Annotated in this window: 53 protein-coding genes (2 of these 53 cut by a window edge); 40 read left to right on the forward strand and 13 right to left on the reverse strand. The window is 34.3% G+C overall.

The genetic code is table 11. From position 1 onward, the window contains the following. The 3 genes from ACJJVT_RS12680 to rlmB all read left to right on the forward strand — a co-directional run. Nucleotides 1–724 carry the final stretch of a VCBS repeat-containing protein gene (locus tag ACJJVT_RS12680; protein ID WP_405399133.1) on the forward strand. The gene continues 2,648 nt to the left of window position 1, outside the view, so the window shows 724 of its 3,372 coding nt (coding positions 2,649–3,372); the start codon falls outside the window, past its left edge; it ends in the stop codon at nucleotides 722–724. Nucleotides 725–786: 62 nt separating this feature from the next. Next, nucleotides 787–1,533 carry a hypothetical protein gene (locus ACJJVT_RS12685; protein WP_405399135.1) on the forward strand — a complete coding sequence of 249 codons (747 nt, stop codon included), beginning with the start codon at nucleotides 787–789 and terminating at the stop codon, nucleotides 1,531–1,533. A 66-nt stretch (nucleotides 1,534–1,599) separates the two neighbouring features. Then, nucleotides 1,600–2,334 carry a 23S rRNA (guanosine(2251)-2'-O)-methyltransferase RlmB gene (rlmB, locus tag ACJJVT_RS12690; RefSeq protein ID WP_405399136.1) on the forward strand — a complete coding sequence of 245 codons (735 nt, stop codon included), beginning with the start codon at nucleotides 1,600–1,602 and terminating at the stop codon, nucleotides 2,332–2,334. 7 nt (nucleotides 2,335–2,341) lie between these two features. Here the strand turns inward: rlmB and ACJJVT_RS12695 are convergent, their stop codons facing one another. Further along, complete coding sequence (locus tag ACJJVT_RS12695; RefSeq protein ID WP_405399138.1) at nucleotides 2,342–3,088, reverse strand: rhomboid family intramembrane serine protease; 747 nt, start codon at nucleotides 3,086–3,088, stop codon at nucleotides 2,342–2,344. Nucleotides 3,089–3,226: 138 nt separating this feature from the next. On the opposite strand from ACJJVT_RS12695, the gene ACJJVT_RS12700 reads away from it, so the two are divergent. Further along, on the forward strand, nucleotides 3,227–4,504 hold the full coding sequence (locus ACJJVT_RS12700; RefSeq protein WP_405399140.1) for a replication-associated recombination protein A: 1,278 nt from the start codon (nucleotides 3,227–3,229) through the stop codon (nucleotides 4,502–4,504). Here ACJJVT_RS12700 and ACJJVT_RS12705 read toward each other — a convergent pair. The 6 genes from ACJJVT_RS12705 to radC all read right to left on the reverse strand — a co-directional run bounded on the left by ACJJVT_RS12705 (nucleotide 4,501) and on the right by radC (nucleotide 10,194). After that, a complete protein-coding gene (locus tag ACJJVT_RS12705) occupies nucleotides 4,501–5,403 on the reverse strand; it encodes a hypothetical protein (protein WP_405399141.1) in 903 nt (300 codons plus the stop codon). The two genes, ACJJVT_RS12700 and ACJJVT_RS12705, sit on opposite strands and share 4 nt — an antisense overlap. A 77-nt stretch (nucleotides 5,404–5,480) precedes the next feature. Beyond that, nucleotides 5,481–6,923: a DUF5723 family protein gene (locus tag ACJJVT_RS12710; protein ID WP_405399143.1), complete on the reverse strand. Its 1,443-nt coding sequence runs from the start codon at nucleotides 6,921–6,923 to the stop codon at nucleotides 5,481–5,483. Continuing rightward, nucleotides 6,920–7,465, reverse strand: coding sequence for a hypothetical protein (locus ACJJVT_RS12715; RefSeq protein ID WP_405399145.1), 546 nt, complete (start codon nucleotides 7,463–7,465; stop codon nucleotides 6,920–6,922). Before ACJJVT_RS12715 ends, ACJJVT_RS12710 begins: the two co-directional genes overlap by 4 nt. A gap of 52 nt (nucleotides 7,466–7,517) precedes the next feature. Next, nucleotides 7,518–8,207, reverse strand: a complete 690-nt coding sequence (locus ACJJVT_RS12720; protein WP_405399147.1) for a YjjG family noncanonical pyrimidine nucleotidase — start codon at nucleotides 8,205–8,207, stop codon at nucleotides 7,518–7,520. Continuing rightward, nucleotides 8,200–9,447, reverse strand: coding sequence for a polysaccharide deacetylase family protein (locus ACJJVT_RS12725; protein WP_405399149.1), 1,248 nt, complete (start codon nucleotides 9,445–9,447; stop codon nucleotides 8,200–8,202). Before ACJJVT_RS12725 ends, ACJJVT_RS12720 begins: the two co-directional genes overlap by 8 nt. Nucleotides 9,448–9,495: 48 nt before the next feature. Then, nucleotides 9,496–10,194, reverse strand: coding sequence for a DNA repair protein RadC (gene radC / locus ACJJVT_RS12730; RefSeq protein WP_405399151.1), 699 nt, complete (start codon nucleotides 10,192–10,194; stop codon nucleotides 9,496–9,498). Nucleotides 10,195–10,388: 194 nt separating this feature from the next. Between radC and ACJJVT_RS12735 the strand changes: the two genes are divergently transcribed. Further along, nucleotides 10,389–11,264, forward strand: coding sequence for a carboxypeptidase-like regulatory domain-containing protein (locus ACJJVT_RS12735; protein ID WP_405399153.1), 876 nt, complete (start codon nucleotides 10,389–10,391; stop codon nucleotides 11,262–11,264). A 131-nt stretch (nucleotides 11,265–11,395) separates the two neighbouring features. Next, nucleotides 11,396–11,839 (forward strand): DUF1569 domain-containing protein, encoded by a 444-nt coding sequence (locus ACJJVT_RS12740; RefSeq protein ID WP_303597757.1) that lies wholly within the window; start codon nucleotides 11,396–11,398, stop codon nucleotides 11,837–11,839. A gap of 295 nt (nucleotides 11,840–12,134) precedes the next feature. Here the strand turns inward: ACJJVT_RS12740 and murC are convergent, their stop codons facing one another. After that, the gene (gene murC / locus ACJJVT_RS12745) at nucleotides 12,135–13,490 is read right to left on the reverse strand and encodes a UDP-N-acetylmuramate--L-alanine ligase (RefSeq protein ID WP_405399156.1); all 1,356 of its coding nucleotides are present in this window, start codon (nucleotides 13,488–13,490) and stop codon (nucleotides 12,135–12,137) included. A gap of 251 nt (nucleotides 13,491–13,741) precedes the next feature. Here murC and ACJJVT_RS12750 point away from each other — a divergent pair, with 251 nt between their 5' ends. The 30 genes from ACJJVT_RS12750 to ACJJVT_RS12895 all read left to right on the forward strand — a co-directional run bounded on the left by ACJJVT_RS12750 (nucleotide 13,742) and on the right by ACJJVT_RS12895 (nucleotide 42,871). Then, the gene (locus ACJJVT_RS12750; RefSeq protein ID WP_405399158.1) at nucleotides 13,742–16,594 is read left to right on the forward strand and encodes a gliding motility-associated C-terminal domain-containing protein; all 2,853 of its coding nucleotides are present in this window, start codon (nucleotides 13,742–13,744) and stop codon (nucleotides 16,592–16,594) included. A 3-nt stretch (nucleotides 16,595–16,597) separates the two neighbouring features. Beyond that, entirely contained in the window at nucleotides 16,598–17,551 is a 954-nt protein-coding gene (locus tag ACJJVT_RS12755; protein ID WP_405399159.1) for a type IX secretion system membrane protein PorP/SprF, read from the forward strand. 1 nt (nucleotide 17,552) lies between these two features. Continuing rightward, nucleotides 17,553–19,724: an OmpA family protein gene (locus tag ACJJVT_RS12760; RefSeq protein ID WP_405399161.1), complete on the forward strand. Its 2,172-nt coding sequence runs from the start codon at nucleotides 17,553–17,555 to the stop codon at nucleotides 19,722–19,724. Nucleotides 19,725–19,805: 81 nt separating this feature from the next. Further along, the gene (locus ACJJVT_RS12765) at nucleotides 19,806–20,123 is read left to right on the forward strand and encodes a cupin domain-containing protein (RefSeq protein ID WP_299321144.1); all 318 of its coding nucleotides are present in this window, start codon (nucleotides 19,806–19,808) and stop codon (nucleotides 20,121–20,123) included. Nucleotides 20,124–20,177: 54 nt separating this feature from the next. Beyond that, on the forward strand, nucleotides 20,178–20,963 hold the full coding sequence (locus ACJJVT_RS12770; RefSeq protein ID WP_405399163.1) for an SDR family oxidoreductase: 786 nt from the start codon (nucleotides 20,178–20,180) through the stop codon (nucleotides 20,961–20,963). A gap of 188 nt (nucleotides 20,964–21,151) precedes the next feature. Continuing rightward, nucleotides 21,152–21,958: a CPBP family intramembrane glutamic endopeptidase gene (locus tag ACJJVT_RS12775; protein WP_405399166.1), complete on the forward strand. Its 807-nt coding sequence runs from the start codon at nucleotides 21,152–21,154 to the stop codon at nucleotides 21,956–21,958. A 20-nt stretch (nucleotides 21,959–21,978) separates the two neighbouring features. After that, complete coding sequence (locus tag ACJJVT_RS12780) at nucleotides 21,979–22,119, forward strand: hypothetical protein (RefSeq protein WP_405399168.1); 141 nt, start codon at nucleotides 21,979–21,981, stop codon at nucleotides 22,117–22,119. Nucleotides 22,120–22,146: 27 nt separating this feature from the next. Beyond that, complete coding sequence (locus ACJJVT_RS12785; protein ID WP_405399170.1) at nucleotides 22,147–22,617, forward strand: hypothetical protein; 471 nt, start codon at nucleotides 22,147–22,149, stop codon at nucleotides 22,615–22,617. Between the two features lie 216 nt (nucleotides 22,618–22,833). Then, a complete protein-coding gene (locus ACJJVT_RS12790) occupies nucleotides 22,834–23,397 on the forward strand; it encodes a hypothetical protein (RefSeq protein WP_405399172.1) in 564 nt (187 codons plus the stop codon). A 214-nt stretch (nucleotides 23,398–23,611) separates the two neighbouring features. Then, the gene (locus ACJJVT_RS12795; protein WP_405399174.1) at nucleotides 23,612–24,268 is read left to right on the forward strand and encodes a hypothetical protein; all 657 of its coding nucleotides are present in this window, start codon (nucleotides 23,612–23,614) and stop codon (nucleotides 24,266–24,268) included. Between the two features lie 215 nt (nucleotides 24,269–24,483). Beyond that, complete coding sequence (locus ACJJVT_RS12800; protein WP_405399176.1) at nucleotides 24,484–25,248, forward strand: hypothetical protein; 765 nt, start codon at nucleotides 24,484–24,486, stop codon at nucleotides 25,246–25,248. A gap of 290 nt (nucleotides 25,249–25,538) precedes the next feature. Further along, nucleotides 25,539–26,756 (forward strand): NADH:flavin oxidoreductase/NADH oxidase family protein, encoded by a 1,218-nt coding sequence (locus tag ACJJVT_RS12805; RefSeq protein ID WP_405399178.1) that lies wholly within the window; start codon nucleotides 25,539–25,541, stop codon nucleotides 26,754–26,756. Nucleotides 26,757–27,030: 274 nt separating this feature from the next. Next, nucleotides 27,031–27,903 (forward strand): hypothetical protein, encoded by an 873-nt coding sequence (locus ACJJVT_RS12810; protein WP_405399180.1) that lies wholly within the window; start codon nucleotides 27,031–27,033, stop codon nucleotides 27,901–27,903. A gap of 86 nt (nucleotides 27,904–27,989) precedes the next feature. Further along, nucleotides 27,990–28,643, forward strand: a complete 654-nt coding sequence (locus ACJJVT_RS12815) for a toxin-antitoxin system YwqK family antitoxin (RefSeq protein ID WP_405399182.1) — start codon at nucleotides 27,990–27,992, stop codon at nucleotides 28,641–28,643. A gap of 192 nt (nucleotides 28,644–28,835) precedes the next feature. Continuing rightward, a complete protein-coding gene (locus ACJJVT_RS12820; RefSeq protein WP_405399184.1) occupies nucleotides 28,836–29,939 on the forward strand; it encodes a toxin-antitoxin system YwqK family antitoxin in 1,104 nt (367 codons plus the stop codon). A 138-nt stretch (nucleotides 29,940–30,077) separates the two neighbouring features. Continuing rightward, nucleotides 30,078–31,082, forward strand: a complete 1,005-nt coding sequence (locus ACJJVT_RS12825; protein WP_405399186.1) for a hypothetical protein — start codon at nucleotides 30,078–30,080, stop codon at nucleotides 31,080–31,082. Between the two features lie 120 nt (nucleotides 31,083–31,202). Beyond that, entirely contained in the window at nucleotides 31,203–32,084 is an 882-nt protein-coding gene (locus ACJJVT_RS12830) for a hypothetical protein (RefSeq protein WP_405399188.1), read from the forward strand. A gap of 215 nt (nucleotides 32,085–32,299) precedes the next feature. Then, nucleotides 32,300–33,289, forward strand: a complete 990-nt coding sequence (locus tag ACJJVT_RS12835) for a toxin-antitoxin system YwqK family antitoxin (RefSeq protein WP_405399190.1) — start codon at nucleotides 32,300–32,302, stop codon at nucleotides 33,287–33,289. Nucleotides 33,290–33,389: 100 nt separating this feature from the next. Beyond that, nucleotides 33,390–34,460 carry a fatty acid desaturase family protein gene (locus tag ACJJVT_RS12840; protein WP_405399192.1) on the forward strand — a complete coding sequence of 357 codons (1,071 nt, stop codon included), beginning with the start codon at nucleotides 33,390–33,392 and terminating at the stop codon, nucleotides 34,458–34,460. A 134-nt stretch (nucleotides 34,461–34,594) separates the two neighbouring features. Next, nucleotides 34,595–35,176 (forward strand): DUF1287 domain-containing protein, encoded by a 582-nt coding sequence (locus tag ACJJVT_RS12845; RefSeq protein WP_405399194.1) that lies wholly within the window; start codon nucleotides 34,595–34,597, stop codon nucleotides 35,174–35,176. A 94-nt stretch (nucleotides 35,177–35,270) separates the two neighbouring features. Next, nucleotides 35,271–36,386 (forward strand): suppressor of fused domain protein, encoded by a 1,116-nt coding sequence (locus tag ACJJVT_RS12850; RefSeq protein ID WP_405399197.1) that lies wholly within the window; start codon nucleotides 35,271–35,273, stop codon nucleotides 36,384–36,386. Between the two features lie 41 nt (nucleotides 36,387–36,427). Next, nucleotides 36,428–37,015 (forward strand): hypothetical protein, encoded by a 588-nt coding sequence (locus ACJJVT_RS12855; protein ID WP_405399199.1) that lies wholly within the window; start codon nucleotides 36,428–36,430, stop codon nucleotides 37,013–37,015. A gap of 14 nt (nucleotides 37,016–37,029) precedes the next feature. After that, nucleotides 37,030–37,563, forward strand: coding sequence for a TPM domain-containing protein (locus ACJJVT_RS12860; RefSeq protein WP_405399201.1), 534 nt, complete (start codon nucleotides 37,030–37,032; stop codon nucleotides 37,561–37,563). Between the two features lie 58 nt (nucleotides 37,564–37,621). Next, complete coding sequence (locus ACJJVT_RS12865) at nucleotides 37,622–38,308, forward strand: SMI1/KNR4 family protein (protein ID WP_405399203.1); 687 nt, start codon at nucleotides 37,622–37,624, stop codon at nucleotides 38,306–38,308. Between the two features lie 70 nt (nucleotides 38,309–38,378). Continuing rightward, on the forward strand, nucleotides 38,379–38,705 hold the full coding sequence (locus ACJJVT_RS12870; RefSeq protein ID WP_405399205.1) for a hypothetical protein: 327 nt from the start codon (nucleotides 38,379–38,381) through the stop codon (nucleotides 38,703–38,705). 166 nt (nucleotides 38,706–38,871) lie between these two features. Then, nucleotides 38,872–40,149 (forward strand): hypothetical protein, encoded by a 1,278-nt coding sequence (locus ACJJVT_RS12875; RefSeq protein ID WP_405399207.1) that lies wholly within the window; start codon nucleotides 38,872–38,874, stop codon nucleotides 40,147–40,149. A gap of 110 nt (nucleotides 40,150–40,259) precedes the next feature. Next, nucleotides 40,260–40,766 carry a hypothetical protein gene (locus tag ACJJVT_RS12880; protein WP_405399209.1) on the forward strand — a complete coding sequence of 169 codons (507 nt, stop codon included), beginning with the start codon at nucleotides 40,260–40,262 and terminating at the stop codon, nucleotides 40,764–40,766. Between the two features lie 103 nt (nucleotides 40,767–40,869). After that, complete coding sequence (locus ACJJVT_RS12885) at nucleotides 40,870–41,433, forward strand: TetR/AcrR family transcriptional regulator (protein ID WP_405399211.1); 564 nt, start codon at nucleotides 40,870–40,872, stop codon at nucleotides 41,431–41,433. Between the two features lie 51 nt (nucleotides 41,434–41,484). Then, nucleotides 41,485–41,892, forward strand: coding sequence for a DUF1348 family protein (locus ACJJVT_RS12890; protein ID WP_405399213.1), 408 nt, complete (start codon nucleotides 41,485–41,487; stop codon nucleotides 41,890–41,892). 4 nt (nucleotides 41,893–41,896) lie between these two features. Next, nucleotides 41,897–42,871, forward strand: coding sequence for an alpha/beta fold hydrolase (locus ACJJVT_RS12895; protein WP_405399215.1), 975 nt, complete (start codon nucleotides 41,897–41,899; stop codon nucleotides 42,869–42,871). Nucleotides 42,872–42,963: 92 nt separating this feature from the next. Here the strand turns inward: ACJJVT_RS12895 and ACJJVT_RS12900 are convergent, their stop codons facing one another. Next, nucleotides 42,964–44,577, reverse strand: coding sequence for a choice-of-anchor I family protein (locus ACJJVT_RS12900; protein WP_405399217.1), 1,614 nt, complete (start codon nucleotides 44,575–44,577; stop codon nucleotides 42,964–42,966). Between the two features lie 188 nt (nucleotides 44,578–44,765). Here ACJJVT_RS12900 and ACJJVT_RS12905 point away from each other — a divergent pair, with 188 nt between their 5' ends. Both ACJJVT_RS12905 and ACJJVT_RS12910 read left to right on the forward strand, forming a co-directional pair. Next, nucleotides 44,766–44,999, forward strand: a complete 234-nt coding sequence (locus ACJJVT_RS12905; RefSeq protein WP_405399219.1) for a hypothetical protein — start codon at nucleotides 44,766–44,768, stop codon at nucleotides 44,997–44,999. 147 nt (nucleotides 45,000–45,146) lie between these two features. Then, complete coding sequence (locus tag ACJJVT_RS12910; protein WP_405399221.1) at nucleotides 45,147–51,197, forward strand: alpha-2-macroglobulin family protein; 6,051 nt, start codon at nucleotides 45,147–45,149, stop codon at nucleotides 51,195–51,197. Nucleotides 51,198–51,612: 415 nt separating this feature from the next. Here the strand turns inward: ACJJVT_RS12910 and ACJJVT_RS12915 are convergent, their stop codons facing one another. Next, a complete protein-coding gene (locus ACJJVT_RS12915; protein ID WP_405399223.1) occupies nucleotides 51,613–53,661 on the reverse strand; it encodes a M13 family metallopeptidase in 2,049 nt (682 codons plus the stop codon). Between the two features lie 268 nt (nucleotides 53,662–53,929). Between ACJJVT_RS12915 and ACJJVT_RS12920 the strand changes: the two genes are divergently transcribed. Next, nucleotides 53,930–54,658 carry a carboxypeptidase-like regulatory domain-containing protein gene (locus ACJJVT_RS12920; protein WP_405399225.1) on the forward strand — a complete coding sequence of 243 codons (729 nt, stop codon included), beginning with the start codon at nucleotides 53,930–53,932 and terminating at the stop codon, nucleotides 54,656–54,658. Next, entirely contained in the window at nucleotides 54,658–55,665 is a 1,008-nt protein-coding gene (locus ACJJVT_RS12925) for a transglutaminase domain-containing protein (protein ID WP_405399227.1), read from the forward strand. The genes ACJJVT_RS12920 and ACJJVT_RS12925 overlap by 1 nt, the downstream gene beginning before the upstream one ends. 2 nt (nucleotides 55,666–55,667) lie before the next feature. Here the strand turns inward: ACJJVT_RS12925 and ACJJVT_RS12930 are convergent, their stop codons facing one another. From ACJJVT_RS12930 to ACJJVT_RS12940, 3 genes are all read right to left on the reverse strand, one after another. Next, entirely contained in the window at nucleotides 55,668–56,186 is a 519-nt protein-coding gene (locus ACJJVT_RS12930) for a DUF4136 domain-containing protein (protein ID WP_405399229.1), read from the reverse strand. A 66-nt stretch (nucleotides 56,187–56,252) separates the two neighbouring features. Further along, nucleotides 56,253–57,254 carry a GTPase ObgE gene (obgE, locus tag ACJJVT_RS12935; protein ID WP_405399231.1) on the reverse strand — a complete coding sequence of 334 codons (1,002 nt, stop codon included), beginning with the start codon at nucleotides 57,252–57,254 and terminating at the stop codon, nucleotides 56,253–56,255. Between the two features lie 56 nt (nucleotides 57,255–57,310). Then, nucleotides 57,311–57,671: the end of an adenylate kinase gene (locus ACJJVT_RS12940; protein WP_405399233.1), read on the reverse strand. 749 nt of this gene lie beyond the right edge of the window; the window shows 361 of its 1,110 coding nt (coding positions 750–1,110); its start codon lies beyond the right edge, outside the window — the gene reads right to left on this strand; its stop codon occupies nucleotides 57,311–57,313.

Here is a 57,671-nt window from a genome sequence, read left to right on the forward strand (position 1 = left end):
AGCACTAAACAACAAGGGATGGTGGTTTAAAGTAAAAGAAACAGATGTAAATAATGATGGAAATAAAGATTACATCATTGGGAATGTTGGCAGAAATATAAAGTTCACGGCAAGCGAGGATAAACCATTCAAAATTTATTCTAATGATTTTGATAATGACGGTATAAACGATGTAGTCTTGAGTAAAAAATACCACGAGACCTATGTACCTGTGCGAGGAAGGGAATGCTCTTCTCAACAGATGCCATTTATCAAAGAAAAATTTACCACCTATAATGATTTCGCACAAGCCACTATGGAAGATATATATGGCGACAAGTTAAAAGAATCATATTCTAATGAAGTAACAGAATTCAACTCCATTCTACTTTTAAACAAAGGCAATAATAAGTTTGAGAAAATAACTTTACCAAATGAGGCGCAATTATTTCCGACTTTAGCGATATCAGTTTTTGATTTGAATAAAGACGGATTTGAAGATTGCGTTATATCTGGCAATATTTATGAAACCGAGGTTGAAACCCCAAGACTAGATGCAATATCTGGTTTAGCACTAATTTCAAATGGAAAGGATGGTTATACACCAGCAACTATGGAAAATACCGGATTATATTTGAAAGGAAACGTAAAAAGTATGGAATCCTTAAAATATAAAGACCACACCTTACTTATTGCAGGTTTTAACAATGACAAACTGAGAACATTCGAATTAACAAAAAATTAAACATACTGAATATAAGAGGTTTAAAAATTATAATTAATTTAAACCTCTTAAACAACCACACCATGAAAAAAATACTATTATTAGCAATAACCGTAATAGCAAGTACAGCTTTACAAGCACAATATTCGGGTCAAGTACCTACTAACCTAGGTGGAGCAAGCCAAAATGCCGCTGCAGGAGCTGCAATAGCTAATTTCTTAGGTCCGGTAAACGAGGCTTATCAAAAAAGGAGAGAAATAGATTTAGACAAATTTCAAGGCTCCCCATACACTTCTAATACTTTTGCACCGACAATCTTAAAATATAATGACGAAGTTGTCGGTAACATATATTATAGATACAATGCCTTAAACGAGGAGATTGAAATTAAAAAAACTGCTTCTGAGGAAGAAGCATATCAAGCGCTAGTAAAAGATAAAGAAATTAGCCTTCTTGTAAATGCAAAACCTTTAAGCTTCAAAACTTTTGTTACTGAAAAAAATGCTACTCTTAACGGCTATTTATCTCTTATAAAAAAAGGCGATAAATATGATTTATACGAGAGAACTCTTGTGAAATTTACCGAAGGTCAGCCTGCTCAGAATTCTTTCGTAGCAGCAATACCCAGTAGATTTACAAAATTTACAGAATTCTATTTTCAAAAAAATGGGATAAATAGAATTGACCAAATTCCTCAAAAAAACAAAAAGCTTATCAAATTAGTAGATGAGTCTAAAAGAGAAGAATTAAAAATATACTTAAAAGAGAATAATTTAAACATTAAGTCTGAACAAGATTTAATCAAAGTTTTCGACTATTTAAATAGCTAAAACTTTTATCCCTAATATTTAAAACCGCCCAACAAATGTTGGGCGGTTTTTATTTACCTTTGCCCCATGCAAAAAACCACTCAAATTTATGGCTTAAGAGCCATTATAGAAGCTGTCAATTCAAATGAGGAGATAGACAAGGTATTTCTACAAAAAGGTCTTAAAGGAGACCTTATGAAAGAATTGGAAGGTTTATTGCGTCGTAATGAAATCAATATGGTCTATGTGCCTATTGAAAAATTGAACAGGCTGACCAAAAGTAACCACCAAGGTGCTGTTGCAAACATCTCGCCTATTGCATTTCATACTATTGAAGATTTGGTTGAAAAGGCAAATGCAAAAGAAGGTCCGGCTTTATTTTTATTACTAGATCAATTATCAGATGTACGTAATTTCGGTGCTATTATCAGAACTGCAGAATGTACAGGTGTTGATGGTATTATCGTTCAAAAGAAAGGTGCCGCCCCAGTGACTGCAGATACCATAAAAACTTCTGCCGGTGCTGCCTATAGAGTGCCAATTGCAAAAGTTGACCATTTAAAAGATGCTGTTTTCTATTTACAAGCATCTGATATTAAAATAGTATCGGCTACAGAGAAAACAGATGATTCTGTTTATGATGTTCCTTTTACTGATTCTATCGCTATTGTTATGGGTGCTGAAGATCGTGGTATTACACCTTCTATTTTAAAAGCTTCAGATTATAGAGCTAAGCTACCGTTACTTGGTGAAATAGAATCATTGAATGTTTCTGTTGCTTGTGCCGTATTCTTATACGAAGCAGTTCGCCAACGTTTGTAATTCATCATTACATTTTAGATTCATTTTCGGAATTTTCTTTAAAGATGTAGTTAATTTTAAAACTACTTTCTTCATTGATATCTTCTTCTGTGGGTAATTCTCTAAAGTTTCCGTTTTCATCAAAATGTTGCAAGAATAAGTCGTCTTCCTCTTTAAAGCCTTCCTTTTCCCATTCATATTTTTTGGTTGGTGGTATGCGTGCTTTAACAACCTTAGCTAAAAACAATCCGGTTAAGAAACCTCCTAAATGTCCTTCCCAAGACATTCCTTCTTTTACTGGGAATATGTACCAAAGCATGCTTCCGTAAATAAAAACAACTATTAACGAGAGTGCTACCAATCTAAAGTAAGAACTAAATATCCCCTTGAAAAAAATAAAGCTTGCCAGGACATATATGAGTCCGCTTACACCAATATGGTAAGATGTACGCCCAATCATCCATGTTAAAAATCCTGATAACATTATTCCGTATAAAACTACTTTCCACGCCACATCTTTATAAAAATACCATAAGGCAGCTAATAGAATTGCTAAAGAAATAGTATTGTTATATAAGTGCTCTAAAGACCCATGAATAAACGGACTCAACACAACACCACGCAAGCCGAGTATTGTTCTGGGCTTCACGCCAAATTCATTAAAATTTACCCCTAAAGCCAATTCTAACCAATAAACACCCCATATCAAAATTATTGCTAATAGCGGAATAGCAACTACTTTGTTTGAAAATTTATAATGTCCCATTTCAGACATGAGCTTAATTTTGTTTTAGAATAACAATTATACTACCAACGTTTACAAATTGGTCATATTGTCATTCCAAACCTTACTTAACAATCAATTGGCACGCAACTTTTTTATTCTCATTGTAGTTTAGTATACTTTTGCACTATGAATGAACCTTTAGCAGAACGCGTACGACCTAAAACATTAGACGAATATATTAGTCAACACCATTTGGTGGGTGAAAAGGGTTCGCTTACGCATCAAATTAAAAAGGGTATTATTCCGTCATTAATACTTTGGGGACCTCCTGGTACCGGAAAAACAACACTAGCTAACATCATTGCCGAGCAGAGCAAAAGACCCTTTTATATTTTAAGCGCCATCAATAGCGGTGTAAAAGATATTAGAGAAGTAATCGATAAAGCAAAACAAGCTGGCGGATTATTCACTGCTAAAAACCCTATTTTATTTATTGATGAGATACACCGTTTCAGTAAATCTCAACAAGACTCTCTTTTGGCAGCTGTTGAAAAAGGTTGGGTGACATTAATTGGAGCTACCACAGAAAACCCCAGTTTTGAAGTGATACCTGCCCTACTCTCTCGTTGTCAGGTATATGTTTTAAATGCCTTCGGAAAAGATGATTTAGAAAATCTAATAAAAAGGGCAATGGAGAAAGACACATTGTTAAAATCTAAAAAAATCGAACTTAAAGAAACGGAAGCTTTGTTACGTTTGTCTGGAGGTGACGGCAGAAAATTATTGAATATTTTTGAACTTGTAGTCAATTCTGAAGCTGACGACGACATCGTCATCACCAACGAATTGGTGTTATCTAAAGTGCAGAAGAATACCGTACTGTACGATAAAACAGGTGAGCAACATTATGATATTATCTCGTCTTTTATAAAATCTATTAGAGGGAGCGACCCTAACGGAGCCGTATATTGGTTGGCACGAATGATCGAAGGTGGTGAAGATGTAAAATTCATTGCACGTAGAATGCTTATTTCAGCATCTGAAGATATTGGTTTGGCCAACCCAACTGCTTTGGTCATGGCAAATACCACTTTTCAAGCAGTTACTGCCATTGGTTACCCCGAAGCGCGTATAGTATTAAGTCAATGTGCTATTTACCTTGCAACCTCAGCAAAAAGTAACGCGAGTTATATGGCAATTGGTAAAGCGCAACAAGTTGTAAAACAAACAGGGAATTTGACTGTACCATTGCCTCTAAGAAATGCACCTACCAAATTAATGAAGGATTTGGGGTACGGACAAGAATATAAATATGCCCACGACTACCAGAACAACTTTGTAGATGCCGAGTTTCTACCCGATGAAATTAAGGGTACTACCTTCTATAAACCTGGGAATAACGTCAGAGAAAAAGCCCTTAGCGATTTTCTAAAAAACCGGTGGAAGGCGAAATATGAATTTTAAAATTTGATATTCAGTTCTTCTTGAACTAGTTTATCATTTTCATAATATTCAAAAATCCAGTTACCCTCTTTTTGGTATACCATACCATTTTTGGTATCGGTTTTTGCCATAAAGACATTGTCAGCTGAGCTTTTTAATAAATTCATTCTAACCTTAGGCGAGCTATCTACTAATTGATATCCATTATCGGTTGCCTGTGCATACCACATATCTTTCGCAGAAGGCTTTTTAACCTCTAAACTTTTGAAAGCAGGCTTCTGAGTTTCTGACTTTTTAATGTTCGACTCAACGGGTGTATTATCTTTATAATACTGTGTTTTCTCCGTTTCTTCAGAAATTACTGTAGGCGCGCTTTTTACGTTTACTTCTTCTGCTGCTTTTTCTGCCTCTAAAACTTTACTAGCTTTAGTCTCATCAAGCTTTTTAACGTCATTTCTAAAATTAATGGTAACAGCTTCGTCTTTTTTGTTTTTGGCTGTGTAGCTATAATTCATGCCATTAAATGAGCGCATAGACTCTCTAATAGCTTCATTATAGGCTGCTTTATATTCCTTTTCCTTGCTGATGCCCTCCATGGTACTAAAAACGATTTTATCATTACAATCTTTTAAGTTGATAGTAGTTTTTGTAGAAAACATACTACTGTCATCTTGCAAATCTGCCAATACACCTAAACATCTATTAAATTTTAAATCTTCGGGCAATTGATCGTCATATACCGCAACAAAACCTTTACCGGTAAACAGATGTTTTACCAACGTGCTTGTTTGGTGTTCGTTCATATTTTTAAAAGCATCAAACTTTTTAGGTACGATGATATATTTATAATCATCTAAATTAGTTTGTGCGAATGAAGAGAATCCAATAAAAGTGAATACTAAGGCGATAACTATTTTCAAAACGTTGTAAATTTTAAATTCACGGTAATATATGAAAAAAGCATGCCAAAAAAATAAAAAGCAGTGAAGAAGCTATGTTACTTTTTACGCCCCCAAGAAATTATATTCATTCCGAATTGAAATGAAGCGTAGTTGGTGGCCGCTATATTATTATAAGATAATAAGTTATCTGCCATTAGGTAAAGGTTAACAGGTCCGGCTTGGAGATTCATTCCTAAACCTATATTGGTAGAACTAAATTTATCTATGGTATATGTTCCTTTAAGTGCTAAAACATTACCTATTCTACGGGTATAAAAACCAGTCAGTGCCATTTGCGGTCCTCTTGGTCGGTTGATCATATAAAGTTGCCCACCGACAGAATTTCGATACTTGGTACGCAATTCACCACCTCCAGAAGATCCGGCTGTACAGTCACAACTTTGCGATCCGCCGTTACCTACAGGTTCACCAAAATCATTTCTAATTGATGCGTACAGTTTTGTAGGTCTAAACGAAACATAGCTTTTTGTATCTGTTTCAAACGGTACTGCGCCTTCTACCTCATCTACCAAATCTTGCCAAAAATCTCTATCAAGACTGGCAAAATTATCTAATATATCTATTTCAATACCTTCAACCGTTGTGTTCCCTTTTAGACTATAACTTTTTGTATCACCAGAATGATAGATAAACCCTACATCTAATAAACTACCGGTTACCGTAGTACGTTCAGTCAAGTGATAAGTAAAACCAAAATCTACACCTAAACCAAGATCACCACCAAAAAGGGCTCGGCTAATAATTTCATTACCTAAAGTTTCAGAATCATTCGCATCTCTTAAAGCACGAAGACCTGATGTCCGCAAGCGTAAATCAGCATTTAAATTCGTAGCAATTCTATTATTCTGACCCTCTACGTTACGTAAATGTCCATTGTTAGTTGAAGAGCTGTAATCTGCTATGGCCGAATACAATTTACCTCTTGCGCCAACCGTTAAATTGCGGTCTATTTTTTTATTGATACCAAAATGAAAAACATTCACCAGAGAACCACGAACTTTTAAATCGCCCAAATCGTAACTTCTACCCAATTGATCTGCATTACCATCATATATTAGGTATGCAAGGTCTTGAGGCCAGTAGCCTATATTATCAAACTCAAGATACCCACCAAAGGAGTAGAATATATTCGGATTCCCACTTCTGAATCCGCCACTTAAATATTCCATTTGTATCGTAGTACTCAACTCATCTTTAGGTGTAAGCACATCTAAAGCCCGCTCCCTAAATTTTATATTGATATCTACCCCGTCATTGGCAAAAATATCATGTATAGAAATTGCGTTAGAACCCCCATAACCAGAAATACCAGATAATAAAGGTACACCTGCGTACCATTTAAAATCAGATTCTACACCAGGGTTTACAGATAGTGATTGTGGTATTTCATTAAAGTCATAAAGAATTTGCTTATTCTGAGCTTTTAAACTCAAAGTAAGCAATACGCCAGCTATAAAAAAGCAATGACATAATCTCATCGTATGTCTAAAGTAAATTGTGCGCTAGCACGAAGCACTATTGCGGGATCTGGTAAAGTAGAAGAACTATTATTATCACCTAAGTTTATAGCTGTTAGCCTTATTTCTGAGGTCGCTTTTATAATATCGAGGCTTTTACCTGTAGCGCCATAAGCCACATCTCTTTGTAAAATAGCCGTAGGTGCGGCATCCATACTAAAAACTTCAGTATCTAAAACGTTTTCGGCTTCATCTAAAAATTCAAGTCTAATTTCAATAGGCTTACTAGTAGTATTCTCTAACTCATATGTTATGACGCCAGACAACACCCTTTCTGCAAAAAAGGGTTCTTCAAAAGCATCAAAATTAAAATCTTCGATGTAAAAGTTTAAACCCTCTACCCTATTAATCAAGGTTTCTTGTGCTTTTACATAGAAGATGCTAGCTTCATAACTTGGGGTAATGGCTAAATCATCTAGCTGATCAAAATCTTGCTCTTCAGAACAGGAGATAACCAGTAGAAAACCTACCAAAGCCAATAACAGAAAACGTACCCCTTTCATCACCTCTTCAAAGTTTATTACATATAGACAGCAATCTATAATAACAGTAACTCTATAAAAGGGATTTTATTTCTTGCAAATCGTAAATTATAGGAGCTATATTGTGAATATCCTCTTTGTGCGCATTAAAGTGTATGGTATGAAAACCTAAAGATTTCGCACCCAAAATATCTGCCTCTAAGCTATCACCGATCATTATTGACTTTTCTGGCACCACACCAGCTCTATTTAAAGCCAAATTAAAGATAACCGGATTCGGTTTTTTAGCTCCAGCCATTTCAGAGTCAATAATCTGATCAAAATAGCTGTGAATACCAGAGCTTCTAAGCTTCTTATCTTGAACTTCTTGAAAACCGTTGGTAATGATGTGCAGTTTATATTTAGGTTGTAAATAATCTAACACCTCAATAGCATTAGGAAAAAGGGTATTAAATGAGGATAAATGATTAATATATTCTTCGGATAATAAATGGATGAGATCATCTGTAGCAGGATGCCCCATAGTATCAAAAACCGATTTTAGTCGCTGATACCGCAATTCAGATTTTGTTATTTTCTCTTCTCTAAACAATTTCCAAAACTTCAAGTTTGCAGGTACGTACACCTCTAGAAAATCTTGTAGTTCTACACCTACTTTATGATCGTTGAATATTTTTTCAAAGGTCAGCGCTGAGTTTTTATCAAAATCCCACAGGGTATGATCTAAATCAAAAAATACATCTGTTACTTTATCTTCAAACATGTTGTTGTTTTATTACTTCGGTGTACACATTCATCCAATCTCTATCTTCTTTATTACCTAAGACCTCATTAGAGAACATCGTTATAAGCGTACCATTAACTTTTCTAACCTCATTAGTAATCAATTGCACCTGACGCAATACTTCTTGATCTTTCTTAATTTTTGAAAGCGATATATCATGAATAGCAAACGGATGCACTTTAATAGGCTGCTTTACTTCTAACGGAATATCATAAAACTGAAATGGTGTACAGGTGCCTGCCCTAAAACCAAGTTCAAAGGTATACCCCATAGTGTAGTCATTGGTGAATTCTGCCGCAATAAGATTACGATACGTTTGAGGCACATCGACCCTATTATATCGCATTTTACAATTGTTTACTGGTCTATTGATGACCACTTCTAAATTAGATTTTTCTTTCTTTAATAGTTCTAGATCAGAAAATGAACTATAGCTTGCTGCCAATGATACTGGTACATAATCAGCTACATATTTTATAAGCGATTTAAATTTAATACTGTTGATAGATACGTTTTTGTCATACTTTGAGTAATCTGCATACTGAAAAAAGAAATTACATTTTACATTATACTTCTTATGCAAGGCAATTAATTCAGCATAATTATCATAGGGGTCTTTCTGTCTATTTAAACCTACTGCTATACGGTCATAAACTCTTTTAAATTTGAATCTCCCAATGTCCATTAGCATGCCTACCAAACCGCGTACAAGACCTCTATTCGCATAGCAGTGTGAAGTTGCTACGTCAATTACCGATACAAAATCATAGGTTTTACCCTTATGTTCCAAATCTGGAAAACGTTCTTTTAACGCATCCAATAATTTAAGAGCCCAAATATCTACCACGGGTTTTTGAAGGAATCCGTTTTGGAAGGCGATACTATCTTTCGGTGAAAATCTACCATGAATATCTTTTACATGTGGCAAGTACTCTTCATACCTTGAAAGCAGAAAAAAACTAGCGGCAAAAATATCAAACGGTAGATTACTACGCTCCCCTGCTTGAAAAAAGCAAGGTATATCTTCCCAAACACCAATATTTAATTCAATATCATTAATACCTTGCTCAAAAAGCAACTCGTTACTACGAACAAAAAATTCGTTCTGCAGTGGTTGTTTTGTATAGGTTATTTTTGGTCCGGTATGTTTTATAAACTCCTCTACCTTAGTGGTAAAATCAAGCTCAATACCTAATATATTCACGAAGATATGCCTCATGATATAGGTAAGACGTGGTGTGATTTTATGTGTATAAATCAATAACATCTATAGAATTTTTTCATCTGCAAAGCTATAGTAACTTTTTTGGGTAATGATCAAATGATCCAACACTTTAATATCTAAAGTTTCGCTTGCAACTTTTATTTTTTGAGTGATCTGTTTGTCTGCAGCACTAGGTCTTAAAGTACCAGATGGGTGATTATGAGCCAAAATAATGGCCACCGATCCTAATTCTAAGGCTTGTTTCATAACAATACGCACATCTACCAAAGTACCTGTTATCCCACCTTTACTCAACTGCGCTTTATGTAGTACTTTGTTGGAGTTGTTGAGAAAGAGAATCCAGAATTCTTCATGTTCCAAATCGCCCAACAGCGGTTGTAGAATTTCATATACATCTTTACTGCTTCCTATTTTTTCAATTTTGGCGGCATCTTCTCCCCTTCTTCTTCTACCTACTTCTAAAGCGGCTGCTATGCTTACTGCTTTTGCTTCACCAATACCTTTAAAGGTCATCAGCTGTTTTATAGAAAGCCGACCTAATTCGTTCAGGTTGTTATCTACAGATGCCAAAATACGTTTAGACAATTCAACCGCACTTTCTGATCTACTACCCGAACCTATTAAAATGGCAATCAGTTCAGCATCAGATAATACCGAACGACCCTTCTGTACTAGCTTTTCTCTTGGCTTATCATCATCTGACCAATTTTTTATAGATAACGAGGTTGGTTTATCGTGCATTGGCTAAAGATACAGAACAAATTATTTTATGGTAAATTTTGGGGTAAAACATGTGGCGCTTGCAGTGATATTAAGGGTAAATCTTGTTACAGCTATTGACTTTATAAAAAGAATAACCTCTTAGTTGAAAAATGATAACTATTTTTAATTTTAATCACTTACAATATTTTAGAGTATAAATGTTTTATTTTAATATGAGATTATATTGGTATTTATCGTTCTTCGTTTTTTTTACTGCTAAATTGTGTGTTGCTCAGAACTATACAATTATCGATTCTCAATCCAAAGAATTAATACCTTTTGCAGCCATTGAAATATTAGATAAGAATGAAGGTTTTTTTACAAATGAAGAAGGTAACTTTTTTCTAGACACTACAGAAAGTGGTAAAATTAAAATATCTTGTTTAGGGTATAATAATCTAATTACCGAGAATAAACTTATGACGGATACAATCTTCTTAACCCCCAAACTAGAAAGTTTATCTGAGGTAGTAGTGTATTCATCAAAAAAAGAAACAAAAACTATTGGAGGTAAATCAAAAAACATGGCATGGTATCTTGGTCAGCACGATCAATTAGGTCTTTTTCTTAAACCTCAAGGTGATTCTAAACAATCTTTTATTGAGGAGATTTTAATTCCTATAGGTAAATCACCCGCAACTACAGAATCAAAGCAAAAGCAGTTTGAAAGTGTTTTTCGTCTTCATTTATTTTCTAATGAAAATAACCAACCAAATATTCCTCTTCTAAAAACTCCAATAATTGTTCATTGTAATGAAAAATCTAATAAATTATTAAGAGTTGATATATCTAACAAAAACATTCAATTTGCAAACGAAGGTCTTTTTATTTGCTTAGAAATGATTGGCGAGATTGATAATGATGGACAGGTAATTGAAAAGAAAAATTTTGTACCTAATTTTAAATATACTGATAAGCAAAACAAAGATTTTTCATCTCATTCTTATTTTAAACCAAGTAACTCTGACAAATGGATTTCTGTTGACAAATTTTTAGATAAGGAGTTTTTTTTGGCTCTGAAATTAGTGATTTCTGTTCATGAGAATTAATGACTATAAGAAGTTTTATTATTAATAGCAGAATGTCTCTAATTGTAATGTAGTGCGTTTATCGTGCAGTGGCTAAAGATACAGAACAAATTATTTTATGGTAAATTTATACATCAATTAAAAAATCAACCATGAAATCGATTTTAAACGAAGAGGCATACCAAGAAATTAAAGGTAGAATTGAGCAACTCTCAGAAACCTCTGAGAAAGGTTGGGGTAAAATGACCGTTGGGCAAATGGTGTGGCATTGTCAGTATCCATTAAAATTAGCAATTAAGAATACACCCAATACTTCTAAAGGCAATTGGTTCGTAAAAACGTTCTTTAAAAAGTCTTTATATAATGATAAACCATGGCGTAAAAATTTACCGACTGCACCTCAACTAAAAACAAAAGAAGCCAAAGACTTCGCTGCTGAACATCAAATACTAAAGACTTTAGTAAACGATTTTTATGCCGTGCGTGATCGAGAAGAATGGTATCCGCACCCTGCATTCGGACCATTTACAAAAGAGCAATGGGGACAAATGCAATACAAACATTTAGACCATCATTTGAAACAATTTGGAGTGTAATTTAGTTGTTGGTTGTTGGTTGTTGGTTGTTGGTTGTTGGTTGTTGGTTGTTGGTTGTTGGTTGTTGGTTGTTGGTTGTTGGTTGTTGGAAAAAAACAAATTCAAGCTCAAAAGTCAAGTTCAAGTTCAAAAAAATTCAAAGGACAAACTCAAATTCAAGCTCAAAAAGACTTAGTACTTTGTACTTAATACTCTTTACTCTATTTTCTCTATTCCAACTTTGTACCTAGTACTTTTTACTTAATACTTAATACTTATTACTTTGTACCTCGTACTTATTACTTCGTAATTCCCCTTAACCCATCAACTCTTGAAATCTCTTCAAATCGAATCCGCCATAATTACCTGAACTCATAAGTAACAATGTGGTATTATCGTACGCCTGACTCTCTAGGTATTCATGAAACGAAGCTGCATCGGTAAAAATCTTTAGGTCTTTTCTTTGAAAAGCTTCTGAAATTTGTTCTGGAGTAACGGCTTCTAACTTCTTAATAGCTACAGATTCTGGCAAGAAGAAAATAACTGCTTCATCAGCGGCATCTAAAGCACCTTTGTATTCCTTTAGAAACTCCGGATTAAAACTACTGTACGTATGCAACTCTAAGCAAGCAATCAATTTTCTATTTGGGTATTGCTCTTTCACTGCCTTTGTAGTAGCGGCTACTTTACTTGGAGAATGTGCAAAATCTTTATAGGCGATACTTGAATTACCCTCAGCTATTTTCTCTAACCGTTTGGATGCCCCCTTAAATGTGGCAATAGCTTCGTAAAAATCATCTTCATCAACACCCATGTTTTGGCAAATCCATTTTGCACCTGCCAAATTGCTTAGGTTATGTTTTCCGAAAACCTCAATAGGCATTGGTCCCTCATTCGTTTCCAACAACGTTTCACCGTCTTCAACGGTATATTCAGGTGTAGTATACGGTAATTTTCTAATGGCATTTTCAGAAGCTTCAACAATCTCCTTTACGGTTTCGTCTTCAATATTATAAGTTATAGAACCACCATTAACGATACTATCAACGAATATTTTAAACTGCTCTACGTAATTCTCAAAAGTGGGAAATACATTGATATGATCCCAAGCGATACCACTTAACAAAGCAATATTAGGTTTGTATAAATGAAATTTAGGTCTGCGGTCTATTGGGGACGATAAGTACTCATCACCTTCTAGCACGATAAAATCATTATCCTCGGTAAGGTGCACCATTCTATCAAAACCATCTAATTGTGCCCCTACCATATAATCAACCTCTATATCATTAAAGTTGAGGACATGAAGGATCATTGAGGTAATGGTTGTTTTACCATGGCTACCACCAATAACTACTCGGGTTTTATTTTTAGATTGCTCGTATAAAAATTCTGGGTAAGAGTAAATTGTAATCCCTAGTTCTTGGGCTTTTAGCAATTCTGGGTTATCTGCTTTGGCATGCATACCCAATACAATAGCATCTACATCACTTGTTACTTTTTCAGGAAACCAGCCAAATTCACTGGGCAACAAACCTTTTGCTGCTAATCTAGATTTAGAAGGTTCAAAAATGACATCGTCACTACCTGAAATAACATATCCTTTGTGTTCTAGAGCCAATGCTAAATTGTGCATGGCACTTCCTCCTATTGCAATAAAATGTATTCGCATTCCTAAATTTTAGGTGGCAAAGATACGTATTGTGCATTTACTATTTTCCAATTCCAACAAAACTAGAGCTTAGCAAATCCCTTAAAAAATGGCATTATCATCGATGAAATACGTTAATTTTTAACACTTTTTATCATGTTTAGTAGTATTCACCCTACATTATAGTGTTTTCACAACATATAATTTCCTACAAATACAACCGGAAATACCTTTAACATCTATTAAGGTATTCAACAACCAACCCCCTATTAATGAATAAATTAAAAATTAGGTTCTTAGCCATAGTGTGTTTTACGCTTGGTTTCTCAAACTTGGTCAAAGCACAATGCGCAGGAAATGATGCTAGCGTTGTAGTCTGTGAAAAAGATGCAGATGACACTAATCGTGACTTTGCATTATTCCCAAGGTTAGGTGGCTCACCAACTGCTGGCGGAACATGGTCTACCGCGAACCCAGAAAATTTCTACGCATTAAATCAAAGTACTGGTATTGTAGATTTGTGGCGTATTAATAATTACGGTACACACTCTTTTGTATATACCAATACAGATTGTAATGAAACTGCTACCGTTACCATAACTTTAGGTGGTTACCCTGGCGAAGATAACATTGATGGTAGTGCAAATGCCTGCGGAGATGACCCTAGCGTTAACCTACATGGTTTTCTAGGAAGTAATGTAGATGGTAAAGTTCAAGATTTCAATGGTCTTTGGGAAGAAGACCCTGCGACTTTTACAGGTCAGTTAGAAGATAATATCTTCAATGCCCAAATGGCAGGACCCGGAATATATAATTTTACGTATACCGTACCAGATGTTGATAGTTGCTTAGAAAGAACATCAACAGTAATTTTAGAAGTGCACCCACCACCAAATGCAGGTGATGCTTTTGGTCTTACATTTTGTGCAGATGATGATTTATCTGCCTACACCGCATTTGATCTCAGCGATCAATTGGTAGGTGAAGATCCTAATGGAACTTGGACGGAAAACGGTACCAATCAATTAAGTGACCTCAACGATTCAGTCATAAATATTCAAGAAATGTATAACAATTTTGGTTATGCAGATTTCACGTTCATTTATACAGTTTTCCCTAGTCACCCAGTGTGCGAAAAAAGAGAGACCGAAATAAGCATTAGTATTTTACCTGTGCTACACGGTACTATTACCGCAGATGATATATGTGCTGGCGAAGACTATGTTGTTGATCTAGTTTACGATGATACTCTTTTGCACAATGGTGATTTTTTAATTCAGTATACCATAGATGGTACCATTGGCGATTCACCCGCAACATTAGCTGACGGAAATGGAGATTTCATTGTCGATCCTTCTTTAGTACCCTTAAATCAAGAAGTAACTCTTGAAATTACTGGTATAACAAGCGTTACGCCTCCACGATCTGTTTGCGACAGGGTTGTTGTACCGCCTACTACTTTTTTAGTAACCAGCTCAGCCGTTAGTGCCGAAGATATTTGCGTACAAAATGACAACACCATACAGATTATTGAAATTCTTGATACGGATGGTAATTTGGCTAATGGAAACCTCACTACAGCATATACAATTACAGATCCAGATGGTGGCACGTTAACTTCAGATGCGTTTGAACTTGAATTTACAAATGGCGCAGCTACATTTATAGTACCAGCGAGTAATTTTTCTGAAGGTGGAGAGTACAGTATTAGACCAACGATTAGCGACATATACGCCACAAGTTGTCCTATTACAGATAATTTCATAGTAACTCCGTTACCAGATGCTATTCAGCTAGACCTTATAGTAGACAATAATTGCGATGCCACACAAATAGATGTTTTGGTAGATGCACCTATTTTACCAGATGGCACCTATACGATAACCTATGATGTTACAGAATTAGGTTCTAATACCGTGCTCACTACCAATACTATAAATTTCACGGGTGGTACTGCTGCCTATCAAATCGATGTTGATGCTTTACCTATTGGTAATTATACCGCTAGTGTACGAAGCATTCAAAATGATACTACACCCTGCCGACTAGATTTTGAGTTCGAAGAGAGCGAAAACTTCTCTCGTGGCGGAGTGCCTGATGCTCCCGTAGCCGATGCCAGCCAGACTTTTTGTTTGAGCGATTTTAGTGGGTTACCGACGTTAATGGATATTAATGTTACCGCAGCTGGCGATATCTTATTTTACGATACCGATACAGACTCCAATATTCTACCGATTTCAACAGAACTGATTGATGGTGAAGATTATTTTGTAACCAATAGCGATCCACTTACCAATTGTGAGGGAACCGAACGTGTTCAAATAACAGTCAATTTCAGTAATCCAGATGCGCCAACGAGTGATGATAATACGCCGTTGTTCTGCGCAGAAACGAATCCGACTTTGTCGAATATTACTATAAATGTAATTACAGGCAGTTCCGTTTCTTGGTTTAGTACGCTCTCTGGCGACACTGCTTTAGAAGCGGCAACCATTCTAGTAGATGGTCAATCTTATTTCGCATCTACCAATAGCGGTGGTTGTACGAGTACAGAGCGATTAGAAATTACGCCAACCGTCATAACAGTAGCACCAACAGCAATATCTTCAGATATGTTATTAGTTTGTGGTTTAGATGACCCTACGGTTGTAGCATTACGGACTTTAGAAAACGAAACAGAAAATGAAGTATTCTGGTTTATTACCGAAACTGGCGGTACAGCGCTAACAGATGCTGTTCCCTTATTAGAAGACACCGTGTATTATGCAGAAAATTATAATTCCCTTACCGGATGTTCTTCTGCAACACGTATACCGGTAACTGTAGATTTCAGCAATTGTGACCCCGAAAATTATGACTTCTTCATACCTGACGGATTCTCACCAAATGACGATGGTAGAAACGACACCTTTTTCATTCCGAATATAGAAACCATATTCCCGAATTTCACTTTAGAAATTTTGAACCGATACGGCACCTCATTATTTAAAGGTGATAAAAGCAATCCCGCTTGGGATGGTAGAAATGGTTCTGCCACAGCACCAAACGGAGTCTATTTCTATATCATCAATTATAACAAAGGCAATTCAGAACCTATTCAAGGTCGCTTATACTTAAACAGATAACCCATGCACAAGAAATTAACAAACACCACTTGGGGCATCTGCATAGTTATGCTTTTGTTCCTTTTAAAAACACAGGCGCAGCAAGACCCGCAGTATACACAGTATATGTACAATATGAATGTGGTCAACCCTGCTTACACAACCAATCAACCTGGCATGCTTAATTTTGGTACGCTCTACAGAACCCAATGGGAAAATGCCGTGGGTGCACCAAAAACGTTGACCTTTTTCGCCCACACTCCGCTATCGGAAAAAATTGAAATGGGTGCCTCTATTATATCAGATGATATTGGCGATGGTTCGTTGAAAGAGAATAATATTTATGTCGATTTCGCCTATATATTAAAGCTAGATGAACAAAGTAATTTGAGTTTAGGTTTAAAAGGAGGTGTCACCACGTTCGAGACCAATTTCAACGGATTCAGATTACCAGAGGTTCAAGATGATCCTGCTTTTAACGAGAATATGAATAACACCTTCCCAAATGTGGGTATTGGTGCATTCTATAACAGAGATAAATTTTACGCAGGTCTGTCAATTCCGAATTTATTGACCTCTAAACATTTAGAAAATAGAGATGGTCTAAACCGTATTGGGTCAGAAGCTATTCACCTTTTCGGTATGGCAGGTTATGTATTTGACATTAATCCGAACCTGAAACTAAAGCCGTCTGTATTAACCAAAATGGTATCGGGCGCACCAATTACTGCAGATGTCTCTTTCAACGCATTATTCAATAATCGTTTTGAAGGTGGTGTCTCGTACAGGTTAGATGATTCTGTCAATGCCATGTTCAATATAGCGGTTATACCTTCTGTACGAATAGGCTATGCTTACGATTACACCTTGTCTAATTTAGGCGCATTCAATAATGGATCACATGAAATTTTCGTGCTGTTCGACCTAGACCTTTGGGGACTCAAAAAAGGCTATGATAAATCTCCTAGATTCTACTAAAATGAAAAACTTACATATTTATATCATCCTATTTTTAGGCATTTTTCAATCCGTCTGGTCACAAGATTTAAAACGTGCCAATGACCTATTTGAAAAGAAATACTATGCAGATGCCATTGCCTTGTACGAAGCCGCATTACCGAGCAATAAAACCAGTTTGGTCGTAAAGAACCTGGCAGATAGCTATTACCACACTTTTGATCTAAATGCATCGGCACGTTGGTACCGTTACCTCATTTCTAATTATGGCGATACGGTAGATGAGCAGTATTATTTTAAGCTGAACCAGTCTTTAAAAGCCATTGGCGAATATGACGAAGCCGCACAGGTATTATTCGATTATTACACCAAAGAAGGCAATTCAGAAAAATTGCAGCAACTAAAACAAGAAAATATATACCTAGAAAATGTAAAAGCAATTGGTGATCGTTTCGCAATTGAAAACAGTAACCTGAATACGACAACATCAGAATTTGGGGCAATGCAGGTAGGTGATGCCATTTGGTACACCGCAGCACATAAAAAATCAACTTCGAAAACATACCGGTGGAACAATCAGCAGTATCTCGATATTTACACGCACCCCATAAATCAAGAACAACTGGGCGATAGTATTAGTCTCAGCCTATCGAGTACTATTAATACAAAACTGCACGAAGGTTCTTTTACAGTATCACCCGACGGAAACACCATGTACTTTACCCGTAACAATTACAACCATGGCAAGCGTAAAACAGATGATCAAAAGGTTTCTAATTTAAAAATATACAGTGCTAGTTTAGTTGACGGCGAATGGGGGAATATTACAGAACTTTCGTTCAATAGCGACGATTATTCTAATGAGCACCCTGCTTTAAATGCAGATGGTACAAAATTATATTTTTCTTCGGATAGACCTGGCGGATTTGGCTCTTTCGACATCTATGAAACAAGCTTACAAACCGACAATTCGTTTAGCACTCCCGTTAATTTAGGTACTATTATCAATACAGATAAGAAGGAGCAATTCCCTTTTATAGCTTCGGATAGTTCTCTTTATTTTTCATCAAACGGACACCCAGGTTTCGGACTTTTAGATGTCTTTGTTTCTGAAAATAAGAATGGAACATTTCAGCATCCAGATAATTTAGGGTTACCAGTAAACAGTGGTTATGATGATTTCTCGTATGTATTGAATACTGAAAATGCATCGGGCTATTTTGCATCGAACAGACCATCTGGTAAAGGAAGTGATGATATCTATAGTTTTAACGTAACCAAAGAATTATCAATTGAAGATTGCGAACAGTTTATTACCGGTATTATTACAGATCGTACCACTACCCTACCATTAGTTAATGCAACAGTAACATTACTTAATGCAGAAAACGAAGTGATAGCCACATGTATTACTAAAGAAAATGGTGCGTTTGACTTTGATATTGTCTGTGAAGCATCCTACGAAGTAAAAGCTGAAAAAAATGGGTATGAAGATAATGCCAAGAACATCCGCAGTACAAAAGAAAGAAATGCCGAACATGATGCATCGATGCCTTTATATTCCATCCTAGAAAAACAAAAAACAGAAGCATTAGCATTGCAAGAAAAGCAAAAAGCTGAAAAACTACGCACCGAACAAATGGCTGCTAAAAAGTTAGAGGCAGATAAAAAAGCCGATCTATTAGCAGAAAAACAACGTATTGAAGAAGCTGAACGTTTAACGCAACAGCGCATTGTCGAGAAAGCAAAAACCGAGAAGGCACTGGCAAAGAAAATAGCCGATGCAATAGCAACAGAAGAAGCTTTAGTAAAAGAGAGCGACCGTACGGTTATACAGACCGAAGAAATACATTTCGATTATAGTTTATGGTATCTAAGAAGAGAGTCTCGCGAACGTTTACAGACTGTTATCGATATCATGAAGAAAAACCCGGGTATGGTCATTGAAATTGGTACCCATACAGATATTCGCGGCAATAAAAGCTATAACAAAGACCTATCTCAAAAACGTGCCGATTCTGCCAAAGATTTCTTGGTTAAAAACGGAATTGAATCTGGTAGAGTGGTTTCAAAAGGGTACGGAGAATCAAAACCTATTGTAGTTTGTGCAACTGAAGAAGCCTGTTCAGAAGAGGATCATGAGTGGAACAGACGCTGCGAATTTGTGGTACTTGATTGGGAATTCGGCAACTAACAGAAAACAACATTTCTAGACGAACAACTATTATAAAATTGCGACAGATTCTAGTATCTTTAGTTCTTAAACTAAAGAATAATGAACTACAACCTTTCTACAATAACCTCTAAAGAGATTATGCCCGGTTTACATGGCAAATTGGTACACTCTGAAAATATGAGTATGGCATTTTGGGATGTAGAAAAAGGCGCCACGGTACCTGAACATGCGCATATGAACGAGCAGATCATGCATGTGATGGAAGGTGATTTTGAATTCACTTTAGATGGAACCACTAAGGTGTACCGCCCAGGTGACATCGTGGTAATTGCTCCGCATTTAAAACATAGTGGTGTTGCCTTGACCCCTTGTAAGTTGTTAGATGTATTTAGCCCAACACGAGAAGAATATCGTTAGCAGTTGGTTGTTAACCTCGGCTTCGCTCAGTTACCTAATCTAAAAATATAAGAAATGAATATATCTTTAAAAAATAAGAAAGCATTAGTTGGTGGTAGTAGCGGTGGTATTGGTAAAGCAATAGCGCAGCAATTGGCAGAAAGCGGTGCCAGTGTAACCTTAATGTCGCACAGCGAAGAGAAATTGCACAACATCGTAAATGACTTGCCTACAGACCAAGGGCAGCAACATCAATACCTTGCAGTAGATTTTAATAATTTTAATGACTACAAAAAGGTTATTACCAAATACTTTGAAAATAACAGTGTCGATATTCTTGTGAATAATACGCAAGGTCCCGCTGCTGGCAGTGCTATAGAAAAACAAGTTGATGACTATCAAACCGCATTTGATTTGCTATTTAAAACCGTGGTCTTTACAACGGAATTGGCTTTGCATTCAATGACAGAGAATAATTGGGGACGTATTATCAATGTAGCTTCGGTCTCTGTAAAAGAACCATTATCATACTTGGCACTATCTAACTCTATTAGAGCTGCCGTGGTCACTTGGGCCAAATCTTTAGCTACCGATGTTGGCAAACATAATATTACAGTAAATAACGTACTCACCGGTTATTTTGACACGGACCGTATTGCGCAGCTTAATGCCAAAAAAGCGGAACAATTAGGTATTGAACAAAGCCAAGTAAGAAAAGAAATGGAATCTAGAGTAGCAGTGCAGCGAATTGGTGACCCAAAAGAATATGGGTATTTAGCAGCTTTCTTGGCATCTGATAACGCCGCTTATATTACAGGAACGAATATTCCTATTGATGGCGGATTATTGAAGTCGCTTTAGTTAAAATAATTTTTACGCCAACAACAAAATTTAAACGTTTACAAACGTATAATATACGGGCAAACACCACTAAGCAACCGTATTCATTGATACTTTGGTAGATTTGATTAAATTACGGGTAAATAAGAAATAAACGTACCTAGGTACGTTTATCCAATTGTTAGCTGTAATTATAAAAAAACATTTTATTGAAAATAACAAAAGCCATTTTATTAACTTTATTGGTAACTGTAATCTATTATATTCCACAAGGAATTTTAGTATTACTTGTAAAATACACAAATTGGGATATCAACCTGTTTAACGCAATGTTTGATATTGTTTGGAGTTTATCAGCTGTAATGGCTTATTTGTTAGTTTTTTATCTATTTTGGAAACCCAAACCACATTATTCCAATGTTCTGGATATTGATGGACTCGACTATAATCTAATCCCTTATTTAATTCTGATTGCAATTGGACTCGGTTTTGTTGGACAACCATTGTGGGATTATAATCGACTAATTGAATATTTTCAAAACGCAAATTTTCAACCATACAATAGGACTTACGGAGAATTAAATTTTGAACCTCTTTATTTTATGCTCGGAACATTAATTATAGCTCCAATATTTGAAGAGCTTTTTTTTAGAAAATTTTTATTTTCAAAACTTCAAGAAAAGTATCAATTAAATCTTGCAATAATCATATCTAGCATATGCTTCTCCGCAATACATTTTGAAACTCCTGGTAATCTTCTACCATCATTTATATTTGGTATAATAAGTTGCTTAATATATTTTAAAACAAAAAAAATAAGCTATTCAATATTACTACACTTTATCAGCAATCTTTGTGTAAGTCTTATTAATACAAGATTTGGAGAACCATTTTTTAACTGGTTAGATGGACTAAAGTATGATTTAGTATACTGGGCAATATTTATTTTTGGTATTTTATTAATAATATTGGGCGTAAAAAAAATAACTACAGCTAACAATACCTATAGCAAATAGAGCATAAAGTGCTAAATTTAATGGCTTGGGCTTATTTACTAAGTCCGCCAAATCTTTTGGATTTGGCAATTAAAGAAGTAAAAATAATTACAAAACAAAAAGCTCTGGCTCGTAGACCAGACGGAAACGAAAAGTTTCCTTGCCTGCCCTACTTGCCATAGCCGCACCGTTAGCTGCAAGCTCAAAAAATGACATTCTTTAACAACAAAAAGCATTTTCTTCACAAACATCTAACTTTTCTTGAACTATATGGCGAAGAAGAAATAAAAGGTGGGTTTACCGACTTGTTAAATCAGCTTGGAATTAAAACTGGTGGGGAAAGTTGGAATATTGACCACTCAACAATTGACTGGACTCAAATTGAAAATCATTTTCAATTCTTCTTTGACTATGATAAAAATGAAAAAGAAATAAAGTCTTGGCTAAAAAAAAGTCCTTTATCCAGTTATGACACTATGTTGACATGGATTTCATTTGATGACCCGATAGTTCGAATTAAAACCAGCGATTTTATTGAAAATTGGGAAGAATTCAATATCGCAACTGGTGGGCAGGGGCTTATTTTGACAACGGAAGACGGAAAGTACTTTTTGGAATTTACTGACGATTGGAAATTTCACTTGAAAAGTAACTTTGAAATAAAGCCGGAACAGCAATAAAAAAAGCCAGCAGCTAACAATAGCTAAACGTAATGCGGACTTTAGGGCAAAACCGAAAGGTCTGTGTATATTTATAGAGTCGCTAAATCTTATGGATTTAGCTTTAGAATAGAAAAAATAAATCAAAACAATAAGCTTTAGCTTCGTGCGTAGACGGAAACGAAAAGTTTCCTTACTACCGCACTACGCTTAGCCTAGCCGTTGTAAAACATTAAAATGAAACGATATTATTCAATATTATTCTTTATATCAATAAGCTTGATTTCTTGTTTTGATAATAAACAGAAAAAAGATTCTAAAATTGGAGATACTTTAGAAAAAGTAACTTCAGAAATAAAAAATGAAAAGTATTCTGAACTATTTAATGTAGAGTTAGTTGGGTTAACTATTGACTCCGAGAACACAGAAAAATATATTATTGATTTTTCATCATATTGTATGTGTGACTCTCCTTCAATTTTGTTAAAACAAGGTAAGGCATATTTATTCCCATACTGTAGAGAGAATACAGATTCCTTACCTCCTTTTTCAAAAAGTAAGTTCTACACCTACGATATTCTCAAAAAAGAAGAAGTGAATAATGGTATATCAATTGACCTAAGCAATGATATTGGGAAAGAATTGAATCTACTTTTTATAAAAACGGACAATAAAATAGTATACAAACTTAAAATAGTTGGTGAATTTCCGCATAGTTATATTGGAGCTAGAGTGACTGATTATTTCACTTTTAAAGAAGATGAGTTTGAATTTGAAGATTGTGGAGACTTTGATGGATAAAACGTTTTACAACAATGGCTATAGTTAATACGGGATTTGGTGCTTAATTCAAAGTATAGAGTTTTTAACCTAGTCCGCCAAATCTTTTGATTTGGCTTTAAATAAAAAAGATAAAATAAAATAAAAAGTTTTGGCTAAGTGCTTAATCGAAAGTTCACTACTTTCAATCCCCGTACTAACCATTGCCTAAGCGTAGCCGTTGTAAAATATTGAAATGAAAACAGTAATTCCTGGTATAATAGTAGTCTTATTTATGTTATTTTCTTGTGATTTTAGGACTCAAAAAACAACAGAATCAAATCATAAGAAAAATGAGAATATAAATGACTCATTTTCTAACAGTAAGGAATCAATTAATAATATACAAACAAGCGACTCAGTTTTAACGAACAGGGATAAGCAAAATTATGGAATCGTTGATGATTTATTTAATCAGAAATTAATAGGAATGGTCATATATGATGAAAACGAAACCGATCCTTATAAGAAATATGTATTTGATTTTTCAAATGCTTGTTACGGATCTGATTTGGCAAGTCTGACGATTGACAAAGGAAATAATAAATTGTTTATATACAGTTATTGGAATTCATTTCCTCCAGAAAACAAATCAGATTACATATCCCTAAATATTACTGATTACAAACTGATTAAACATGGGGTTTCAATTGTTTTGGCATCTGGGGTTAAATTACTATTCACTAAACACAAAGAGGTTCCGCTCTATAACTTGTCCATAGTAGGTAAATTGGACATGAAAGCGACTAAAGACCCGAATGGGGGAGTCTTTAAAATAAACTCAATCTTTATTACAGAATCTAATATGAAAGAGTTCCCTGCTGACTATGATTGTGGTGATTTTGAAGGTTAATTTCAAAATAAACATTTTACAACACGGTATAAAAAACATATGGCGTTTGTGCTTAACCGAAAGGTCTGTGAATACTATCAAAGTCCGGTAAATATAAAATTTGGCATCTAAGAGAAAAAATAAAAGCAAAATATTTATATTTTGCTAGGCAATAAACCGAAACGAAAGTGCTTATCTCCTGCCCTACGTTTCTTATACTGAACGGTGGCAACAATATGAAAAAAGCTCAAATATACATAGTATTATTATTGATTACTACTTTAAGCTGTAAAGACAAAGTATCTGAAAAACTAAAAAATATAGCTCTAGTTGAACCGAAAACTGAACTTATTACAGAAATTAACACCTTAGATAATCTTGAAGAACAAAAAAAGAAAGAAGGTGATAATAAGTTAGATTTAACTTTCTCCCCTATTGACTCAACTCAATATTTCGATTACAAAAAAAAATATTCTAATGATGTTACAATTGATTCGTTAATAATTAATAAGGAAAATAGTTTTTTTACACTTTCTATAAAAAATACAGAAAAAAAATTTAGTTGTGGAATTGATTTTAATAATTGCACTTATTATAAAGGCTACTTAAATTCATTAAATAAATATGTTTTGACCTATTGCGGAGTACTTTATTGTGGAACATCTCTATTGGATAAAAATACAGGCATTCAAAACTACTTAGAAAGCCCATTCGATACGGAATGTGAAACTCCTTCTCTATCCAAAGACAAAAACAAATTAATATCATATTCATCTTCTGTCTTCGATAAAGAATCGTTTATCGGATTATATAAAAAAAATACAGAAACTCAAGAAATAGACTTTGAAAATTATGAGACTTTCAATACTTCTGATTGGAGAATTAATGAAATTATTTGGGTTGACGATAATTTTATTGCTTTAAAAATTTATGATAAATATGGAGGTATAACAGGAGATAAATTAATGAATGTTAGATATTTAAAAAGTAAAATTGAATAAACACTGTTGCCAACAAACAATGGCTATAATTAATACGGGTTTTGGTGCTTAACCCAAGGTTTAGAGCTTTTAACCAAGTCCGCCAAATCTTTTGATTTGGCTTTAAAAATGAAAAGATAAAACAAAATAAAAAGATTTGGCTAAGTGCTTAATCGAAAGTTCACTACTTTTAATTCCACCACTCATCACAGCCGTGCCGTCAAAAAAAACCTCGCCATACTCAATAAATTCAAATTGAATCATACTATTATAAATTAAATTTTATTTAAAACACTGTTACAACTAATCCTATGAATGTATTACAGGAAGAAATGATTTTACCAAATGGAGTAATCTTAAGTAATAGGATTGCTAAATCAGCAATGAGTGAAAATTTATCTAATAAGCATCATGAGCCAACATCTATTCTGATAAATACATATAAAACATGGGCAAAAAGTGGTGCCGGATTATTGATTACTGGAAACATTATGATTGATTCCAGGGCAATTGGAGAACCAAGAAATGTAGTTGTTGAAAATAGAAAAAACATTACAGTTCTTAAACAGTGGGCTGAAAGTGTAAAAGGTACAAATACGCATTTGTGGGCTCAAATAAACCATCCTGGCAGACAAGCTATGGAACAAATTAACAGTAGTTTAAAAGCTCCTTCTGCCGTAGCTCTAAAAACTGGTGGAAGAAAGAAAACGACAAAAAAAGTACCTGAGGTTTTAAGTGAAAGTGAGATTCTAGAAATCATTGAAGATTTTGCAAATACATCTATCATTTTAAAAGAAGCAGGCTTTTCAGGTATTCAAATTCATGGTGCTCATGGGTATTTAGTTAGTCAGTTTTTATCGCCCTATACAAACATTAGAAAAGATAAATGGGGTGGTACTTTAGAGAATAGGTCCAGGTTTGTCGTTGAAGTTTATAGAAAAATTAGAGAACGGGTAGGACCTAATTTTCCTGTTGGAATTAAATTGAACTCTACGGACTTTCAAAAAGGCGGATTTTCAGAAGAAGAATCAATGGAAGTTGTTAAAATTCTTTCAAAAGAAGGTATTGATCTAATAGAAATATCAGGAGGAACCTATGAAGCACCGGCAATGATGGGAAAACGCAAAGAAAGTACCGTTAAAAGAGAAGCTTATTTTATGGATTATATTGATAAAGTGAGGCAAATTACAAGTACTCCCTTAATGTTAACAGGAGGATTTCGTACTACCGCTGTAATGCAAGATGCCATTGCTTCTAACCAATTAGATATTATTGGTATTGCCAGGCCTTTTGCGATATTTCCTAATATTGGAAATGAAATATTCAACGAAAGCCAAGCTAATTTTGCAACAAATATTAAAAAAACAGGAGTAAAAGCAATTGATGGAATGATGAATATTGTATGGTATGAGTCTCAAATAAAACGAATAGGTCAAGGTAAAAAACCTAACCCTAAATTAAGTGGTTGGTCTGTCTTTTTTAACTACTTATGGCTAATAATAGAGCAAAAACTAATAAGCAAAACATAATTGCTAGTGGCTATCAAAGAGCTGAGGTAAAAAACAAATAAATTCTTCTTAAACCTGAGTGAATGCTATTCTAGGCTCATAGATTCTAAAATCAGGTTCTATGAGCTTTTTATATTCCACCTATTCTCTATTTATCTACATAAAAGCGAAAAATAAGTTACATCATAAGGGTTACCAGGTTTTATAATAGCAAAGACTGCCTAATATACTATGTAATATCTTTTTATACGATACGTTTCATATAATGACCCCGTACTATCATATAAAAAAGCATATGAAAAAAATAGTATTAATTACATTTCTGATTATCTCTAAAAGTATTTTTAGCCAAGATAGTATTAGTCAAATTCCCGAATCTTGTTTGTATTATTTTTATGACTTCACGCTTAGCAAAAACGATGAATCAATGCAAATAAGGTACCCTGAAGAAACTGGATTCATTTCAGGCAAAGAGCCCTATAGCAGTTATTATTTAAAAAATAAATCTATTCCGTATGATGTGTCCAATGGTAATCAACTAGATGCGGAGTTCTATAATGAAGAGTTGAAAAAATTTATTAGTCTTGAATTAGTAGATGAACATATTAAAGATTTCAGAATACCTAACAAGTATGAGATTACCAATAAATCAAATATAAAAATCAATGCATTTGGTGAATTTTATTTACCAATAGATAATAAAAAAGATTCTATACATTTTAAAGACACGCCAATTGAAGCTTACACAACTACTTACAGTTGCGTAGGAGAAATGGAATATTTTGATTCTTACCTTATATCAGAATTTTTTGAGCAACCCGCTTATTTTTTAATAAACAGAAAAGATGGTTCTAAAAGATATATGTCATCTGGTCTTCCTAATTACTCACCCAGCGGTATGATCTTTATAGATATGTTCACTAATACGGCAACCTATCAACATAATGAGTCTACAGTTTTGAGTTTTAGCAAAAAAAATGAAAACAACAAAGTAGAGCAAATGTCAAGTGTTAGTTTCAAAAGTTGGGCCGTATCATCAAACCCCGAAGATTATTTTTGGATTTCAGAAAATGAAATTGTTTTTAAAGTATTTCCTATTAGAAAATACATATTTGAACCAAATCTGAATGCATTGAAATCGCAATATTTGAAAATGAAAATACTGTAGTATACTGGGTAAAAAATTTAGGTTGATCTCTTAATAAAACACTTGAGCTAAATCATTAGCAAACATTAATAAATGAAAATCTATTCATGAAAAATATATCAATCTTTTTATTATACTTTTTGATTTTAAATACTTTGACCGCTCAAGAACAGAAGACATACCATCCAAATGGTCAGTTAAAAGAAGTTGGCGAATATGAAAACGGAACACAAGTGGGCATATGGAAAGCTTATTCTGACAATGGTGTATTGAGCGTACATGCGGAATTTGAAAATGGAAAGCCAACAAATGAATGGAAGTTCTATCATTATAGCGGAGAATTAAAAGAAGTTGGTTCATTCAATAACGGAATGAAAATTGGCGAATGGAAGAGTTATTATGATAATGGAAATTTAAAAGAAATTGGAGAATTTAAAGACGGAAAAATTCAAGGTAAATGGAACGTATTTTATAGAGACGGAATTTTAAAAGAGGTTGGAAATTATGATAATGGCAAACCAATAGGAAAATGGAAAGATTATCATAACAATGGAAAATTGAAGAGTATTGGAAAGTATATAAACGGAAAGACTTCTGGAAAATGGAAAGGTTATTTTGATAATGGAAAATTATCTTCAGTTGGTACATATGATGATGGAAAAAGAACAGGAAAGTGGGTGTTATATAATAAAAATGGAGAAATTAAAGAAATTGCAACATTTGAAAACGGAGTAATGATAGAAAGTTCTGAGAGCAAATAACCTCGGCTGCTCTCTACTAAATGGAATTTTATACAACACAACTAATTGCATTCAAAATCGTTAGCTAATATAAAATTAAACCATAACTATAAAATTATAAATTTTATATAAAGACCAAATTTCTAAAAAGAGATTATACAATTCAACCAAAAGAACGTGCAAACCATTTAAAATTATCAAAAAAAACCAATTATGAGATTACAAATTATTATTGTTTTTCTGTTACTAGCATCAAATATAAAAGCCCAAGAAACATACCTTATGTGGAGTGATGTTGAAAACCAACGTTTTGGCAAAGAAACCCTATTTAAATCTGAAGGTAAATTTTTAAACGGAAGCTATAAACTAGCCGAAAATAGCGGAGCTTATACTGACGTTACGTTTAAAAATGGAAAGATGATAGGCGTTAAAAAAGATTATGATTTTTCTGGTAATATTGAACAAGAGATGAACTTTGATCAAAAAGGAAAAGCAAATGGAAAAAGTATTTCTTATTATTCTAATGGTAAAATAAACGAAGAATTCAATTATAAGAACGGCTTAAAAGATGGCGAGTGGAAAACCTATAATAAAAAAGGTGAACCAATTAGAATCGAAATTTACAAAAACGATTCAAAAGAAGGAAAATGGGTCTCTAATTTAAGAGACGCAGCTAATGGTGTAATTTTAATAGAAACAAGTTATTACAAAGCCAACGAGCCAACTGGTGCATGGTCTCAAAAAACGGAAGATGATAGGTTAATTTGGGAGAAAACCTATACAGCCCCTAAAGACTATACGAAAAAAGAATACCATACTAATGAGAAGGTCGCAGTTTTAGAAACATACAAGAATAATAAATTAGATGGTGTTTCTAAATATTATAATCCTTCAGGCATTATACTCAGTGAAAAACAATTTATTGAAGGTTATTTAAAATCTGAAATAGCATTTTACGAAAATGGAAATAAAAAAGAAATTGTAAATTCTAAAGACGGCTATAAAGATGGTTTGTTTCAAGAATATTCAGAAACAGGTCAACTTACTATTGATGGACAATATAAAATAGGATATAAGGCAGGCGAATGGAAATATTACAATGATGATGATATGCTAGATAGAACATTCACTTTCGCAGATGGTCATAAAAACGGTATAGGCAAAACTTATAACGAAGCCGGTACTGTAGAAAGCGAAGGTATGTATGCCAATGATGAAAAAACAGGCTTATGGAAATTCTATAAGCTTAACGGTAAAGTTTCTAAAGAAATAGAATACAAAAACGATAAAGTAATTTCTGAAAAAAAATATAATTAAGCTATAGTCATAAAATGGCTATTTAGATACTTAGCATCTTTACTAATTTCTATTCGGTTATTCTTTATTAAATAAACTTATAACCGACTATAAAATGCGTTGTGGGCTATTAACAAACACTTCTTATAATTATATAAAATGATCAAAAAAATTAGTCTTATAGTTTTAATCTTATTTGGTATACATCAAAATTTAATTGGACAATATACCAGCGATACCATTATTAAAGATTTTAATAATGACAAAATTGTTGATACGCTTATCGATTTTAGAGAAATGGGAAGTGCTTGTGCCGGTAGAACCGTATCAATAATCGATGGCAAAACGAAAGAGAAATTTGCACTTAACAACGACGGTTGTTATTCTAGTTATACTAATATAATTAAAGTACCTAAAAACCTAAATCTAAAAAAGAACAGTCTTTTTTTAGCCGCCATAAAAGATAGGTCATTACCTAATAAAAGAGAACATATTGACAGCTCTTTAAAATGGTTACTGAGTGGAAATTCAAATGTACAAATACTAGAATCTCATCCTTATTTTGATATTATTGCCAACCCTAAAACCGCTTGGCAGCCAAATATTTTAGAGATCCCTGATTCTTATTATATCGACAGCTTTGAATATTCTTTACAATCAGAAGACTTTAAAAATAAAAACCCTACGCTAACTGAAAAAAATCAAGAATATATAGCCTATTACACGGGTCATCAAATCATAAAATTAGACAGCTTAACCCCTGTTGCTCAAAACGATACCTATAAAATATTTAAGACAGCACATACTGTTTTTGTCAAAAAAGGAGATACTTACAATTGGGCATTTATATCAGATGATCTTGTTACAGGCGCACCAGATAGACGTAGCTGGCCTTCTATAAATCAGGTGCAATTAATAGATAAGTATCTAATAATTCATCATGATGTTCCTCCTGTTAATGGCTATTTCATTGAAATTATAAATATCGAGACACAGAAAATTGGTCACTTAAAGTTTGATCCGTCACAAAATAATGGAACTGACGAACGTGGTATGAGAACTTTTAAGATAACAAATGATCTATTGCTATTTACTGAATATGCTGAAGAAGAAGTAATAAAAATACCTTTAAAACAATTATTTGAATCTTTAGATAAATCTTAACTCCATTTAAAATTACCAAAGCTATATATTAAACGAGAAGTAATCTTACTATCAAAATCTGTATATACTAATGGATTTTGAAATGATATAAAATCAAAATCAGCTTACACATACCACTGAATGAAAAATTACGCTACCAAATTCAAACACATTGTTCCAACTTTTCTTTTTGTTGTGGTAGCATCAACACTGATTCTTTTACTTTTTAGGTGGGTCTTTACCATCAACACATACATCTTACATATTAAAGAAGATATTTTTGATATGTGGGTACCTATTATTTTCCCTTGGATACCAATAACGATTTGGCTTACACCAAAACTTAAAGTCCTTAAATTTAATAGGAAAGGTAGCGATGCTCCTCTTCTATTTAAATTTATTGCCTGGGCTACCATGACTGTAATGATGATGATTTCAAACAGTTATTTGAAAACCGCAACTGGTAGTTTGGCAGAAATAAATACTCTTGAAGAGGCTTTTAACCCTAATGCCAGCTATTTAAAAATCAATGATTTTGAGGTTGATAGAGACTATGGAAGTTCACATACAGAATTTAGAACAAGCGGAAAATACGGTCGAAAATTGAATTTCGACACCTATTTTGTGTATCCTTTAAAAGTGGAGAATGCAGAAAATAAGTTCAAATATTGGTATGGCGTAGAAATGCATGAACAAATAAGTAAAACACTAGAACCAGAAGTAAAGGAAGAAAAGTATCAGATATTTATTAAGCAAGCTGTTGAAGATTTTAAAAACTATAAATTCTATGAAGCTGACTATTTTGAAATAGTGCCTCATTCTATTGACAAAGACGGGTTTATTGATGCAATAAAGCGTCAAGAAAATATATCAGATATTCAACCAGTTATAATTAGACCGAAAAAAGGATTGTACACTAATAAAAATGGACATAAACTTGGATGGATTTTTGGATCGTTCGCAATCGGTTTTTCTATTTTCCTATTTGTACTAAAGTTTCCTGTTTACAGTGCAAAAAAATGATATTGAAACCATATCATACAACTATACATGTACCAAATTACCTGTATATAAATCTTAGTCAGTTCTATTTAAAACGTATTAATTCTAGCGAATAGTACGGGAAAAATGAAAAGTAAATAACCTCGTGGCAAGTCCTGCCAGGCATTGAATTGAAAACATAATTAATACTTCGACCCAAGCGTCAGAGCATTTAAATCTTGATTAACTAGTAAAAAATGAAAAAAATAGTCATATTAACTTTAGTATTAATTACCTCAATTGGTGTGTTTGCCCAAAGGAAAGATATTACCTATTACGATAATGGTCAGGTTCGCAGGCAAGGCCAATATGACATAAAAAATCAGAAAACCGGCGAATGGAAATCATTTCACAAAAACGGGCAGTTGTCCTCAGTTGGAACATATGAGAACGATAAGCAAACTGGAGAATGGATAGACTATTTGTCAAACAAAACCTTATCTGGTATAGAATCTTGGGCAAAAGGACGACGAAATGGTGAATCGAAAAAATATAGACATGATGGTATACTAATAAAAATAGGCATGTATACCGATGGTAATAAAAATGGGAAATGGAAATATTACCATTCTGAAGATCAACTATCAAAATTAGAAAATTATATAAACGGACAAAAAATAGGCGAATGGAAAGAATTTCATGAAAATGGACAACTCTTATATATTGGAACTTATGAAAAACCCGATAAGGCAGAAGGAGAATGGAAATGGTATGAAGATGATGGACAGTTAGAAGCAATCGGAGTATATAGAAACGGTCTTAAAATTGATGAATGGAAATCATATTACAAAAACGGACAACTCGCGAGTTCAGAATTCTACGAGAATGGAAAGCTAAGCGGAGCATCAAAACGCTATAAAACAAATGGTGAATTGTGGATAATTGGAAAATATTTGAATGGAGGTAAAACAGGAGAATGGAGATGGTACCACAACAACGGAAAATTAAAAACGATTGGCACCTATATTGAGAATAAAAGTATTGGGGAATGGAAAAGTTTCTACGAAAATGGACAATTAAAGAAAATTGGAAGTTATAACGACAACGGTGAACGAACTGGTAAATTTAAAGCCTATCACGAAAATGGAGAACTAGAAAGTAAAGGCAAATACCATGATGGAAATGAAATTGGCATGTGGAAGTATTACAACTTAAAGGGGACGCTTATAAAAACGACAAAATTTTAAAACCATTCTGATAAAAACCCGCATATTCAATTGTTACTAGTTCAAATAATTATTGATTTACATTAACCTTAGCTAAACGTTTTAGGAAATTAATATACAGATGAAAATTAAGTTCAAACCTTCACATTCTACTTTTTTTAAGGAGCTAAACTCAAATATTTCTGTCATACTAACCGACGAAGTAATTGATAAAAGTAAATGGGTTTTAAAAGCAAAATTCTTCTTTTACTTTTTAACCTTTCTAGGGCTTTATGCATTTCTATTTACCGATGTAGTAGCTAATTCATTTTCGCTGCTAATAACAACATATTCGCTAATTGGTCTTTCAGGAATATTACTAGCCTTTAATGCATCGCACGATGCTGTACATGACACTTTATTTACGAATAAGAAGTATAATGCTATAACTCATTTTTTAATATTTAATCTACAAGGGGTGAATGCAACTTTGTGGAAAAAACGACACCTTTCTTCGCATCATTTATTCCCTAATGTAGATGGCTGTGATGCCGATATAGATAACAACTCGTTCATTCGTTTATCGAACTCACACACCCTAAAAAAGATTCATAAGTTCCAGCATTTTTATGCTCCGCTTTTGTACTGCCTATACACGCTGCATTGGATCTTTGTTAAAGATTTTATCTACATCTCTAAAAAAGAGGTGGCTAATATGAAAGACTTGGTGTATTCAAAAAAGTTTATTGCAGCCGTAATTCTTTTGAAACTACTTTATCTAGTATATATAATAGTGATTCCGTATTACTTTTTAGAGGTAGAACTAGCTAAAATCTTAATCTCATTTTTTATAATGCATGGGGTAATTTCAATATTTTTTGTGCTAACATTAATTATATCTCATTTGACTACCGAAACTAGTTTTCCAAAGCATGATGAAAACGGATTTTTACCTACCTGCTATCACGAACACCAACTTTCTGTATCGCTTGACTACCACCCTACCAGTAAATTTGCGAACTTTATTTTTGGTGGTTTTAACTCTCATGCTGCGCATCATTTGTTCCCGAAATTACCACATACCTTGTATACTATAATAACACCAGAAATACAAAAAGCAGCGGTAAAGTTCTCTATGCCCTACAATGAATTAAGCATCATAAATGCAATTTATTCTCACTTTAAGTATTTAAAGAAATTAGGTGGTAACTAAACCCGCTTGCACTACTCCGCTCCTTTTCAATCAATTGAAAATTAGTTACTTTCTTATAACCGAATAAAGAAAAAAACCGAATGACAATGCCGAGCTACTGCTGTACATTTCTTATATTCAGAGTATTTATAACTATGAAAAAATCACTATTCATACTTTTACTATTCAGTCTCAACCTTTGTTTTTCTCAAACAATAATTAAACAAACCGATTTGGCTAATTGTGCACTTGAATTAACTGAACAACAGGTAACGTATGACCCAAGTTACTTTTCTATTGATTACCCAAACGGAGATGTACCCAATGACAAAGGTGTTTGTACAGATGTTGTAATTCGTGCCTACAGAAAAGTTGGAGTTGACTTACAGAAAGAAGTTCATGTAGATATGAAATCTAACTTTAATGTGTATCCGAAAATATGGGGACTAAAAACTACTGACCGAAATATTGATCATCGTAGAGTGCCTAACTTGATGACCTTTTTCAAAAGAGAAGGTGCGGAAAAACCGATTTCTAACAACCCAAATCATTATTTACCTGGCGATATAGTTTGTTGGAATCTAGGAGGCGCAATAACTCATATTGGTATTGTAGTCGATAAAAAATCAAAGGACGGAAAGCGCAATTTAATCGTGCACAATATTGGAGGCGGCCAAGTTTTATCAGATTGTCTCTTTGACTATAAAATCATCGGTCATTATCGTTATAACAAGTAAAATCATAATTTAATGGCTGTATACGAACAGTATATAACAGTCTTTTACACACCATGTTTCATACACCAATTGTCAAATTTAATTAAAAAACAAAATGGGTTTTCTGAAAAAAAAATCATCATCTAAAGAAACTGAAATACAAGAAGCAGAAGTACTTATAGAACAACAATCACCTACTTGCCCCATAACCGCTATTGTAGAACAAGATAATAGAACGATATATTTTTATTTATGGGGTGCTGAGGGGTCTAACTTCGGTGTTAAGTCTTCTTGGGTAAGAAATCTAAAAAAAGCTCCTCAACAGCTAGAAACAGCATTAATGGAGCAAGGGGTGCCACCAATGCAGACAGAAGAATTTTGTATACACCCTAATGGTTCAGAAAAACTGAACAAAGATAATCTTAGTATCATCTGGTTAGAAGAAGGTGATGGCGCTGCGCTTTTATCGAACGGTGAAGTTATTTCGATCATAGCAAGTTGGGCAGGTCAAAACGGATTTAACGGATACTCAAAAGAAGCAAAAGGTCAAGGTGATTTTGCTTGGGAGCTTTCTGACGATAATGCCTTATATGATCGAGTTCATGCATCAAAAGAATTTTGGGACGCTTGGGATTTAGAACAAAGCCCTTTCAATATACTACAGCCGAAAATACTTGATACGTACGATGAAATCTTTGGCGAACAAGATAACTACTTCGCTATAGACGGTAATGAATGGCCACCAAAAGGTCTTTATTTGAAGAAAGGAGAATCAAAAACGGTATTTGCTACAGTAGGTCTTTCTCTAATACCAATGCCAGTAGTTGAAATGTATACCGAAAACCGTTTCGATGCTAATAGAATAGAATTTGGCTTTCTTATTAATTCACCAATTACAGACGAGGCAGTGCAACAAATTGGAGGATGGATGAGTGCCCAAACTACTATACCCTGGCACAATATTACTTTTTTGGGAGAAGGGCATACCATTGAATTTATGTCTTTAAATTCAAGTAAACTGAACTTTGTTCTTCTAACCAGTCAACTTAACATCTTACCTGAACCCAATATTGAAAAGTATAGAAACTCAATAACAAATTTTCTATGGATGGTACCAATATCCGAAAAAGAAAGACAGCATATTATTGATAATGGTAGTGAAACAATAATCGAAAAATTAAATGAAATCGGGGAAGAAGTTTTTTCTTTAGATCGCGCCGAAGTGATATAAAGTTTGAGATTCAGCCAAAAATATCGATACGTCAGAAAACTATGAGTGAACTCATACATACAATAGGTATTCATCATTTATGCATTAGGCATAATGAAATTGAATTGATTGCCAATACACTAGAATTATCAGATACAGAAGAACTAATTTTTGATAAAGAACATAATTGGAGTTCGCTGTATAAAGATGCTAGCGAATTTTTAATAATAGAGTCAAATACGGAATGGACATACGTGGTATTCAATATTTGGGACTTTGATGTAATAAAATTAATAACTCAGAAATTATCTAAAAATCTTAAAACAGAAGTCAATTATTTTTTCATTGATCCTTGGGTAAATACCACAAGATGGATTAATTCTGAAGACGGGAAAATTAATAGAAGTCATTGGCAAGAAGACGAAACTATATTTGAAGACTATGGTTCGCTCTCTCTTGAGCAAGAATTAATAAACAAACCTATTTCATCTACTATCAAAGAAATTGAAGAAATAGATATTTTTTGGGATGACACCGCAAAATTATATTGGAAACTAAGTAATACACTGTCGCCATCAATTGCTAGCTTGAATGAAGGGAAAACATATGATGCGATTAAAGGTTTATCAGCCATTAAGCCCAACCGTTAATAAACGTTACATAAATGAAAATCGCAACTACAATATTCATCCTTTTTTTGACTATAAATTTTCTTTCTTGTAAAGGAAATGCACGAGAATGGGAGACAACTGAAAAGAAAATTGAGATTTCAAAAACGACAAAAGGTACTTTACCTGAATCAATCGGAATTATAAATGATTACGGTATAGTCTTTACAGAACCTCAACGTGCCGAATTATCAAAAATACTTTATGATTACGATATTGAAACAACGAGACAAATTGTTGTAGTAACTATTGACAGCATAAAACCTTATGACAACATTCACAGATACGCAACAGATCTAGGTCAAAATTGGGGAGTAGGAACTGCCGAAAAGAATAACGGATTAACAATAGTTCTTTGTAAACCTTGCAGGCAAATAGGCATTGCAACCGGTTACGGTACCGAATTAGTTTTAACCGATGAAATATGTAAAAATGTAATTGAAGAAAAAATAATACCCGAATTTAAAAATGATGAATTTTATCTCGGTATTAAAAAAGGCGTATTAGCATTAATAGAAAAGTGGAAATAAGTTTTATAAACACTACTACTGATAAAAGCATTTTGTAGCCTATTAAAAATTATTTCAAATGACTATTTCACAAAAAATAACCCAACTTTATAATTTAGATGAAAGCATAAATTCTTTTGGCTACGAAGAAGTTGAACTTGCTGAAGTTGAAAGAGGATTAGAATTAAATCTTCCAGAAAAACTTAGAGCATATTATTTGACCTTAGCTAAAAATACGAGCATAAACAATGCTCACAACAATCTATTTAAACCTACTGAAATAGGGTTTTCTAATGACATGTATTTAATGTTTTATGAAGAAAACCAATCTGTAGTTAATTGGGGAATCAAGCATACAGACCTGCAACTCAACAATCCGCCAGTTTGGGGTAATTACGGCTCAAATGAATTACCCGATTGGCAATTAGAAGCCAATACAACCGAATTATTTTTACTTCTTATGGCAATCGTTAATGGAACGCTTGGCGGTCTAAAATATAATGCGAACAGTTTTGAAATCATTCAGCCAGAAGTAATCAAAACAATCAAAATGAGCTGGACTGAAATAGAAGAGATTAATTGGAGCAATCAAAAAATATACACGAACGACTTTAAAGAAGTTATAAGTCTAAGTATTGATGAAAAAGAAAATTGCACTGCCATTTTTATTGGAACAAATAATAAACATCGATTTGATAATCTTATCGATAGTCTAAAAATAAAATGGTCTTATATTTCTACTGAAGATGATGAAGATGTCTATTAAAAATAGGACATCTCACATGTTTAGTCTCCATTAAAAAATTACAGATCTTTATCATTAATCAATTCTGAAAATGGAATTATCGAAAAGCACATTAAACAGCGGACTGAGTTTTTCAATGGAATTTGGAAAAAATTGGCTAGTTGACATCCAAGATAGGTTACGAAATGAAAATTTCGAATTAACGACATCAGAATTAGATTTCTGCAACAAGCTATGTAAAAAAGTAAATAAATGTGCTCATGATTACGTGAGTAATAATCCTGTAAAAGGTGACAAGGAGATAAGTTTTATGGAATTTTCTCAATTTGCAAAATTCATGAAATCGAAATACGAGTGGATTAGTGATAAAAATCTTAGCCATCTTTATAGCCAAAGCTGCTATTATGCTTTAAAATAATAGGAAATTCAAATAAGCAAATGCCCATTACACTACTTTAAAACAAAGGCGACTCTGCAATTGCTAAATATAAAATTCATCTAATTACTTAACCTAACTCACTTTAATTAAATAAACTACGTTATTAATACTCCATCATAGCAGTCATTTTCACTAAATAAAAAAAATGAAAAACTATTTACAACTTATACTTCTATCTACACTATGCATAACATTTGGATGTAAAGAAAATGCTAAAGACCAAAACATGGGCAATAACCAGAACCAAGTTGCACCAAAGAATACGATAAAAGAAGTTGATAGTGTAAAGAAGTCAACAACAGCCCCTACCCAAACTAGAGAAAAACAGCAATACATTATTGCCGAGTCTGGCTTAAACTATAGAGACAAACCTAAAGGTAATGTAATAGGAAAATTTGAGTGGAGAGATAAAGTAGAATACCTTTTTAGTACACAGCAAACAGAAACTATTACAGACAATTATCAAGAAGTTGAAGGCACATGGGTTGCCCTAAAACATTTAAAAGATACCGTTTATGTTTTTGATTATTATTTATCTGACCACGAGCCGAGAAGATCAAGAACTAAATTATACTATGCTGAACCCTACTATAGAGATATACTTCAGCCCTCAAAAGAAATAGATATAAGTCTAGCATTTGTTAATGTATCTGAGAGTTTTTACATGCCCGAAAATTTCATTGATGAAAATGATTTACAAAAAGACACGATACACTTTAGCAAAAAACAACGTACAGAATTCTTTAAAAGAATGAATTATGCTAACAGCGATACATTGTTCATTTACGACTTAGCATCAACTTTAGTTAAAAGACTTCCTATTAAAAACATACCATTAATGGCTTGTATTAACCCTTATTCTAGCATAATAGAGGAGTACAAAACAGAAGATTATTATAGTTATGACTATCAAATTGGTTTTAATTTAGGTAAGGCAGATTATAGCGGTTTTGCTGTAATTGGGAAAGAAAATCCTTTTGTTGAAAAAGGACTACAACCCTTAGTTTTCAAAAAAATGAATCAACAGCAAATTGATAGTAACCTAAAGAAACAAATCATCTCAGAAGATTTGGTGAACGATTCTATTTTTAAACCCTACACATCAAGTTATAAAAACATAAGTGCATTTGTAAAGGCAAATACAGACTATTCAAGTTGGTCTGATTTAATTATTATAAATACACAGACAAAAGAATCTTTTGAAATTTATCAAGAAGAAGGGGAATCAAGCGGTAAGGCTGACTTAAATCTAGAAGATGCAGTGTCAGAACACTCTGAAAACTATCAATATATCGGCAATTTATTTAAGAACAAACCGCCTGTTGTATTTGGGTTTATGTGGGAGTCTTTTGGTTGTTCTCAAATTCAGTTTCTAGATAAAAATGAATTACCTATTGGAATTTTATGTGATAATAGGCATTAAAAGATAAACCTATTACTTTAGCAATATTATCAATAGAAATATATAAAATCAGGTATGATCGCCAAAACTAAAACCTGAAATAAAACAGCTATTGAATACTTAAATATCATATGAAGAAAATAGCGATTGGTTGCGGAATATTTTTAGTATTGGTCATTGGTACTGTTACCTTACTGTTTTATATACTTACAAGACCTAAATACAGAGATGTAGCTACTGAGAAACCATTTTCAGAAATTTTAAGTCAGAAAATAATCACGAAAAGACCTACCCTAATTTTAAATGATGATTTACCTAGATATGAAGACTATAGCTATCATTTAGAAGATGGCAATGGTTTTGGTATGAACTCTGATTTAGAAACAGTAGCCGAAATACCAATTGGCACAGAAGTAGACATAGATAAAATAGAAATACATACCAATAGGGTTAGCGGTACATCTAGTGTTTATCTCTTTGGTAATGTTTATAGTAAAGAAAAACAAGAGAGCTTTTCTTTTCAGTATACCTGGGGCGATTACCATCTCATATACGAAGACAACCCATACTGGACTTTTGAGCTTGCCTTTTGGCAAGACGAACCATTGACTGAAAAGTATTTTATCGATGTCCCATAATCGTTAGAGTTCTCCTTCAATATTTTATCGCACTAGATAGAAAGCAAAATAAATTTATTTTACCAATCGTTCGGTAATTAAAAAATATTACTATCTTTGCCCTATGAGACCGCAAAAAGTATTAGACGTAGAAATTTTAACAGGCTTGACTAAAGTATTTAGATCAAAAGGATATGAAGGTGCTAGCCTAAAAGATTTATCTGATGCCACAGGACTAAAAAAGGCGAGCCTATACCATCGTTTTCCTAACGGGAAGCAAGAAATGGCAGATGCCGTATTAAACCACCTAAATAGTTGGGTGACCGATAATGTATACCAAGCATTGCTTGATACCAATTTAACACCCGAGACCAGATTAAAAAAAGGTTTAGCCGAAATTGGTACACTATACGATGGTGGTAATGAAACTTGCATTTTTAGGGCCCTATCGATGCAAGCAGGTATTGAGTTATTTGAAGAACAAATAAAAAACGGTATGCAAGATTGGATTGCGGCCTTTGTCAATATTGGCAAGGCATTAAATTTTAGTACGCCCGAAGCAGAAACTAAAGCCCTTCAAGTATTAATAGAAATACAAGGTAGCTTAGTTGTATCTAAAGGTATGGGTGATATCAAAATCTTTGAAACAGCTCTAATGCACATTGAAAACAAATATTTAAACACATAAAAAAATTTAATTAATCTATTTACCGAATGTTCGGTAATAAATACATTCACTATGAAAAAATATCCATTACCTCCTTTTAATGAAGAAACGGCACTACAGAAAGTGCAAATGGCAGAAGATGCCTGGAACAGTCAAGACCCTATAAAAGTATCTATGGCATACTCCGAAAATACAGAATGGCGTAATAGAACCAGTTTTCTAAACGGCCGTGAAGAGGTTCAAAATTTTCTAGCCGATAAATGGAAAAACGAATTACACTACAAGCTCAAAAAAGAACTTTGGGGTTTTAGAAATAATAGAATAGCAGTACGATTTGAATATGAATATAAAAACAAAGAAGGGCAATGGTTTAGAGCCTATGGTAACGAAAATTGGGAATTCGATGAAGACGGATTAATGCAAAAACGATTTGCAAGTATCAATGATTTAGAAATAACAGAGTCTGATAGAAAACTATAATAAAATGAAAAAACTAAATCTAATATACTTATTGCTATTGGTGACGATGACATCCTTCCAAGTAAAGTCGCCTCAAGAAACTAATAAAAATTCTACAATTGAAAACAAGCGTAAAATGACAAATATTACATACAAAACAATGGATATTAATGGTGTAAACATTGCCTATCGAGAAGCAGGCAATAGTAATAACCCAACTATTGTTCTACTGCATGGTTTTCCATCTTCTTCTCATCAGTATAGAAAAGTGCTACATCAATTATCTGATGATTTTCATTTAATTGCTCCTGACTATCCGGGATTTGGAAATAGCGAATTTCCGTCTTCAACAGAATACACCTACACTTTTGATAACATAGCGGCTACAATTGATGCTTTTTTGGTAGAAAAAGAAATAATATCGTACGCATTAATGATGCAAGATTACGGTGCACCTATAGGTTTTAGAATTGCAACTGCTCACCCAGAAAGAGTAACAGCTCTTATAAATCAAAATGGAAACGCTTATGAAGAAGGTTTAGGCGATGCCTGGGCTGACGTAAGAGTATTCTGGAAAGACAGAAACCCTGAAACCGAAAAAACAATACTACCGGCGTTTTCGTTAGATGCTCTAAAATGGCAATATACCCATGGTACCAGAAATTCTGAAAATGTGAATCCGGATACTTGGCATCTAGACTACCTAAGATTGTCAAGACCAAATGCCCATAAAGTAAATATGGATTTGTTCTATGACTACCAAAACAACATAAAGCTTTACCCTAAGTGGCAACAATACTTGAGAGATAATCAACCACCCCTATTGATAGCGTGGGGCAAGAACGATGCATACTTTCCTGAAAGCGGAGCCAATGCCTTTAAAAAGGACGTGAAAAATATTGACTACAACATTTATGACACAGGTCATTTTGCTTTAGAAGAAGATGGTGACGATATCATTTTAAAAATGAGATCCTTTATGAGGAACATTAAAAAGTAATACTATTTTCAAATCGTAAATAGTATTAAAAGAAAAAACGCCAAATAGTATTATTTGGCGTTTCATCTTGATATAAAAAAATTATTCCAGAGTTATTTCATTTCATAAATAGCAATGGTACTAGATACTTCATGGGTTGCAATCATTAAATAGTTTCCTGTTGGACTATCGTTCTTATCTACAACTATTAAGCCCTCTGGCGAAATATCAGTAGCATCGTAGATCCAAGTAACAAAAACTGGGTTATATGGATTAGTTACGTTGTACGCCAATATTCCACTAGTTCTTTCCAATCCTACGAACAATAACGTCTCTTCTCCAACCTTCAAAGTCTTTACTGATTCTGGCTCAGCACCCTTGTCATCTGACCTACCATCTACTTCACCTTCATCTTGATTAAATATAGATGGAGCCAATGCCAATGTTCTTCTAGCTATTTCTGAACCCGAATCGAATATCAATTGTCCGTTAGTATCCCAAATAGAAAACGATCGTGCACCGTAAGAATAAATTTGCTCATAAAGTCCGTCGTTATCTTCATCTCCGTTCGCAGTTGTTGTTTTTAATCGACCTAAATATTCATCTTCTTGTAATGCTTCAAAATCAGGATAAAAAGCAGGGTCTAAATCTAAATCCTTAACCCGCACCTCTTCAGAATAACCATCATAGTCTCTTGAATCCCCTTCATTGGCAGAAACAATAAAACCGTTTCCGTTAGCTGTGAAGTAATCTATTGCATCGGGCATATAAAAACCTAAAACATTCCAATTTTTTAAATTTCCTGCGATTCCGTCTCTATTAGATGCATCAATTTCGTTACCTGATACATTATGATTCTTTGTTCCCAAACCTACCAAACCGGTGATGGACTTAGAGGTAAGGTCAACTATTGCCATTCCGTTATTCTCCTGCAAGCCAATATATGCAGTGCTAGAATCGCCTGAAATGGTAACATACTCCGGCTCCACATCTTGCACAAATGACGACGCACCATCATTACCGAAAACCCGGAACCCGTTACCAGGATCTATTTGTCCGGCAAACGAAATCTGCGTTACGGTTTCCGTAGCCACTTCAATAACCGTTATTGAACCTTCTGGATCCACCGTATAATCATCATTTGGCTCGCCTTCGTTGGCAGCAACAATATATTCCCCATCAGGTGAAAAAGCAACCATATCTGGTAACGCACCTGCTACATAAGATTTAATTAAAACTTGTGTGTCGGTGTCATAGGTATCAACAGTGCCATTTAATTGTTTATCGCTATTTTCAACAGCAATGGCTAAAATACCATTATGCACCGCGACAGAATTAGGACTCCCGGTTAAAACGATTGAAGCACCTTTTACAGGGTTTGTTGCATCGGTCAAATCTAATACCGAAATTTCATCTTCTTCAGGGTTTACTATGAACAGCTTTTTAGTAACGGCATCAAAAGCAGATATTTCTGCAAAAGCTTCGTCATTACCATTGGTAAATGTTCCTATTTTAGAAAAGGTAAGCTGATCAATAGTTATTGGAAATTCGGCATCCATACCATCGGCGCCATCAGCTCCATCAGCGCCGTCAGCTCCATCTGTTCCGTCTGTTCCGTCTATGCCATTTACACCGTCCATACCATCAATACCGTCATCAGCACACGATATAAACATTAGCGAAATTCCAAGAATTCCAATACAAAAAGGTCTCAATAAATTTTTCATTTTAATACAGTTTGGTTTTAAGTATCAAAACAAAAGGATTAATGTAAAGTTGGAGTTAACTCTGTCGCAAATAATTATTATGAAGGTATTAAGTTCTTGTAAACAACTGCGTAATACCCAGTACGACTATGAATAAAAGTGGTGTTTAAAGATAAATCTACCTACATATCTAGATTAAAAAAGGCAGTATGATTGAAAGAAAAAATGCGAAAGAAATTAATGTCTCCATGACACCAAACAACACTGGTTTAGAAAGAACCTTAACCGTTTCGTTACAAGCTGGTAATTACTTTGACGGGTTCAACATGCACCAAACAATAACTAATTTAAAACAGCTACAGACCAATCACTTTGAAATTATTAAAATTGATAAAAGGTCAATTAATATCTTCGTGAATTACATGACCCTATTCTTATGCTAATCATCACCTGTAACTTCAAACTAGCATAACTGCCTAAACGAAAAGTACGTTTCACTCATTTTTCATTGCATATAAAATTACCTTGGCACAGTTTTGTATTGTAATTTTACTATGATGAAAAATCTATATCTAATTTTAATCCTTTTTATGTCCACACAATTTGGCAATGCCCAAGTGCATAATTCTTATGATACCCTTTGGGATAAAGTTCTCGATTCAGAGATGGAAAACTTGAGTAAATCGGCATTAAAACAAGCTGAAGCTATCTTTGAAAAGGCGAAAAGTGAAAAAAATGAGGTACAGACTGTAAAGGCACTTCTTTATAAATCTGGTTTTATTAATAAACTTGAAGAAGATGCCATATTAACTATCGTTAATGATTTCAAATCAGAAATAGTTGTTGCAGATAGTACAACGAAAAGCATTCTTCATAGCCATTTAGCAAACTTATATTGGCAATACTACCAGCAAAACAGATATAAATTTAATAACAGAACCAAAACAGATGTTAAGATTGATTCTGTTGATTTTAGAACTTGGGATTTAGATACGATTTTTAAAGAAATAGATTATCATTTTACTGCATCCTTAGAAAATGCCAGTACTACTCAGCAACTTTCTATTTCAGATTTTGATGAAATTTTAGAAAAGAATGAAGAAAATCGAAAGTACAGACCTACGCTATTTGACCTTCTTGCACATACCGCTTTAGAATTTTATACTACTAGCGAGAATGGTATCAATAAACCTGCAGATGCTTTTGAAATTAACAATGAAGCAATTTTATGCGAGGCATATACTGCTAGTTTTTTAAATTTTGATGATGATCAAAACCTGTCATTACAGTCTAGAGCACTTGCTATTTACCAACAACTAGTAGCATTTCATTTTGGTAATCCAGATATGAGTCCGTTAGTATTGGTTGATATTGAACGATTACGTTTTATTCATACAAACGCCACATTCGATAACAAAGACAATCTATTTCTTGAGGTACTAAACAATTCAGCTGAAAACATAAAACATAGTCCGCTATCGGGTTTATACACCTTTGAAATTGCACTTCAATATCAAAAATCAGGACTCACATATACTCCTAAAACGAATGAAGAACATCAATGGAAGTTAAAAGAAGCCATTGCACTTTGCGATGATGTAATTGCAAGATTCCCTAAAAGTTTAGGTGCACAAAAATGCATAGTATTAAAATCTGAAATTCAAAATACCTCTATTCAACTGACATCAGAAAAGCACATACCAACCAGCACGGCAAGCAGACTATTGGTTAGTTATAAAAATATGGAGCGTCTGTCGTTAAAGGCTTACCGAATTACCCAGAAACAATTAAAAGAGCTTGAAGAATTATATCACGACAATAAGAAACAAGACTATATAAAAAAACTACCTGTTGCAAAAACTTGGTCGGCATCTTTAAAAACGGAAAACGATTATCAAACGCATAGTACTGAAATCTCGATACCCCCTTTAGAAAATGGAAATTATGTGATAGTGGCAGAATCTGGCGATGAAAAAAATAATTCATTTAGCTTCACTACCGTTCAAGTAACCAATTTGGCGGTAATTGAAACACAAAACCTAACACATCAGTTCTACCAAGTAATTAATCGTAATAACGGCAAACCTCTTGAAGGTGCTGAAGTTGTTTTAAGGTATCGAAAAAATTATAATCAATCCATAAAAAGTAAAACCTATACCACAGATAAAAATGGCAACATCACTATCGAAAAAAATAAAGAAAGTTGGAACGAAGTTTCAATAACCGTAAAAAAAGATAGCGAAACTGCATATTTTGGAGAGTATTACGTAAACAGAGGTTATGCCCAAAATGAAGAGCGAATTAACTATTCATGTTTTTTATTTACGGATAGAAGTATTTACAGACCAGGCCAGCCCATATATTTTAAGGGTATTGCCATTAGCCAAGATAAAGGCGTATCTAAAGTTTTAGAGAACGCTAAAATTAAAGTTACGCTTGCAGATGTTAACGGACAAGAATTAGAAACCCTTTCGTTGACCACCAATGATTATGGTTCTATTTCGGGTGAATTTATATTACCAAACTCCGGGCTCACAGGTCAGTTTTCTATTCAGGTTTCTTCAAGCAATTATAATTTAAATGGATATACCGGCATTTCAGTTGAGGAGTACAAACGACCTAAATTCGAAACAAATTTCGAACCAGTTACAGAGACCTATAAAGTTAATGATAGTATAACGGTGACAGGTAAAGCAACCGCATATGCAGGTAGTTCCATCTCAGATGCAAAAGTAGTTTACCGTGTAAAAAGAGTCGTGAATTTACCAAGATGGTATTATTGGTTTAGACCTTATTTTAATGGCTCTTCTCAAGAAATTGAACATGGTGAAACTGTTACCGATGCAGCAGGTAACTATAAAATAAATTTTAAGGCTATTCCTGACAATAGTATTGACAAAGAAAACCTGCCCACTTTTAATTATGAAATTACAGCAGATGTAACCGATATTAATGGAGAAACTAGAAGTACAGTTACGAATGTTGCAGTTGGCTATCATGCGCTAAACGTAAATTTAGTAGTGCAGGAGTCCATTGACAAGACCCTGAAGGATACAGGCTTTACGATTACGAGCAGAAACTTAAATGGAGAATTTGTAGCGGCAACAGGCGAGGTGAAATTATACAAGTTACAGGCACCTGAAAACGTGATACGCCCAAGGCAATGGGCTGCTCCAGATTACCAAGGTTTTTCAAAAGATGAATTCTTAAAACTTTATCCGTATGAAGCTTTTGAAAACGAAGACGATTCTGCCAATTGGAAAAAAGGTAAAATGGTTTGGCAATCTAACTTCAATACTCAAAATTCTAAGGAAATCAATTTCGGTAAAACCAAGAACTGGGAATCTGGAAAATACAGGTTAGAATTAAATTCAAAAGATAAATTCGGACAAGCCGTAAAAGATATCGCCATTATTACATTTACTGGTAACGAGCAAAAATTAGCCGATAACCAATTGTTTCATATAAAAACAGATAAAGCGCAATATAAAGTCGGAGACAAAGCACAAATAACATTTCTTTCAAGTGCTAAGGATTTGAATATTTATGTAAGGGTTGAAAAAAGTAATACTATAGTTGATGAAAAGTTAATTGTGTTGAACAACAATTCAAAAACCATATCGGTACCAGTTTTAGAAAATGACTTAGGCGGATTTGTTATTACCTATGGTTATGCGTTCGCCAATTATTTCGAATGGAACACTCATAATATTTTAGTGCCCTACCCTTCAAGCGATTTGCAAATAGAGACTACAACCTTTAGAGACAAAATTGCTCCGGGTGTTGATGAAACTTGGTCTTTTAAGGTCAAAGGTCCTAAAGGAGAAAAAGTAAGTGCAGAGTTATTGGCTAGTATGTACGATGCCTCTTTAGATCAATTTAAAGGTCATTCTTGGAGCTTTAATCCGTTACAAAGACCAAATTACTATTCACGGATTAGAACAAATGCTCATGACAGTTTTTCGACAAGTAGCTTCTATACATTTTCGAATTATGAAAACATAAGTTACCCAAGTCTATATTTTGATTCTTTCGAATCGTTCGGGTTAGATTTTCGTTCATACGGAAACTTCTATGAACCAAGGGCCATGTACAAAAGGTCTTCAGCACCTTTAAGAAAATCAATGATGGCTGATGGTGCTGAGTTAGATGAGGTGGTTACTGTTGGCTATGGCAATATTGAAAAAGAAAGCGAATTATCAGGTGCTGTTGCCGGTGTTCAACCTACAGAACTAGAACCAGAGACAGAAAACGAAGATTTTGGATCCGTTACCATTCGTAAAAATCTTCAAGAAACCGCTTTTTTCTTTCCTACTTTACAGACAGATAAAGAAGGAAATGTAAGTTTCAATTTCACTACTCCAGAGGCATTAACACGTTGGAATTTACAACTCTTGGCACATACCAAAAATTTGGAAAGCACGGTAACCAATCTCACTACAGTTACTCAAAAAGAATTGATGGTAATCCCAAATGCACCACGGTTTTTACGTGAGGGTGATGAGATCATAATTAGCACTAAAATTTCTAACCTTACTGAAAAGCTACTTTCCGGTCAGGCGAAATTAGAGCTGACAGATGCGGTAACTGGCATAGATATTTCAAAACAAATGTTAGCCATTTCTAGTACACTAGAGACAGCATCTTTTGAAGTGGATGCTATGGGTAATACCCAAGTTTCATGGAAATTGAACATTCCGGAAGGATTGCAATCCGCTCAATATAAAATCATAGCAAAAGCAGGTGATTTCTCTGATGGCGAACAAAACATGCTGCCCGTATTATCAAACAGAACTTTGGTAACGGAAACATTACCAATGTGGATTCGTAGCAATCAGACCAAGACGTTTACTTTAGATAAGTTAAGGAATACCTCATCGACTACGCTGAAGCATCATAAGCTGACTTTAGAAATGACATCTAACCCAGCGTGGTACGCAGTACAGGCATTACCTTACTTAATGGAATACCCATACGATTGTAACGAGCAGACATTCTCAAGGTATTACGCAAACACCTTGGCTAGTCATATTGCAAATAGCAACCCAAGAATTCGTGAGGTGTTTGATCAATGGGCAAATTCAGATGCCCTACTAAGCAACCTAGAAAAGAACGAGGAATTAAAATCACTGTTAATTCAAGAAACACCATGGTTACGCGATGCACAATCTGAAACCGAACAAAAGAAAAGAATCGGTTTATTGTTCAATTTGAACAAGATGAAAAACGAGCAGCAATCAGCTTTAAATAAGCTTGCTCAAAATCAGAATTCAAGTGGAGCTTGGTCGTGGTTCAATGGTGGTCCAGATAATAGATACATTACCCAACATATTATTTCGGGAATGGGGCATTTGAACAAATTAATCACCTCAACAAAGACCAAAAACCAAAATTTATCAACTTCGTTCAACTCTCAATCAGAAATGATTGAAAGTGCAATTTCATATTTAGATGTTGAGTTTGTGAAAGAGTATAAGCAAATGAAGAAATACACATCGAATATAAACGATGATCATTTAAGTGCGAATCAGGTTCATTATTTATATATGCGTAGTCTTTTTCCAGAAATTAAAACCTCTAAGAAAGTAGATGAGATAACCGCGTATTATTTAAAGCAATCTCAGAAATATTGGACAAAAAGAGGTTTGTATGCACAGGGAATGTTAGCATTAATTCTAAACAGAAAAGATGATATAAAAACATCTGCCAAAATTCTACATGCGTTAGAAGAAAATAGTATTACCAGCGATGAATTGGGCATGTACTGGAAAAGCAATACCAGCTCATGGTTTTGGTATCAAGCACCTATAGAAACACAAGCTTTACTGATTGAAGCATTTTCTGAAATCCGCCCTGCCGACATAGAAACTGTAGACAATCTAAAAATTTGGCTACTTAAGAATAAGCAAACCAATCAATGGAATACCACAAAAGCAACTACCGAAGCTGTCTACGCCTTATTATTACAAGGTAGCGAGTGGTTATCAGTTACAGACGCAGTTGAAGTTTTAATTGGTGGTGAAAAGATTGACCCGTCAACATTAGAAGATGTAAAGATCGAAGCAGGTACCGGTTACTTTAAAACTTCTTGGAACACTACTGAAATTCAACCAAAAATGGGTGAAGTACAAATCAGTAAAAAAGGCGACGGAATTGCTTGGGGAGCTATGTACTGGCAATATTTTGAAGATTTGGATAAAATTACAAGTGCCGAGACTCCATTGAAATTAAAGAAAAAAATCTTTTTGAAAAAGAATACTGATTCTGGCGAAGTGATTTCTGAAGTAACCGATAATACCAATTTAAAAGTGGGCGACTTGGTTAAGATAAGAATTGAATTGAGATCCGATAGAGATATGGAATTCATACACATGAAAGATATGCGAGCAGCAGGTTTTGAACCTATAAACGTAATTTCAAGATACAAGTGGCAAGACGGCTTAGGATATTACGAAAGCACCAAAGATGCAAGTACCAATTTCTTCTTTGACTATTTACCAAAAGGAGTTTATGTATTTGAATATGATGTACGTGTAAATAATGCTGGCGATTTCAGTAATGGCATTACTACCATACAAAGTATGTATGCACCAGAATTTAGTAGTCATAGTGAAGGGATTCGTGTAACGGTGGAAAATTAACCCAATTACGAACGAAGTGAAGTAATCTGTTTATGGGCTGACTAAAAACCCACTTACAACTATCAACGGACAGATTGCCACGTCGTGAAAAGCTCCTCGCAATGACGTTTTAAAATTAACTTACGTCATTACGAACAAAGTGAAGTAATCTGTTTATGGGCTGACTTAAAACTCTCAACCTACTAATAACATACAGATTGCCACGTCGCGAAAAGCTCCTCGCAATGACGTTTTAAAATTAACTTACGTCATTACGAACGTAGTGCAGTAATCTGCTTATGGGCTGACTAATAACTCAGCCACTACTCTTGGCAAACAGATTGCCACGTCGCGAAAAGCTCCTCGCAAAGACGTAATGAAATAAAAAAAGGGCGCTACAATGTAGCGCCCTTTCGTCTTTTACTAAAAAATTAGCTTACCAAATACTAACTCTCTTTTCAGGAGCTAAATACATAGCATCACCTTCTTTAATATCAAAGGCATCGTAAAATTCTTGAATGTTCAACAAAGGTTGTGTTGCTCTAACCATACCTGGAGAGTGTGGATCGGTTTTGATCTGAGTTCTCAAAGCTTCATCTCTACTCTTTGTTCTCCAAACTGTAGCCCAAGACATAAAGAAACGTTGCTCAGCAGTAAAACCATCAATATCTTCAGGACGACCGTTTTCAGCGTAGTATTTCTGAAGTCCGTCATAAGCACCTAGCAATCCGCCTAAGTCACCTATATTCTCACCTAAAGTGAATTTACCGTTTACATAAACTTCTGGCAATACCATTACGCTATCATACTGTACCGCTAAAGCATCAGCTCTTTCAGTAAATGCAGCTAAATCAGCATCTGTCCACCAGTTCTTCAAATTTCCATCAGCATCAAAACGAGAACCACTATCATCAAAAGCATGAGAAATCTCATGACCGATAACAGCACCAATACCACCATAATTTACAGCTTCATCAGCAGTATAGTTATAGAAAGGTGGTTGTAAAATTGCAGCAGGAAAAACAATCTCGTTATTTAACGGATTGAAATATGCATTTACAGTCTGTGGAGACATTCCCCATTCTGTTTTATCAACAGGCTCACCAATTTCAGAGTAGTTCTTCAATTCTCCCCATTTGTTCACTGCTGTCATATTATCAAAATAAGACTTGTCTGCAGAAACTTCCATAGTAGAATAATCTTCCCACTTATTTGGGTAAGCAATCTTAACGGTAAATTTATCTAACTTTTCAATAGCTTTTGTTTTTGTAGAATCGCTCATCCAATCTAAAACAGAAATACGTTCTTTAAAAGCATCTATTACGTTCGCAATCATTAATTCAGCTTTAGCCTTTGCTTCTGGCGGAAATTTAGCATCAACATACAACTGACCTAAAGCTTCACCAACTGTACCGTTTACGGTTGCCAATGCACGCTCATCTGCAGCACGTTGTTCTTTTGCCCCTCTAAGGTATTTGCTATAAAATTCCCAATCTGCAGTTTCAATTTCAGTTGTTAATTTTCCGGCAGCACTATTAAAGGTATCCCATCTAACCAAAGTTTTGATATCCTCGATAGGTGTTGTTTTTAAGAACTTGTCTAAAGCTTCGGTATATCTTAGTTGTGTAACCAACAGCGTATCGAACTTTTTAGTAATCCCTAAATCAGAAATAAGTTTCTTCATGTCGATAGTAGACATCATTTTATCAACCTCAGCAATAGTTCTAGGGTTGTTATAGTTTCTGGCATCTCTACGCTCCACTTTATTTAAACGTGGTTCTGCCAATTGTGTTTCTAAAGCTAAAATTTTATCTGCAGCTTTTGTTGCATCAGCTTCAGAATCACCTAACCTTTGTAACATTTTAGATACGTGCTTTTTGTACTCTTCACGTATTTCTACAGATTTCTCATCTTCTTCTAAATAGAAATCGCGATCAGGCAAACCTAATCCGTTAGCACCTAAATACACAGCATTCATGCTACTGTTATTTAAATCTGCACCAGCACCAATATTCAGAAATGGAGAAGACACAGCGGCATTGGTTGCCAATACTGTTTGAAGATCTTTTAAATTCTTAACAGATGCAATCGCCTCAAAAGCTGATTCCAACGGGGCAATACCTGCCTTGTTTCTAGCAGCGGTATCTAACTTTGTATCAAAGATTGCCAACGCTTTAGCCTGATCGGTATCTGCAGCGTAGTTACCACCTTCTTTAGCCATTGCTAAAATTTTCAATACATCGTCATCTGTAGATTTACGAAGTACACTGAAACCACCCCAACTTGTTCGATCATCAGGTATCTCGGTAAACTTCATCCAGTTTCCGTTTACATAATTGTAAAAATCTGATTTTGGGTTTTGTGTGGTATCCATATTCGCTAGAACGATACCAGGTATTTTTTCTACTTCAGCAGTAGGTTTAGCTTCCTCTTTACATGAAGCTAGTGCTACCAAACCGGCAGCTAGTAAATAAATCTTTTTCATTTGTGAGTTAGTTTTAAACGTGTCGACCTATAGGACGCTCGTTTTGAGTTTTGTTACAAAAATAACAGGATTTTATTTTCAGCAAGTTTATTTCACTATCAATTTAGAACATTAACATTTGAAATTAAGCTATTTACCGGTTATAAAATCCGTCAAAAAACATAACAACATCTTGTTAACTCATTGAAAGTACCGCTTCACTCATTAGTCATTTCATAAACCCTAGTTCCATTATACTTTAGAGGTATAGAAACTAAAACCAAATATTATGAAAAGCACATTAACAATTGACGTAAAAGAACCATGCAAAGAAAAATTTAGTAATTTTAGTAAAACTGAAAAAGGTGGTTTCTGCCAGAGCTGCGAAAAAGAGGTTATTGATTTTACCAACTTCTCAGATAATGAGCTTATAAATTATTTAAGCAGCGGAAATAAGAAAGCTTGTGGAATGTTCAAGGCATCGCAACTAAAAACATATGAAACTAATTCTATACATTCTATGACAAATTCTATGTTACATAAAGGAATAGCAATGATGAGTTTTTCTTTATTGGCACTTTGTGCCACTGAAGTTAAAGGTCAAGAGACTGCGAGTGTAGAGCCAACTATTGAATTGGTATCTTCATTGGAAGGTGTTGTAGGCAAAGTGCAAGTTGTACAAGAAAAATACACTTTGACGGGCACTATTGTTGACGAAGCAAATGCACCTTTACCTGGTGTAAATGTAGTTTTGAAAGGAACAACAGTAGGTACCCAAACAGATTTTGATGGTAAGTTTGAATTTCCGCAACAATTAGCAGAAAATGATATTCTAGTACTTAGTTTTATAGGTTATGAAACCAAAACCTACAAAGTAGCAGCAAACGGAAATTCTAACATAGACATTAATATAACATTTGATGAATATGATATGGTTTTAATGGGCGATATCGTAATTGAAGGTACGTACTCAAGCAAAAGAAATATTTTTCAAAAGATTGGAGATATTTTTAAATAATGAAGATTTTCACCCTACTATTAACGCTCTTATTTTCAATAACGAGCTTCGCTCAACGCTCAGATTTTCAAGAAATTGATTTTACAAAAGCGGACAGCATTGCTCATTATTATAAAGATGCAAGCTTAAATAACTTACCGATACTAACCCATAATTTAACTACATCATTAAAAACCGATGTTGAAAAATTTAGGGCAATTTATACCTGGATCAGTTCTAACATCGCCAATGATTACTCTTCTTATGTAAAAATAAGCACCAAGAGAAAAAGGTTTGCTAAAGACCGGCAAGCCTTTTTAGATTGGAATACAAGCATTACGCCTAAAGTCTTTAAAAGCTTGTTAGAAGATCGAAAAACTGCCTGTACCGGGTATGCATACTTAGTGAAAGAAATGGCAAATTTAGCAGGATTCAATTGTGATATTGTTGATGGCTACGGACGCACACCTACTTTACTATTAGAGGAAGATAGCGCACCCAATCATTCTTGGAACAGAATTGAGATAAATGACAAATGGTATCTGTGTGATGCTACTTGGTCTGCCGGAGAAACTATTATTGTTAATGGCACCCCATTTTTTCAAGCAGATTATTTCGACGGATATTTTCTTGCGAACGCTGAATTATTTGCTAAAAATCATTTTCCAATACAAAAAGAAGAAAGTCAACCCGTAAATAAGGAAAACTTAGATGCTTTTATTGCGGGACCAGTTATTTACAAAGAAGCTTTTTTAGCACCGATAATTCCCATTGCCCCAGCAGCAATGCATAACACTATTCAAAAAGGAACGTCGGTTACTTTTGCACTACAAGTACCAAAAGATTTTATTGGAAATACCCAGCTATTGCTGAACAAAGGTGGGAATCAAAAAAATGGGAATCCGAATACTATAAAGAAAGAAGGAGAAATAAATCTAGTACAACATTTTGAAAAGAAAGGGCTGTACGATGTTCATATTTCAGTCGAAGACCAACTGATTGCTACTTATGTCATTAAAGTAAAATAACGCTATTCTGGCGGATATTTACTGAATATCTTATCGACTACGGCTTGTAGTTTTTCTGATTTTTCTTGAGGCGTATCTCCCTCTCGAAACGGACTTTCGCTAATGGCTTGCCAAATCAACATATCTTTATTAGAATCGACAAAATCGATTTGAAGTTCTCTGGTCATTTTTGGACCACCTACCGGAATACCAATGGACACTCCGCCACCAATTCCTCTGTTACCACCTCCAAGACCAACGCCTACGTTGTTTGCAGATTGTGCTTTAAAGACGGTACTCTTAATATTAATAAACATATCTGGCTCTTCAGCGAACATAAATCCTTTTTCGCCTAAAGTAGTATCCATGGCATCCATTAACCTTTTTTCGTCCAATTCACTTAGACCAGTTTCCATATCACCAAAATAGTTATAGGTAGCATACGATGTAAAATCGGTCTGATCATCGTAATCATAATTAACCCTCGCTGATCCGCAAGAAGTTAAAACAATCAATACAACACTAAAAAGGAAAATTCTCATGACAATGTATTTTCTTAAAATTAAAGAAAAATAAAGAGTAAAGTCTAATTTAAAGAAGGTATTCGACTAAGCGTTAAGCATTGCCCAAAGCTTATCTTTTAATTCTACAATACCCATATGCGCAACAGATGATATAAACATGAAAGGCGTACCTTTTAAATCTTCATTCAGTTCTGCTCGCATTTCATCCATCAATTCATCATCAAGCATATCACTTTTAGAAATACAGATTAGACGCTCTTTGTCTAACAGTTCAGGATTGTAACGACGTAACTCATCTAATAAGATTTCATATTCTTTGCTGATATCTTTACTATCTGCAGGAATTAAAAACAACAAATTGGCATTACGCTCTATATGTCTCAAAAAGTAATGACCTAAACCTTTACCCTCAGCTGCACCTTCAATAATACCAGGTATATCTGCCATAACGAAACTCTTAAAATCTCGGTATTCAACAATACCCAAATTAGGTTTCAAGGTTGTAAACTCGTAATCGGCAATTTTTGGTTTCGCTGAAGTTATCACAGATAATAAGGTAGACTTACCTGCATTAGGGAAACCAACAAGACCTACATCTGCCAATACTTTAAGCTCTAAAAGAAACTCACCTTCTAGACCGTCCATACCAGGTTGTGCGTATCTAGGTGTTTGGTTTGTAGACGTTCTAAAATGCCAGTTACCACGACCACCCATACCGCCTTTCAGTAGAATTACTTTTTCACCATGCTCGGTGATTTCGAAAAGAACTTCTTTGGTCTCAAAATCTTTAACTACCGTACCTAATGGCACATCTAAATACACATCTTCACCATCTGCCCCAGTACTACGGCTTTTACTACCGTGGGCACCATGACCGGCTTTAAAATGTTTTGTGTATTTAAAATTAATCAAGGTCCAAAGGTTCTCGTTACCACGAACAATTATATGTCCGCCACGACCACCATCACCACCATCAGGACCACCTTTGGTAATAAATTTTTCACGGTGCAAATGCACAGATCCCTTGCCTCCTTTACCAGAAGTCAAACCCACTTTTACGTAGTCTACAAAATTACCTTCGGTCATTGTTATTCTTTCAGTTCAAAAAATTACAGCAAACAAGTTGCCATAAAAAATCGATATTATTTTAAGCCTTCGATTACTTCAGTTAGGCGTTCGGTAATATCAGCTATTGAGCCAATACCATTTACGCTATGAAACTTACCTTGAGCCTCGTAAAATTCTTTTACAGGAGTAGTTTTTGCATTGTACTCATCAAAACGATTTCTAATTTTAGCTACATCTTGATCATCTGTTCTACCACTTACTTTACCTCTTTCTAAAAGACGATCAATTAAAATTTCGTCATTTGCCTCTAAAGCGATAGTTGCATTGATGCCCATATCTTTAGATTCTAAGAAATTATCAAGAGCTTCGGCTTGTGCAGCAGTTCTAGGGAAACCGTCAAAAATGAATCCGTCAGCATCAGCGTTCTTCTCCACT

It is taken from the genome of Maribacter sp. Asnod2-G09, from assembly GCF_045063795.1.
Lineage (GTDB): Bacteria > Bacteroidota > Bacteroidia > Flavobacteriales > Flavobacteriaceae > Maribacter.

Excerpts from the sequence above, each read along its gene's own strand:
- murC (WP_405399156.1), bottom strand. The coding sequence starts at position 13,490 with ATGCGAATACATTTTATTGCAATAGGAGGAAGTGCCATGCACAATTTA.
- ACJJVT_RS12740 (WP_303597757.1), top strand. The coding sequence starts at position 11,396 with ATGAAATCGATTTTAAACGAAGAGGCATACCAAGAAATTAAAGGTAGA.
- ACJJVT_RS12735 (WP_405399153.1), top strand. The coding sequence starts at position 10,389 with ATGAGATTATATTGGTATTTATCGTTCTTCGTTTTTTTTACTGCTAAA.
- ACJJVT_RS12880 (WP_405399209.1), top strand. The coding sequence starts at position 40,260 with ATGAAGAAAATAGCGATTGGTTGCGGAATATTTTTAGTATTGGTCATT.
- ACJJVT_RS12715 (WP_405399145.1), bottom strand. The coding sequence starts at position 7,465 with ATGAAAGGGGTACGTTTTCTGTTATTGGCTTTGGTAGGTTTTCTACTG.
- ACJJVT_RS12760 (WP_405399161.1), top strand. The coding sequence starts at position 17,553 with ATGAAAAACTTACATATTTATATCATCCTATTTTTAGGCATTTTTCAA.
- obgE (WP_405399231.1), bottom strand. The coding sequence starts at position 57,254 with ATGACCGAAGGTAATTTTGTAGACTACGTAAAAGTGGGTTTGACTTCT.
- ACJJVT_RS12915 (WP_405399223.1), bottom strand. The coding sequence starts at position 53,661 with ATGAAAAAGATTTATTTACTAGCTGCCGGTTTGGTAGCACTAGCTTCA.
- ACJJVT_RS12855 (WP_405399199.1), top strand. The coding sequence starts at position 36,428 with ATGAGTGAACTCATACATACAATAGGTATTCATCATTTATGCATTAGG.
- ACJJVT_RS12720 (WP_405399147.1), bottom strand. The coding sequence starts at position 8,207 with ATGTTTGAAGATAAAGTAACAGATGTATTTTTTGATTTAGATCATACC.
- ACJJVT_RS12755 (WP_405399159.1), top strand. The coding sequence starts at position 16,598 with ATGCACAAGAAATTAACAAACACCACTTGGGGCATCTGCATAGTTATG.
- ACJJVT_RS12780 (WP_405399168.1), top strand. The coding sequence starts at position 21,979 with ATGGCTTGGGCTTATTTACTAAGTCCGCCAAATCTTTTGGATTTGGCA.
- ACJJVT_RS12875 (WP_405399207.1), top strand. The coding sequence starts at position 38,872 with ATGAAAAACTATTTACAACTTATACTTCTATCTACACTATGCATAACA.
- ACJJVT_RS12800 (WP_405399176.1), top strand. The coding sequence starts at position 24,484 with ATGAAAAAAGCTCAAATATACATAGTATTATTATTGATTACTACTTTA.
- ACJJVT_RS12835 (WP_405399190.1), top strand. The coding sequence starts at position 32,300 with ATGAAAAAAATAGTCATATTAACTTTAGTATTAATTACCTCAATTGGT.
- ACJJVT_RS12905 (WP_405399219.1), top strand. The coding sequence starts at position 44,766 with ATGATTGAAAGAAAAAATGCGAAAGAAATTAATGTCTCCATGACACCA.
- ACJJVT_RS12790 (WP_405399172.1), top strand. The coding sequence starts at position 22,834 with ATGAAACGATATTATTCAATATTATTCTTTATATCAATAAGCTTGATT.
- ACJJVT_RS12795 (WP_405399174.1), top strand. The coding sequence starts at position 23,612 with ATGAAAACAGTAATTCCTGGTATAATAGTAGTCTTATTTATGTTATTT.
- ACJJVT_RS12815 (WP_405399182.1), top strand. The coding sequence starts at position 27,990 with ATGAAAAATATATCAATCTTTTTATTATACTTTTTGATTTTAAATACT.
- ACJJVT_RS12685 (WP_405399135.1), top strand. The coding sequence starts at position 787 with ATGAAAAAAATACTATTATTAGCAATAACCGTAATAGCAAGTACAGCT.
- ACJJVT_RS12885 (WP_405399211.1), top strand. The coding sequence starts at position 40,870 with ATGAGACCGCAAAAAGTATTAGACGTAGAAATTTTAACAGGCTTGACT.
- ACJJVT_RS12710 (WP_405399143.1), bottom strand. The coding sequence starts at position 6,923 with ATGAGATTATGTCATTGCTTTTTTATAGCTGGCGTATTGCTTACTTTG.
- ACJJVT_RS12750 (WP_405399158.1), top strand. The coding sequence starts at position 13,742 with ATGAATAAATTAAAAATTAGGTTCTTAGCCATAGTGTGTTTTACGCTT.
- ACJJVT_RS12700 (WP_405399140.1), top strand. The coding sequence starts at position 3,227 with ATGAATGAACCTTTAGCAGAACGCGTACGACCTAAAACATTAGACGAA.
- rlmB (WP_405399136.1), top strand. The coding sequence starts at position 1,600 with ATGCAAAAAACCACTCAAATTTATGGCTTAAGAGCCATTATAGAAGCT.
- ACJJVT_RS12865 (WP_405399203.1), top strand. The coding sequence starts at position 37,622 with ATGACTATTTCACAAAAAATAACCCAACTTTATAATTTAGATGAAAGC.
- ACJJVT_RS12850 (WP_405399197.1), top strand. The coding sequence starts at position 35,271 with ATGGGTTTTCTGAAAAAAAAATCATCATCTAAAGAAACTGAAATACAA.
- ACJJVT_RS12900 (WP_405399217.1), bottom strand. The coding sequence starts at position 44,577 with ATGAAAAATTTATTGAGACCTTTTTGTATTGGAATTCTTGGAATTTCG.
- ACJJVT_RS12890 (WP_405399213.1), top strand. The coding sequence starts at position 41,485 with ATGAAAAAATATCCATTACCTCCTTTTAATGAAGAAACGGCACTACAG.
- ACJJVT_RS12930 (WP_405399229.1), bottom strand. The coding sequence starts at position 56,186 with ATGAGAATTTTCCTTTTTAGTGTTGTATTGATTGTTTTAACTTCTTGC.
- radC (WP_405399151.1), bottom strand. The coding sequence starts at position 10,194 with ATGCACGATAAACCAACCTCGTTATCTATAAAAAATTGGTCAGATGAT.
- ACJJVT_RS12695 (WP_405399138.1), bottom strand. The coding sequence starts at position 3,088 with ATGTCTGAAATGGGACATTATAAATTTTCAAACAAAGTAGTTGCTATT.
- ACJJVT_RS12830 (WP_405399188.1), top strand. The coding sequence starts at position 31,203 with ATGAAAAATTACGCTACCAAATTCAAACACATTGTTCCAACTTTTCTT.
- ACJJVT_RS12895 (WP_405399215.1), top strand. The coding sequence starts at position 41,897 with ATGAAAAAACTAAATCTAATATACTTATTGCTATTGGTGACGATGACA.
- ACJJVT_RS12805 (WP_405399178.1), top strand. The coding sequence starts at position 25,539 with ATGAATGTATTACAGGAAGAAATGATTTTACCAAATGGAGTAATCTTA.
- ACJJVT_RS12910 (WP_405399221.1), top strand. The coding sequence starts at position 45,147 with ATGTCCACACAATTTGGCAATGCCCAAGTGCATAATTCTTATGATACC.
- ACJJVT_RS12825 (WP_405399186.1), top strand. The coding sequence starts at position 30,078 with ATGATCAAAAAAATTAGTCTTATAGTTTTAATCTTATTTGGTATACAT.
- ACJJVT_RS12920 (WP_405399225.1), top strand. The coding sequence starts at position 53,930 with ATGAAAAGCACATTAACAATTGACGTAAAAGAACCATGCAAAGAAAAA.
- ACJJVT_RS12770 (WP_405399163.1), top strand. The coding sequence starts at position 20,178 with ATGAATATATCTTTAAAAAATAAGAAAGCATTAGTTGGTGGTAGTAGC.
- ACJJVT_RS12725 (WP_405399149.1), bottom strand. The coding sequence starts at position 9,447 with ATGAGGCATATCTTCGTGAATATATTAGGTATTGAGCTTGATTTTACC.
- ACJJVT_RS12785 (WP_405399170.1), top strand. The coding sequence starts at position 22,147 with ATGACATTCTTTAACAACAAAAAGCATTTTCTTCACAAACATCTAACT.
- ACJJVT_RS12810 (WP_405399180.1), top strand. The coding sequence starts at position 27,031 with ATGAAAAAAATAGTATTAATTACATTTCTGATTATCTCTAAAAGTATT.
- ACJJVT_RS12870 (WP_405399205.1), top strand. The coding sequence starts at position 38,379 with ATGGAATTATCGAAAAGCACATTAAACAGCGGACTGAGTTTTTCAATG.
- ACJJVT_RS12860 (WP_405399201.1), top strand. The coding sequence starts at position 37,030 with ATGAAAATCGCAACTACAATATTCATCCTTTTTTTGACTATAAATTTT.
- ACJJVT_RS12845 (WP_405399194.1), top strand. The coding sequence starts at position 34,595 with ATGAAAAAATCACTATTCATACTTTTACTATTCAGTCTCAACCTTTGT.
- ACJJVT_RS12840 (WP_405399192.1), top strand. The coding sequence starts at position 33,390 with ATGAAAATTAAGTTCAAACCTTCACATTCTACTTTTTTTAAGGAGCTA.
- ACJJVT_RS12925 (WP_405399227.1), top strand. The coding sequence starts at position 54,658 with ATGAAGATTTTCACCCTACTATTAACGCTCTTATTTTCAATAACGAGC.
- ACJJVT_RS12820 (WP_405399184.1), top strand. The coding sequence starts at position 28,836 with ATGAGATTACAAATTATTATTGTTTTTCTGTTACTAGCATCAAATATA.
- ACJJVT_RS12765 (WP_299321144.1), top strand. The coding sequence starts at position 19,806 with ATGAACTACAACCTTTCTACAATAACCTCTAAAGAGATTATGCCCGGT.